The following is a 49858-nucleotide window of genomic DNA, read 5'->3' as shown; positions in this document are numbered from 1 at the left end:
GGGCCTGGAGTTCCGGTGCGTGATCATTGCAGGACTATCTGATGGAGTCTTCCCGACGAAATATCGAGGCCGTGCAGACGATAAGCGAGCCCAACAACAGCATATCGCTGCGGAACAAAATCTGCTGTATGTCGCAGGGTCGCGCGCCAGAGACCAACTGTATGTGAGCACTATTGGCGGTTTCGCAGAGTCTGAATATCTGACCACCTCAACGGATTGATTGTCGTGCCGTCAATGAGGCAGCGATCAATGGCTTAAAGTCCACCGAAGCCTGCCGACCGAACTTGCTTTGGAGATGCTCAGCCACCACCTTCAAGACTTTCCTGCAACAACGCACGTACTTCGGGAGTCCATTAGTTATCTCGTTCAAACCTGAATATCACGAGAATCAATCAAGATCATGAAAGCCGACGCTCAACCGCTCAGCGACATTTTGTCGAACAATATTCAGTACCTTATCCCGTTTTTCCAGCGATCGTATTCCTGGGAACGGGACAATTGGGATCGTCTGGGCGATGACATTCAGTCGCTGCTTGTAGAGGATTTGTCGAAGAAGCACTTTCTTGGACCGCTGGTTTGTTCGCTTCAGTCAGCATTGCCCGGAAAGGTCTCTCAATATCAGTTGATTGATGGCCAGCAGCGACTCACGACCTTGTCTGTCCTACTCGTCGCGCTTCGTGACGAGGCGAAGAGAGTTGGAGATGCGAAACTAGCGGCTCAGATCGAGCGCCACTATTTGATCAACGAGTTCGAGGAGAAATTAGATCGCTACAAATTGCTGCCGCGGACCGGTGATCGCGAACTGTTCTCGGCGTTGGTGGATCGCAAAAGGGCAGATGACCCGAACTCACGGCTTACCGCCGCACATGACTTCTTCATGAAGTTTATTCGGACTCACGCCCACAACGACGACCAATATCTTCGAAAGCTTTTTGACACGATTGTTGGCCGTCTTTTTCTCGTTGCGATCACGCTGGAAAAGGAGGATCCCTACGAAATCTTTGAAAGCCTGAACTCAACCGGGCTGCCACTCTTGGAATCGGATCTTATCCGGAACTTCCTCTTCATGCAGATTCCGCTGGAGGAGCAAGGAGATTTTCAGAACGAACACTGGGCCCCGTTCGAGGCAGAGTTCGAACCGGCCGCTGGTGAATCAACGATTGCCCCGACGGCGTTCTACCGCGACTTCCTGATGCGCGGTGGCGAATACTCTAAAGCCAAAGAAACCTTCAGCGATTTCAAAAAATATTTCGAGGAACAGGATAGCTCGCCAACCGAGATGGTCGGGGAATTACGACGATTTGCTGGGCACGCCAAGTCGATCGTAAATTATGAGAAGGTGACGTCACCCAAAGTTGCCAAGGTGCTTCGACATTTTGTGTGGATGGAGGCGTCGACCGCGTATCCGGTCGTTTTGAATTTGCTGGAGCAGCGCCACCAAAAACAGCTTTCTGATGACGATTTTGTGAGCTGTATGTCTGACCTGAACAGCTTCATACTCAGGCGTTCAATCTGCGGAGAAAGTACGCGTGCCTACGGCCGATGGTTCTGTGAGTTAGCAGGGCAACTCACCGGCGCCGTTAATCAGAACATTCGTGCTTATCTGCTGCATCGCGGATGGCCGGATGATGAAACGTTCCAACGAAGTCTTGTTGACTTTCCCATCTACCGACGCGAGTTCAAAAAATGTCGGATCGTCCTTGAAATGCTCGAACGTGCTGACGGCCATAAAGAGGTGGTCGACCTAGAAAAAATTCAGATAGAGCATATAATGCCGCAGAAGTTACCGTCTGGGCCGGCCGGTAAGGAGTGGAGACAGATGCTCGGAGAGCGACCGAAGCGGACTCACGAGCGTTGGGTTCACACACTCGGAAATCTGACGTTGACCGGCTACAACCAAACACTAAGTAATCGAGCGTTCAGCGAGAAACGCAATGAATTGGTTGAAAGCAAACTATCGCTGAACAAGATCTTCGAAACGGCTGAAATGTGGGGCGAAGATCAGATCCGCGGGCGAGGACAGAGCTTGGCAGCGGAAGCTTGTGTGCTCTGGCCTCGACCGGAAAGCGATGTGAAGTACGTGCCTCCAGTTAAGTCGGGTGGGACGGAGAACAAAGGTAAACAACGTCGCACAGAATACTGGCGGCGTTTCGGCGAGGTTCTCGAAACCAGCGGAGTCAGCCTGCGTCCGGTGCGCAAGATTGAAGGCCGGATTTGTGATTTTTTCTTGCCAATGGCCGATGTCAATCTGGCGGCTAAATTGGTGACGAACAAAAAGCAGTTGACGATCGAGTTTCGTTTTGCACGACCGCGTGGAAAAAAGATTTTTGAAGGTTTGTTGGCTCACCGTGAAACAATCGACGCCGGGTTTGAGTTTCCGCCAGCATGGGACAATTGCAAGAAGCCGACAATCACGTTCACGAGGCCCGACGTTTCAATTCGCGACCAGTATGACTGGCTCGATCAACACAATTGGATGGTCCGAATCCTTGGTGATATCGAATCCGACTTGCTCGGTAGAATCCGTTCGCTACATGAAGCCGTTCAAGAGAAGTCTGAATCAAAACAAGCATTCATCGATTTCTGGATTGGATTTCATAAACTTTTGTTCGAAGAGAAAAGTCAGCTTCTTGCAACAACGCCTCTGCCGCAGCACTGGAACAATTTGGCGATTGGACGCTCGGGCGTATGGATCGAGACTTCGATCAGTCCGAGCAAGTCGTGCATGACTGTAATGCTGATCATGGGAACGAAGAAGTCCCCCATCTTCTTCCCACAACTCGCGGCCGATAAAGAGTCCATTGAGCAGGCTGTTGGCCAATCGCTGCACTGGAACAACTCACCAGATTTAAAGCAGTGGCGAATAGAGTTGACACAAACGGATGTTGATTTCTCTAATCGAGATAATTGGCCAGCTTACCAACGCTGGATGTTCGACAACCTGAACCTCTTCGATGTAGCGTTCCGCGAACGCATTCAAAATCTGAAAGTTGATGATGAATCGGATGAAGAGGAAGTTTGATTCGACTGTGTACAACGCTCAATTGTTCAGCTAATTGCAATCTTTGCTGGAGGTGTGTGACAAAGTCACGGAATTCTGGCTGGATTGTGTGACATAGCCGCTTGAGGCCTGTTGGGGGCTTCTCGTAACTGTCGTGTTCTTTTGAAACGTCGCCCGCCGCGGGCGGCGTCGAACATGACTTTGACGAGGGAGTCTCTCGCATGCAGAACTGGTGGGAAATTGCACCCGCCGATCCAAACGCTCCGCCGCTTGTTCGGGCGGTTGCGTACTATCGGCATTAAGCTCAGGGCATTTGCAGTACTGGTAACTCTATTCATTCAATCTGCATTAAGTCTCAACCGAACGAGCAAGTCGTTCAATTCCTGCCGGGCGGATGGAGCTTCGGGGAGGTTGGACTTCTCGTGTGCCGATTCCAATTCGGCGGTCAGTCGTTGGCACTCCCGCTCGTAGAACGCGAGATCCGTCGCATCGAGCGTCCCCTTCTCCGGACCATTTGACTCGCGGTCAACCAGTTCCTCAATGTAGCTCAGTCCTGCGGTCTCATTGAGCCGCAGGATGTTCGCTTCGACTTCGCCGGTTTGCATTAGATGGATGCCGGTCAGCAGCACACGGAAGACGTACAGCAACGGCTTGACTCGCGGCGGAGACTCCTTGCCGAACAGTTTCCACTGTGTCGCTGCGAAACCGAGGTAATGATGTGCGTGATGCTTGGTGATGCAACCTGCGGCGATGGACTTCAGTTCGTCGTGCTCGGGAGTGCTGTGCACAATCAGAGGCGAGAAGATTTGTTCGAGCACGTATCCGTTCCGCTTCAGCATCAACGTGAAGAATTTTGATGCGTCGTGCGTGACCAGGTCTATCTCCAGACCGTCGTAGATACCCTCTTTTTCGACCGTTTGGTCGCCCTCGTCGAGTCCGACAACGGTCTCCAGTGGCAGCAGATGGACGCCTCGCAAACCGAAATCCGAATCGGCTGACCGAAAACCGTAGAGGAGAGCACCGCTAATCGTTGCAAAAAGCAACGGATAGGGATGCGATTGAACGTGCTGGAGCAGTTTTTCGTTTGGCAGATTCATGGTAGTGGACGACGCGAGGAGTCCGGGATGTTGTTGTTTGTTGTGGGATGGGACGCGTCGCCTCGTCCACTACGGAAGTTGGTTTTGCATCGCTTGGCGTCGTGCGTCAATCAGGAACGCGTTGGCTCGGTCGTAGTCGGGTCGGTCGGGGAGTGCGGTTTGTTTGAAGGCGCATTCGAATTCGACTTGCAGTGCTTTCCGCCAGCGGTCGGCTTCGTCAAACGGCATCTCGCCCCGTTTGATCGTCAGTAGCCGATCGCGATGGTCGCCGACATCGACGGAAACGCAACCGTGCTGCAACACATGGGTTCCCGAAAGAAGCAACCGAATCAAGTGCATGACGTGCTTCCACTTCACGCGGCCTTGATTGCGGATGTCGGTTTGCATCTTCTTGAACTGCGATGCGACGTAGCCTGAGTAGGTTTGAAAGACCAGTTTGGACAAGAAAGCTTCGCGCATCGCGAGCAATTCGTCACCCAGCGGCGTGGTCCTTTCGACAATTGGCGAATAGAGACATTCGAGAACGTTCGGGTTCGCTTTCAGTGCGAGCACGATGAACTTCTGCAATTCCCAGTACACCTCCTGCGTTTTATCGTTCTCCAGTTGCTCGGGGACTCCATAGAGCGACCAATGCAGGTCGGCCGGTGGCAGGTAGATCCCGCGGCGGTCGGTGTCGGAAGCTTCATCTTCGAGTCCGTAGGCCCGTGAACCGATGACGCAACGAAAGATCACCCGTTCGTACAAACCGGAGCTGGCCAGCGACGCATCGGCGTCGCGGATGGTTTGACTTTTGAAATCCGCTAGCCGAACGAGTTGGTCATGATGGATCGGAGCTTCAAAGCCATCGCTGAATTTGACTCGATACGCGTGAGTCCGATCGACGGGCGCACGAACGATGACGCCAACCGCTCCGGCCGGGTGGGCGATCCGATCGTTCGCCGCCATGACGTCCTTCTGAGCGACCACTTGTGTGCCGGGGGAATAGATCAGCATGGGTTTCTTCTCGTAGTGGACGAGGCAACGAGTCCATGACTTGAGGGACTCGTCGCCTCGTCCACTACAAAAAGACTCTAGTCGAATAGGAGTTTTATCATTTGCCGCAGGTTCGCAGATGTCGCCCGTGGCCCGGGGCTGCGGTTAATTGAATGAAATCAGCAGCGTTTCCGCCTTTGGAGTGAATTCGTGACCAGTGACTTGAAGAACAAACGGATCGTCATCGCCGGCGGTAGCGGATTTCTTGGGCTTTCGATGGCGGAAGCGTTTTTGGCGGCTGGGGCTGAGGTCACGATTATTTCACGCTCGGTTCCGAAAGCGAAGGGAGATTGGAAGCACGTCGTCTGGGACGGGCGGTCGGTGCCGGTAGTGGACGACGCGATTAGTCCTGAGAGTACGGGGAATGGTGAGGGACTCGTCGCCTCGTCCACTACGTCTGGGACGGATTGGTTAGCCGCCATCGACGGTTGTGACGCGGTCGTTAACCTCGCCGGCCGAACGGTGAACTGCATCAAGACACCCGATCACTGCGATGAGATCTTGCGATCGCGGATTGAGTCGACTCAGGTGCTTGGGGCGGCGATGCGGAAGGTCGCGAGTCCACCGCCGGTTTGGGTGCAGATGAGCACGGCTCACATCTACGGTGATCCGCCGTCGGCCGTTTGCACCGAAGACTCGGCTTATGGGTTCGGACTGGCCCCGACGGTTGCCCGAGCGTGGGAGGCTGCGTTTGCTGAAAGCAAAATGCCGGATCAACGCGGAGTGGTGATGCGGACCAGTTTCGTCGTTGGACGCGATCGTGGAGCGGGCGGCGGAGCACTCGGGACGCTTGGCTTGATCGCTAAGCTAGGACTGGGCGGCAAGGTCGCCAGCGGTACGCAGGGCATGTCGTGGATTCATGAAGACGACATCAACGCAATCTTCGCCCGCGCGATCACCGACGAGACGATGTCGGGCGCCTACATTGTTTCGTCACCCAACCCGAAGTCGCAGGCTGATTTCATGCGGACGCTTCGCGAGGTGATTGGGATGCCGATCGGACTGCCTGCGTTCGAATGGATGGTCCGCATTGGGGCTCCGTTGTTCATGCGAACCGATCCGGAATTGGTGCTCTACGGTCGCTACGTGATTCCGCAGCGTTTGATGAAAGAAGGTTTTGAGTTTCAATTTGCCGATCTCGAACCTGCACTGAGGGACCTTTATGGAAAGTAGAACGGCAGGACCGATATCTGACAGAACGTGGCCGCTGCCAAGACAACCCTGGGTCATGCGAATGACGTGGTCGGAATTGCTGTTTGCTCACTGGGCTGTGGATCCCCAAGTGGTTGCGGCCCGATTGCCGGCGGGCGTCACGCTTGACACCCGAGATGGCAAAGCCTGGGTCGGGGTGGTTCCCTTCTTGATGTCGAACATCGCTCCGCGCTTCTGCCCGCCGATACCGGGCTTGAGTCGGTTCCTGGAATTGAACGTGCGAACTTATGTCACCGTCGACGGCAAACCGGGTGTTTGGTTTTTCTCACTGGATGCCGAAAGCCGAGTGGCGGTTCGTGTGGCTCGCGCGACGTTCAACCTGCCGTACATGGACGCGACCATGTCGATCGAACGAAACGATGATTCTGCCATCGACTATCGCAGTCGCCGGACTCATCGCGGGGAGCCGCCGGCAGAGTACGAGGCAAGCTACTGGGCCGCCGGCGAATTCAACAGAGCCGAGCCGGGATCGCTGGAACATTGGCTGACGGCGAGGTACTGCCTCTACAGTGCCAATCGTCGTGGTCGCATCTATCGCGGCGAAATTGATCATCCGCCCTGGTCGCTGGCACCGGCCACCTGCGACGAGAGGATCAACACGATGGGCGACGGGTTTGGTTTCAAGTTCGAAGGCGAGCCGCATCTGCTGCTCGCAAAGCCCATCGACGTGCGGGCCTGGGTCGTGCAAAAATGTGGGGATGGACGAACTGCTTAAAGACCGCCTCAGCCGCGATGGCTATTGTCTATTGCCGGGCGCGGTCGATCTGGAGACGACAGAACGGCTGCGATCCATCTGTGACCAGACCTTTACCGAAGACACCGAATCGGTTCGTGCTCGAGACCTTTCGAAGAGGGCGAGTCGCGGGCATGTTTATGCCGCTCGAAATTTGATCGAGACGATGCCCGAGGTTTCGACGGTGTGGCGGAACAAGCCGATATTGTCGTTCCTTCACGCGGAACTTGGGTCGGAGTTCGGGCTGGTTCGCGCGTTGTTCTTCGACAAACCACCTGAGCGAACTTGGAATCTGCCGTGGCACAAGGACACGTCGATTGCGGTTCGCGATAACCAGATCGTGTCGACGCACTTTTCACGACCGACAGTCAAAGCAGGCGTTCCGCACTTGATTGCTGCGGATGACGTCTTGCGGCAAATGCTGACGCTGCGAATCCATCTTGATGAAGTCACCGACGAGAACGCGCCTCTGCGGGTGATCCCTGGCTCGCATGTGTCCAGCGAATCCGAGGGCGTGGGCATTGAAGAAGCCGTGACGATCTATGCCAAACCCGGCGACGTGCTGGCCATGCGTCCGCTGATCAGCCACGCCAGCGGCTCGTCAGTCGAAGGAACGAAGCGTCACCGACGTATTCTGCATCTCGAGTTTGCAGCCTCAGAATCGTTGCCCGACGGAGTTCGTTGGCATGACTATGTCGCTGTCTCGTAGTGGACGACGCGAGGAGTCCTCGGAATGCCAATGCGCGGAGGGGACTCGTCGCCTCGTCCACTACGGGTTTAGTTGCTGCATTCCTCTTTGTCGTAGTCTGGACACGATCCGGTCAAACTGATTCCAGTAGTCGCTATCGAACGGTTTGAGTTCGGGATAACCCGGAACGAGACAACCGGAGTACGAATACGTCGCGTAGCCATCGGGTTCGACAATGGCCGCCCGCTCTGGATTGCGAGCGATGTAATTGCAAAGCTCTCGGAAGGCTTCTTCCCGTCGCTCTTCTTCCTTCAGCACATGGTCGTAGGCTTGGTCCTGCAGTCCGTAACCGATCAGTTCGAGCGATTCATGACAACGCAACCGAAAGTGCTTCATTGCGTTGAGCTGGTCGCAGCCGCTGAACAGTCCCATCCAAACCATGTGCATGTGGTCTGGCATGAGACAAAAGATGGGGGACGCTAAGCCGTACCGGAACATGGTGTGGGTGAGCAGTTCGCGAAAACGGTAGTAAAACACCGGTCGGAGCCAGCCTTGAAGCCGATCTCTCACCGTGACGGTCCAGTGAACGATGGCATCGCCTTGGTAGTTTTCTCGAGGCAGTCGTTTCAGGTGATCGCGTTTCATAAAGGTAGTGGATGACGCGAGGAATCCATTCGGGTTTGAGAATGTGGATGTGGAAGGACTCGTCGCCTCGTCCACTACGGTTTGACGCTGTCGATTTTATCCTGCATCGTTTGATCACGGTCGGTCCGCGTCCCTGCCTTAATTGTCGTCGTGATTCGCGGAGCTCCCATTTCGTGAACTCGCTCGTGGCATCGTTTGATCGCCGCGAACACATCGTCCCATTCGCCTTCGATGTTCGTTCCGTAGGCGTGCATTTGATGATTCAGCCCAGCGTCGTCGAGGACTTTCTGACATTCGGCCACTTACTGGCTGACGGAGACGCCGACACCGAGCGGGACGACGCAGAGATCAACGATGACTTTCACGATTGCTAGTCGATTTGGTGGCTATCGCGGTCTGAAACACTTGCTTCATTTGAGAAACAAGGGTGTCGATCAGTCGGGTGAGATTGCCCAGATGGTGTACCAGTATTTCGCATGGAAACGTTATTGCGAACCCAGTTGGTCGAGGATCTCAGCGGCGAGACCGGACAACGCTAGTCGAAGCTCCGCGATCTCAGACATCGCTGTTGATGTAGGCCCGAGCTACGAACGCGTCATACCGCTCGCCAACAATGGCTTCGCCAAAGTAAAGCACCCTTACTCAAAGCCTTCGGTGTCGTAGCGGATCGGGCAAGACTTTTGCAGAACGATCAGATTGCCGATCGGCGAATACCTGTGCAACTTATTTGCGGACGATTCCTTGGGTAGAATGCATCCATGAGCAACAACAGCCCCAAATCTGAATCGAAATCGACGCCGGAGGCGTGCCCGACGACCGATCCCGCGTGTCCCGTTTGTGGCGGCCGGCTGGTCGACATTCGTGGCAAGCTGCAATGCACGCGGTGTCATCGGATCTGCGAGACGTGCTGCGAAGGCAACCGAAGTTAGAAGAGTGAAGGGTGAAGAGTGAAGAAATCTTGGAATTCGAGGCGACAGGTAGGGCTTAGCCGTTAAAGACCTATCGCTGATCCGGACCGACGTGTGTCTTGAAGCGTGAGTAACACGGTTTGTTTGTAGTGGACGAGGCGACGAGTCCCGGTAGAAAGGGATTCGTCGCCTCATCCACTACCGTGGGCGGACGAAGTTACTTGTTCGCTCGGAAGCTGGTGGCGAAAGGGATTGATGCGGTCAACTATCACGCCAGCATTTTGGGCTGGTGCCATGCCGGCTTGCCACTTGAAACGCCCGATGGAGAGTCGACCAACGCCGTGCATCCCTACTGGCGGATCTTTCGTGTTCCGGATCAGTACGACGTGAAATTAATGGCGATGAACAAACAGGAAAATAGACCGCATGGATGAACCGATTTACTTGAATCACGCTGGGACGAGCTGGCCAACGCCAGCTCCCGTGACTGATGCAGTGACGGATGCGATGCGGTCTCATCCGTGTGAATGGCCGGAGCGATTTGAGAGAGCTCATGCGGCGGTGTGTCGGTTCTTTGGTGTGGCCGATCCGGAGCAATTGCTGCTGACGCCGGGCTGCACGTCATCCCTTGCGACGGCGATCGTGAACATAGACTTGCTACCAGGAAAGCGAGTTCTGACCAGCCATTGGGAGCACCATGCGGTCGATGGACCGTTGCAAAAGCTGAGCGAGAAGGGGATCGAGGTCGAGCGGATTGCAGCCGGCCACGATCGGCCGGTGGACTTGGGTGCGTTTGAGAAAAACCTTGCAAGACGCGACGTCGGGCTGGTTGCGGTGACGGCCGCCTGCAACGTGACAGGAGACTTGTTGCCTATCGAGCGGATGACTGAACTGTCACATCAGTACGATGCGATGGTGTTGATTGATGCCGCTCAGATTGTTGGATGGGTGGATCTGGCTTTGGATCAGTTGGGCGCTGACTTGGTGGCCTTCGGTGGGCACAAAGGTTTGCAAGCTCCATGGGGCATTGGCGGTTTGTACGTCGCAGCAAGCGCAATCATGAAATGCCCGACCGCTCAGTGTGCGATTCCGGACCGCAATGCCGATGATTCAGGCCGACCGATGGGAAACCGACTGGTGGGAAATCGGCCGGGGTATTGCGACGTGGGATCGGTCGACCAATTTTCGCTCGCCGGATTGGAAGCGTCCATTAATCGACTTGGTGAGACGACTCGAACGCATGACTTGGAAATCGCCCGCGGGCAGGCGAGTCGTTTGCGAGAAACGTTGTCTCGCAGCTCGCGAGTGACTTTGTTTGGATCAGCTGATCCGGATAGCCGTCTTCCGACGATCGCGTTTTCGGTCGAGGGAGAAACGAGTGGCGAGTCAGCCAATCGGCTTCGGCGGCACGGATTAATCGTCGGCAGTGGGTTGCAGTGTTCGCCGGTGTCCCACGAAGCGTTGGGCACGGCCGAGACCGGCTTGGTGAGAATTTCCGTCGGCGTTCGGCAACCTGAACACGAGATCAAAATCGCCACCGAGCGACTGGCTCGGTTTGCCGAGTGATCGGCCCAGCCCAGATCGGTCTCGCGTTGTCGCCCCCGAGCCCAGCGGCACCAAAATCGGGTTATGAAGTCGGTGTGGCCCAAATCTCTCATCACCCAGAGACGATTTCACACCGAAGATTGCGGGTTATTCGCGGCAACAAGTGTTTTCTCATAACCCACCGCCAGAGACTCGCCCGCCGGTTTGAAAAGCGTCCGTCTCTCTCACAAAATTTATCGGGACATATGGAATCGGAATTGATGGCGTCCCAAAGAAATTGCAATTTGGTGATCGACCGCGTGGCAAAGCACGCTTTTTACCGAGCCGATTAGCACTTAGAAAAGTGGGAAAAACATGTGCAACGGAATCTCTACTTATCCGACGTTTACACCGCAGAGACAAGTGTTTTTGAAGACGCGAATTACCTTGTCTCTTTTGGTACACCCCGTGCCACAATCCGAACGGCCTGTTGACCACTCAACTTCTCTGCGAATCAAATCGGTTCGCAGACCCAGATGTGAACGAAAGGTCGGCGTGTGCTCCACGCCGACCTTTCTTCGTTTTCCCCCAGTATTTTGCGGGGTGAACGAGATTGCGATCGCCTTTTGCCTTTCTTCGATTCTCCGGCCGAGAAGATAACCCGGCGACATCCGGGTTATGGGATTGAGGCGTTTTGGGCCGTTTTCTTGACTTCTTCGTTTCTTGCGCGTTCTGGGTTAACGAACGTCGGGACCTCTGGGGTCGGTCCGGATTCGAAACGCGTTTGACCCCGCAAAACGCTGTGTTTTCGACGAGTTCGCAAATGAGGGGGTGGCAGTCCGCCCAGTTCCCGAAATTTTCTCGGCAGAGAATCAGAGAAAAGCTGGGTAATGTGACATGACCTCCATTCCGCCCTACACGTCCGCCGAAGTCGAAGCGATTCAGCTGGAGCTGTTTCGGCGAATGACGCCGGCCGAGCGACTCGCGAAGATGTGCAGTCTCACCGCAATCATTCGCAGAATGGCGTTTGATGCCATCCGGCGAACGCATCCAGATCTCGACGAAGCCGGAGTCCGGCTGAAGTTCATCGAGACGACGTACGGAAAAGAACTCGCGGATGCGGTTCGCGATCAACCGCGGTAGCGCGAATCGACGTAAGTCACTCGCACAACCGCTCCACCTCGGGCTACATCAGGTAACGCAGCGTGTCGTACGCTGCCTTTTCTTTGTCTGGATAGTCCACCGGCTCGGCTAGTTCGTGAAAGCCGAACATCGTTTTGACGCGATGCGTCAACAGTGCTCGATCGTAGGGAACATCACCCGAGGTCCAGTAGGCCGGGTTGTTCGGGGTGAAGTTCGACACCTGTAGTGGGCCTTTCTCGTCGGCCACGTTGGGTAGGCTTCTCCACAGACGCAGGTGTTGGCGATGAGAGCGTACCGCACGCGATGCTAGCTCGTCGTAGCCACAGTCATCGAGATCGGCGATCGCAGCGGCATGGTTAATGATATGGACCAAGCCGCCATAGCCGACGCGATGGACGGATGGATCTTGGCCGATGGCTTCATCGAGCACCGCACTGGCCATCGCGGGGATGTCGTCGTACATCGGAGCGTTGTCGTTCTCTGCAAGCTGGATTTTGTGTCCATGGATACGACCTTTCTGCTTACCGTAGTAGCCACTTCCAGGTGTCTGGCCTTCAAAAAGCGTCATCAGCTTTCGGATCCCGTCGATGATCGCCGGGGTCGCGTACTCAGGATGTTCCTTCAACGCTCGGATCGCGAAGGAAGCAAAGATGACGTTGTGACCCGATTGACGAGGCTGGTCGATGCTCTTCTCGAGTGCCTCAGCGATGCCGTCGATCAGCGTTTCATCGGCCGATTGTTTTGGGAGCGGCTCGAAAAGTTCCGCATCCGTGAGCTTTGCTTTTCGAGACATTCGTTTGCCAAACACGGACTCGCCTCGCATCACGCGCCGCAGATCATCTCGAATGCCCTCCTCGACTTGCGGTCCCAAATTCGGATGCTGCCCCATGACGTAGTAACCCGCGATGAGCGATGCCCCCAGATGACCCGCCATCGAACTCAGGTGATGGGCACGTGCGAGAGCGTTAAGCCCCCACTCGAGATACCTTCGGCCGTCCGTGTCCGCTTCTTCGTCGGCTAAGTCGTCTGCAAATGTCGTCGGAAGCAAGGTGCCTACGATCGCACCGCCGGCTGAAACGCTCGCAGTCAGCGATAAAAATCTTCGACGTCTCATTCACAATTCCAAACAGGGTGATCGGTTCGTCCGGTTCATCTCAGAGCGAAACCATGCTCAATCATAGTGCCAACGCGGTTTGCAGATAACATCAAGGACACAACGAGACCAGGAATCTCGCCGTTCGTATGCCATGGAGTTGGAGCAGATCTGTTTGGTCTGGGGGCCAATTCTGCGACCCGTATCAGGCATGGTGCCAATGCGGACGAACGACGGATGGTCGGATGGTTGCTTTGATCATTCAATCGCGACTTGCCAACTCAAAGTTCTCGCTTTCCAGATCGGCGATGTAGCGTTCCATCATCGCGATTTCTTTCTTCTGCGTTTCGATGATCTCGTCGGCCAGCTCTCGGACTCGGGGATCACTGATTTCCGCTCGTTCGCTCGTGAGGATTGCGATGGAATGATGCGGGATCATGGCTTTCATCCACGAGACGTCTTGAACCGTTTGTTGGCTGCGGACCAGGTACAACGATCCAAGAAAGACGACGACGCTGGTCGCGAAGATGCCGATGTTTGCTTTCTTGTTGTCGTACATCTTCAGCATGAACGCCAGCATGATCATTGCCATCGTCGCACCCATCAAGAACGCCATGTAGAACCGCGTTTCGCTCCACCAGACATGGTCCCACGCGTAGGTGTTCATGTACATCAACCCGTACATAACCGTGGTCGACGTGGCGATCATGCCGGCAAAGAGCTTGTAGGACATGGGGGTCTCCTGAGTTGAAACGTGTTGCGTTGCAACCAGCACCTCGGTGCGAATACCGCGCCATTCGCCAGCTTCGTTCCGCGAAGGAGTTGGGGAGATAAGGAGTAAAACGGCACCCTGACTCCCCCTCTCCTTGTCTCAAAACGGACAGCCCACCGTGCGGTCGATTTGAGCAATGGTGCCGGCGAGGGTGGCTTTGAAGCGGGCGAGTTGGGTCTCGAACATTAGGAGCTCGCGGTAGGTTTCGATCAGCGTGAAAAAGTCCGTGCGTTCGCCTCGGTAGTCGGCGATGGCCAGTTTTAGGGTGTCTTCGGTGCGGGGGATGATGCGGTCTTCGTAGATATTTGTCTGCTCGACCAGCGAATCGGCTTGCACCAACAGACGTCGCAAACGTCCGTAGATCTCATCACGTTCGGCTTCGAGACGCTTCATCGAATTGCTGCGGCGGTGGGCGGCTTCGCGAACACCGGCTGCGATTTTGTCACGCCAGATCGGAAGCGTGGTGCCGAACGTGATGCTGAGATTGTCGTTGCCGTTGGCCACGGGGCTAATCACATCGTGGTTGTCGCTAACGATGCCCCAGTTCAATCCGACCATGAAGTCCGGGTACTGTTGCAAGCAAGCCAATCGTTCCTTTTGCCGGTCGCGAGCGATTTCGGCGGCTAGACCTCGCAGCGACGGATTGCACTGTTCGGCCTGGGCGATCAACGCGTCAAGTTGCATCGGAGCGTCGTCGACGTTCAGTTCGTCGGTGGCTTGTGGGATCAGGCCGACGGGTTGTTGCAACAAGGCGGCAAGATCGGCTTGTGCCATGCCCTGCATCTTTTGAAGCTGGATCAATTGGTCGGCCAAGCGATCCGCTTCCAACTGAGCTCGAAGCACATCCTGTTGGCTACCGCCGGCTTTGTAGCGTGCTTCGGCGACGGCGATCAGGTCGTTGATCAACTCTTCGGTTTCTTCGATGATTCGGATGGCTCGATTCGTGTACCAGACCTCGTAGTAGGCTAGCCGAACCGATTCAGTGATCTGGCGTTCGATGCGTTCGACTTCAGCCTGAGCCACTTGGGCCTCGCGGCTGACAATCGCACCTTGAGTTTCCAGTTTGTCCGGGAACGGGATGCCCTGCTGCAATGACATCTGGTTCGCGATGCGTCCACCAGCAGTCTGCAGTGCGTTGTCGTGCAGCGGCCAGAAAGTGTTGTTGAACGTCGGATCGGGCAGCGCCGTAACCTGCGGAATGCGATTCAGTTCCGCCGCGACGCGTTGCCGGGCAGCTTGCACGCTTGGATGCGCGGCTAGCGCTTGCTGAACGAAGTACTCGACGGGCTTTGTAGTGAGGAGTGATGAGTTAAGGGTGAAGAGTGAGGTTTCTGGGGCGATATTTTGCAGGCCATTAGTTTCGTCGTTGAGCAAGTCCCCCAACTCTTCATCATTATCTGAAGCCTTTTCGTCCTCGTCACTCTCCACTCCTGACTCCTCACTCCTTACTCCTGACTCCTCGCTCTCCACTCCCAACTCCAACTGCTGGGCAAAAGTCAGCATCGACGCGTCTTCTTCGCCGTAGCCGACGGTCCGTACGGTTGTGGGTGAAGTCACTTGGTCGGCTACCGGCGGTGGTGCCACTTCAGCGGCCATGACAGGAGCCGATTTCCCCGGGGCAGTTTGGGTAAAGCTAGCGTTTTCACGTGTCAAACGGCGATCCGTCGCACATCCGGTGATCGTCAAACCACACGCGATGGCAGCCAATAACGCCCGGCGAGAACGCTCTCGAGAGTTCAGCGAAGGATTGCGTTGCATGACAAACCGGCTCCATCCAGCTAGAATCGAAGTGTGTTGAGGACTGGCTCAAAGCGAATTCGTTGCGGCTGGCCCGGACCGCAATCAGTAAAAACGAACCAATTCGTCTTGAACCTTTTGTCGGTTTCTCCGATAAAGTTCATATACCACCACAGGGTATCCATTCGGGATATTTGCGTGTATCGCTCGCGTCTAATTCGTACCGTCGTCAATCTTTCGCTGATCGTCGCGTTGATGATCCAGCCGGGATCGGCGTACGTGATGGCGAAATCGTGCGATTCGCAAGTGACAACGGCTCACAAGTGCGAACGTTGCGGATGCTGCGAAGTCGAATCGCCGACGCAGCGTTGTGGTTGTTGCATTGGGCCGGCGAAGACGCCCAAGACGGCGACGCAACCGACAAGTTGCTGTTCGCACGGCGGCGACGGATCGGATGCCGAACCACCGGCGAGCGAACAGTCAGCCGAATCGGATCGACCGGTACAAGCGGCAAGGCTTGCCAAGTTGCGCAAGCGCGAAACGTTGGCTTCGCAAGTCACATCGTCTTGCCGATGCGGTATCGAGTCACAACCACTCGGCGAATCATCGCCGCCTCGTCCTACGGTGCCGCCATGCGAAAGCCACGCGGTGCGGTTGCCGGACATCCTTTGGCCGGCCGTCGCCGAAAACCAACGGCGTCTTGACCGCTTTGCGTCCAGCGATGCGCTCGTCGCTGCGCACTTCTCTCAGATCGACCTTTGTATCTGGCGTCTGTGATTCCGCGCCCGGAATCCGTCTTTAGCCAACGTTAGCAGCGGAGTTTTTATTCGCTGAGGTCTGCGCACGTCGCTGCGCCGGTCATCTGTCCTTCTTGCCGGAGTGAACGGAATGAGTCCGTTCAGAACCCTGCTATGCCTGCATCAAAAACATCGCGTTACGCCGCGCTAAAGCAAAAGCTCGGTGGTTTCGCTTACCTATTGAACCTTGCCATCAACGCAGCCGTCGTGGTGACCGTTGCGGCGATCATTCTGTTCATGATCGGCTACGCACAGCGAAGCGAGTGGATCACGGCGGACGGTTTCGGCGGTGGTGAAGCAACGACCGTGGATGCCGCTGGCGGCGAAGACGTTCGCTACATCTGCCCCATGATGTGTACGCCACCATCAACCCAGCCCGGACGTTGCCCGGTGTGTGCGATGGAGTTGGTTCCGGCCACCGGCGGCGGTGATGGCGACGGGATTTCGGTCACGATCGAGTCGGCTGCTCGGCGGCTGATCGGGATCCAAACGGCAACCAGCAAGCTGGGGCAGGTCGATCGAACGATTCGCACGATCGGTTCGATTGATTACGACGAGAGCCGGCTGTCGACCATCAGTGCTTACATCGACGGTCGAATCGAAGAACTCTTTGCGGACTACGTCGGAGTGAAGGTCAGTGAAGGCGACGATCTTGCGTTGATTTACAGTCCGACCCTCTATTCAGCTCAAACGGAGTTCGTCGCGACGCTGGAAAGTAAATCGGTCGGACGATTTAGCATCAACAACTCGGACATGCGAGCGATGGCCCGCGAAAAACTGAGCGAGTTGGGCATGACGGACCAGCAGATCGACCAGCTTGCTCGTGACCGAAAGCCGCGTTCACGAATTCGCATCAAGTCGCCACAGACTGGAACCGTGTTGGAGAAGGCGGCCGTCGAAGGTGACTACGTGAAGACCGGTCAGAAGATTTACCGCATCGCTGACCTGACCAGCGTGTGGTTGATGTTGGACTTGTTTCCTGACGACGCGGCCTTGGTGCGGTTCGGACAGCAAGTCGAAGCCGAAGTGTCGTCGATGCCGGGTGAGGTGTTTACCGGCCGAGTGGCGTTCATTGATCCGACAGTCAACCCAACGACGAGGACGGTTCGAGTTCGCGTCGAGGTGATGAACTTTGACGGCAAACTGCGGCCGGGCGACTACGCGACGGCGCGGATCGCGGTTCCTGCGGTACCCACAGAAACAGTCTACGATCCGGCATTGGCGAACAAGTACATCAGTCCGATGCACCCGCAGGTCATTCGCGACCAGCCGGGCGAGTGTCCGCTGTGCGGCATGGATTTGGTGCCGACGTCGGACCTCGGTTACGCGAGCCAGCCGGTACCGTCGCAGCGTGTCGTGACAGTTTCGCGTGATGCGGTGCTGCTGACCGGTGATCGAGCGGTGTTGTACGTCGAGACTGAACCGGGCCGATTCGAGATTCGCCGCGTGACGGTCAGCACGCTGACGGACGAGGAAGCTGTGATTGCCGAGGGACTCGCCGCTGGCGAAACCGTCGCGACACAAGGCAACTTCTTGATCGACTCGCAGATGCAATTGGCGGGCAACCCTTCGTTGATGGATCCCAGCAAGGCACCAAGCTATTCGCCGGGGCCGCTTGAATTACCGCCATCGAATCCCGTGATGTTGGCTGGCGATGCCGCGACGCAGTTTGACCGAGCTTATGGAGCCTACTTTGAAATTCAGTCAGCGATGGCAAACGACTCCGCCCCATCGGCGATCGCGGTCAACACGTTTGTCGACGCGACTCGTCGATTGGAGACGGACGCGAGTGTTCCGGACTTCGCCCAACTGAATTTCGCATCGGCCCGGCGTGCCGCGGTTCGGATGAGCCAATCGTTGGAAGTGGCGAGACATTCATTTCGTAGCGTCAGCCATGCGCTGTTGAAAGCCGCGACGTCGGCTCGCGGACCCGAAACGGCCGAGTCGTTGGTTCACATGTATTGCCCGATGGTTCCCGGTGGCGGCGGCGATTGGATGCAACCCGGCGGTGAATTGCAAAACCCGTACTGGGGCAGCGAAATGCTGACCTGCGGGGAAGTCGTCCGCGACATGGCGGTCGAGACCAATACACCTTCCATCGCAAGAGCGGAACAGTAAGGAGACGAACCCATGTTGAATTTACTCATCCGCTTTTGCGTCAAAGAACCGTGGCTCGTCGCGTTGCTGGCGGTCGGAGTCAGTGTCGGAGGTTGGTTCGCGTATCGAGCGGTGCCGATTGATGCGATTCCCAACGTCGGTGAAAACCAAGTCATCGTGTTGACACCGTGGCCCGGTCGATCGCCCAAGGACATCGAAGATCAAGTCACCTACCCACTCAGCGTTTCGCTGCTGGCCGTCCCCGGTGCCGAATCGGTTCGTGGCAAAAGCATGTTCGGATACAGCTTTGTCCAAGTCACCTTTAAAGACTCGATCGACTTTTATTGGGCACGCAGCCGCGTGAGCGAACAATTGGGAACCGCCGCGTCTCAGTTGCCCGAAGGCGTCGTTCCGCAACTCGGTCCCGACGCCACCGGGCTTGGTCAGATTTACTACTACACCCTGACGCCGCCCAAAGATGGCATGTCGTTGGCTGATCTTCGCAGCCTGCAAGATTTCGTCATTAAGTACGAATTGCAAGCCGTCGAAGGCGTCAGCGAAGTCGCTTCGATTGGCGGTTACGTTCGTCAGTATCAGATCGAAGTCGATCCCGACAAACTTCGCTATCACAACGTGTCACTGGACAAGTTGGCGATGGCGATCCGTGGTTCCAACCTCGACGTGGGAGCGAAAACGGTCGAAACGACCGGCATGGAATTCATCGTCCGCGGTAAAGGGTTTCTCGGCACCGACGGCGATCAGACCAAAGCCATCCGGGACATCGAAGAAACGGTCATCCTGCAACGCGATGGCGTACCCGTTCGAGTTAGCGACGTCGCCAGCGTGCAGCTCGGTCCGGACTTCCGCCGCGGTGCTCTGGACTACAACGGCACCGAAGCCGTCGGCGGCGTGGTGGTAATGCGGTACGGCGAGAACCCTCGCACGGTGATCGACCGGGTGAAAGCAAAAATTGCGGCAATCGAACCGGCTCTCGACGGCGTGACGATCAACGGTGTGTATGACCGCACCGGATTGATCGAAGAAACAATGGCGACACTGACGCACGCGTTGCGGGACGAAATCATCATCACCGCGTGCATCATCCTGCTATTCCTGTTGCACATCCGCAGCAGCTTCGTCGTCGCGATCTGCTTGCCCGCGGCGGTGTTGATGTCGTTCATCGCGATGCACTTCGTCGGCGTTGAGTCCAACATCATGTCACTGGCCGGCATCGCAATCGCGATCGGGACGATGGTCGATATGGCAATCATCGTCAGCGAGAATATTTATCAGCATCTGGCGGAATGGGAGCGGGAGAGTGAGGGGTTGGAAGTACGGAGTGGGGAGTCGGTTGCTTCTCACTCCTCACTCGCCGCTCCTCACTTGTCACTTAAAAAGCGGAGCGACGTCGTCTATGAAGCGACGATCGAAGTCGCTCCCGCGGTCGTCACCGCCGTGCTGACCACCATCGTCAGCTTCCTGCCCGTGTTTTTCCTGACCGGACGCGACTATCGACTGTTCTCGCCACTTGCCTACACCAAGACGTTCGCGATCGCCGCCGCCATGATTGCAGCGGTGACAATCGTGCCGGCGCTTAGTCGACTTCTGCTGCGAAGTGCCGGCTATCGCAAACGCAGCGCGGCGGTTGCTGGGATCACGCTGGGAGCAATTCTCGCCGCCACGTCGCATCTCCTTTGGGGCGATGACCTTGCCGGCTACTTTCACGTTTCGCACTGGATCGTTACGGTCGCGGCCGGCTTGGTCGGGTTGATCGCCGGTTGGCAGGTGTTGCGTGAACGGATTCGGCCGATCGAAGAAATCCCGTCCAGTCGTTTTGTTCGCTGGATCTACGCCGCTCGACTTCGTCACGCCCTTAAGCACAAAGCGTTTGCACTGTCGTTCCCAGCCATGCTGTTGGTGCTTGGGCTGGGAGCCTACTTCGGACTGCCCACCATCCTGCAGCCCGTCGAAAAAGTCGCCCGCGTATTCGGCGCGGAACTGAATGACTTTCCCGGCTACGTCGATGCCAAGCACGTCTTCACCGGTTTGCAGAGCGACGACTGGATCGCGTTGGACGAAGGAAGTTGGTTCTACATGCCGACGCTGTATCCGGCAGCCAGCTTTTCGCAGGCCATGCAGGTGCTGCAGACGCAGGACGTTCTGATCGGCGAGATCCCCGAAGTCAAAGACGTGCTGGGAAAAATCGGTCGTGTTGAATCGGCGCTTGATCCGGCACCGGCCGCCATGGTCGAAACCTACATCATGTTGAAGCCGCAGAGCGAGTGGCGTGAAGGCGTCACTGCCCGTGATGTTTGGGACGAGATCAACGCCGTGGCGACGTTGCCCGGCGTCACCCCTGCGTCGGCTTTGCAACCGATCGAAGGTCGAGTTGTGATGTTGCAATCGGGCATCAAAGCACCGATGGCGATCCGGGTTTACGGCGACAACTTGGACGAGCTTTCCGAAGCCGCGATGGACGTCGCCGCGACGCTGAAAGAGTCACCGTTCATCAATGCCGGCACGGTCAACCCGGACATCGTGCTGGGCAAGCCATACATCGAGTTCACGGTCGATCGTGAAGCGGCATCGCGATACGGCATGAGCGCCGCGATGGTCAATCAAGTGATCGAAACCGCTTTGGGCGGGATGAATTTGATTAAGACCGTCGAAGGCCGCGAGCGTTATCCGGTGCGACTGCGATACAACCGCGACCTTCGCGAACGCATCGACCAACTCAATCGCTTGCCCGTGGTCACTCATTCCGGCGCGGTCGTTCCATTGGAAGAACTCGCGACTTTGGAAACCACGTGGGGACCTGGAGCGATCAACAGCGAAAACGGACGTTTGGTGGCTCATGTGTCGTTTATGACCAACGGTACCGCTGGCGATTTGGAATCGGTCACGGCGATCGAGCAAAAGTTGATGGAAGCTCAAGCGTTGCCGGCTACGCATCCAAATCACCTTGGTCTGCCCGCCGGTTACTCGCTCGAATCGGTCGGCAGCTTTCGTAATCAGATCGAAGCCAACCGTCGTTTGATGTGGATCATCCCCATCGTGATCCTGATCAACCTGTTGTTGATCTATTTCGAGTTTCGCAACCTGCCGATCTCGATGGCGGTCTTTACCGGCATCCCGGTCGCGTTTGCCGGCGGAATGGTGTTGGTCGCGTGGATGGAAGTTGAACTGAACACTGCCGTATGGGTCGGCTTCATCGCCCTGTTCGGTCTAGCGGTCGATGACGGCGTGGTGATGGCGACGTACATCCATCAGCGATTGCAAAAACGCAAGATCCGCAGTGTCCAAGATATCCGCGACACCGTTTACGAAGCCGGTCTGAAACGAATCCGACCGTGCATGATGACCACCGTGACAACATTGGCTGCGTTGGTGCCGGTGTTGATGGCAACTGGCCGCGGAGCCGACGTGGCGCGGGCGATGGCGATTCCCGTGTTCGGTGGCATGCTCGCCGAGCCGTTCACGTCCTTCATTGTCCCAACCCTCTATTCGGCCTACCTCGAAATGAAAATGCGGTTCGGGCTTGACGACGACTTGTGGGACGGAACCGAAGCGATGCCAGAGGAGGAAACGATGAAAGCAGCTTGATCGAGATCGAAAGATCAAAAGTTTTTCTGGCTGGCGTGAAGAAAGCGTCCGCCACCATCATCAAACCAATTGTGAATCGGATGTCGGTCCGACTCATTGAACGCGATTCAACGGATTGAAGTCCGTTCCAAACCCAAAGGAAATTCCATGAAATTCAAACTAGCTCTCGCCACCGCATTGCTGTCCGCCACGGCTTCCACCGCGAACGCACAGAATCAAACACAGCACAATCATTCGCATCACAACCATGCCGGACATAGTCATACGATGCCCGGCCAAACGGTTACCACGGAACGATCAACCACAGGTCCTCACGGCGGGTCGATTAAACAGGCCGGTAATCTGCAACTGGAGACCGTGGTCGCCCAAAGTGGCATCCAAATGTTCGTCTACGATTCCAAAGGCAAACCATTGTCAGTCGGTCAAGGTCGCGGAGCCGCGTCGTTGCGAGTCGAAGGCAATGCGAAACGTTACCGCTATGACTTGCTTCCCGACGGCAAAGGCGGACTGACCGCACCGGTCAACCTTTCGTCGATCGCCGGCCGACAAGTCGAAGTAGCGATTCAATTGGTCGGACTGCCCGGCGTCAGCAACGGCATCAAGATGACCGAGGTCGCCACCGTGCCGGTCAGTGAAGCTCAACTAGCCGCTGCCGCGATCGCCCGACAAAAGATTTGTCCGGTCAGCGGCAAGCAGCTCGGCAGCATGGGCGATCCGGTTGCCGTTAACGTCAGCGGCAAACGCATCTTCGTTTGCTGTGCCGGATGCGTCGACGCGGTCAAATCGAACCCAGCCAAGTACGCTGCCGGACGCCCAGAGATCGCCGTGGCCACCGCAACGGCCGCGGACGCTGACGCGATCGCTCGCCAGAAGGTTTGCCCGGTCATGGACGAACCGCTGGGCGGCATGGGAACGCCGATCAAGGTGATCGTCGGTGACAAGCCGATCTATCTGTGTTGCAAGGGATGCATCAAAAAGATCAAAGCCGAACCGGCCAAGTATCTGGCGATGGTCTATGGAGATGGGGTATCTGGGAGTCCGGGAGAGAAGCAAAACGCCGTTCCTGCGGGAACCGATGCGGTTCGCGAAGGCGTCTTCAATGTGACCGCGGCGGACAAACCTTTCATCGCCGCTCAAAAGAAATGCCCTGTGATGGACGAACCGCTCGATGCGATGGGCGGACCCTACAAAGTCCACGCGGCCGGCAAAGCCATCTACATCTGCTGTCCCGGTTGCGCCAAAAAGATCGCCGCCGAACCGCAAAGGTATTTAAGTGTTTTGAAATCGCAGGGTGTCGAAGCCCCCACACTTGTTTCGACTTCGTCGTCCTCGACGGTGCCAGCCGGAACTGAAGCCGTTCGCGAAGGCGTCTTCAAGGTGACCGCGGCGGACAAACCTTTCATCGCCGCTCAAAAGAAATGCCCCGTGATGGACGAACCGCTCGACGCGATGGGCGGACCCTACAAAGTCCACGCGGCCGGTAAAGCCATCTACATCTGCTGTCCCGGTTGCGCCAAAAAGATCGCCGCCGAGCCACTGAAGTATTTGGCCGTGCTTCAGTCGCAGGGAATTAATGCACCGAAAGTGAGGAGAAATTAGTGAGGAGTAGTGAGTGAGGAGTGGTGAGTGGCAAGTAGTGAGTTGCACATGCTCCTTACTTCTCACTCCTTACTCCTCATTCTTCACTCCCAACTCCTAACTCCCCGAACCGCGGGGGCAGTGTCCTCGACCGTTGCGACCCGTTCGCGACCAAGAGCCACGCTGCCCCCGCCTTTTTTCTTTACAGACAAAGACACGGAAGAAAAGCGACGCTTGCACAATCGACAAAACCGTTATGGCTCGATCCGAAGCCTCTTCTTTCCGTGGTCGATGCGTTCGCCGATTGATACCCCCTGCGGGTACCGACGATAGGGATAGCAAGGGAACATCTATCACCGCTGCAGGGGGTCGCTAACGTATGGTTCGTCAACTTCAAACAAACCCGATGCCAAAATGGGGTCGCTTTGCTCGCGGTGTCGCGTGTGCGGCGCCGATGTTGATGGCTTTCGTTCTCGCCAATGCCGCGTCGGCGCAAACGCCGGATTCGACGGGGCATCCTTCGCCGGTTGTGATCGACGTTCCCATGACCATCGACGCGCCGGTGGTCGAATCGGCCGACGCCATGTCAATTGGCGAGATGATGCGCAACGAGCAGATCGTCAACGATGCGATCCCGCCGACGAAATACGAATCGACGGAACTGCCAGCCAGTATCACCAAGCCGAACGGTGTCTTAACGCTGGCAACCGACGGGCCAGCCGCCCTGCCCGCGTTGCCAATGCGATCCCACGGATGCAACCCGCGTCCGTTTGTCGATTGCACCGGGCCGGATTACTGCGGGTGTCACCCGCGCACCTTTTACGGAACCAACCCCTGCGACGACGATCCGATCCTGACCATGTCGCCGACCGTCAATGACTCGTGGACCAGTCATTGGTACCGCAAAGCACTCGACATGGTGCGTCGTAAAACTCACATCGCCGAAGCGATCAATCGCTAGGTTCCGCCCACCCAACCATTGAAGCCAAGGACGGCATCTCATGAATCGAAGACGCACTCGCCTCGCCGCGTTGTTCGCATCGGCGGCGGTCACCTTCACGGTCGGCTATCTGACTACCGGTCCGGTAAACGCCCAAGACCCGATCACCAATTCGCAAATGATCGAAGCGGACGGGATTGATGTGGTCAATCCAGTCCCGCCCACCTCGCCCGACGATTTGCGACCGCGAGTCGGCGAAAAGTTCACCGAACCGCCGCCGGTCCCGCCGACGCCACAATCATTGATGGACCCGGTCTATGACAACGCATCGAGTGTGCTCTCTCTCGAGACGATCGAGTCGATGGCGTGCAGTCGGAACCCGACCTTAACGCAGGCCCAAGCTCAAATTCAAAGCCAGCTGGGTAAGGCGATCCAAGCCGGTTTGGTTCCCAACCCCAATTTGATCTACGTCGGCGAACAAGTCGGCATCAACGGAACCGCCGGCGAATGGCAAGGGGCAATCTTCCAACAGCGAATCGTCACCGCTCGCAAGCTGCAACTTAGCCGTGCGAAATTCCTGCAATTGACGCGAGCCGCCGAATGGCGTGCCCTCGAACAACAGTACCAAGTTCTGAACGACTTGCGGATTCAGTTCTGGATGACTCTCGGGCATCAGCAACTGGTCGAGTTACACAACGAGATATTGAAAAACGCCGAAGACGCCGTCGTGACCGCGCGCGAACTTTACAATCTGGGGCAGGCGACCCGTGCCGACATGCACGCGGCGAACATTGTGTTGCAACGTGCCCGGTTGGACTTATTAATGATCCGCAACCAGCTCAAATCAAACTGGTACGAACTGGCCGCGATCGCCGGCACGCGACAGAGTCTGACGCCGTTGTCCGGGTCGCTCGAAGGTCCAGTGACGCTGATTGATTTCGATGTCGCTTTGGATCGACTCGTTTCCGAGAGCCCTCAGATTCTGGCAGCGCGAGCAAAATTGCAGGCCGACGAGATAAAGGTCAAACGCGAAACGGTCGAGCCGATTCCAGACCTCGTCGTCAACTACGGCTACGGCCGCAACTTCGAAGCTCGCGATAACAGTCACGCTCTGGGATTGCAGGTCGAGGTGCCGCTGTACGATTGGAATCAAGGCACGATTCGCCAAGCGGAATCGGACGTGGTTCGCCAGCGGGGCGAGATTGAGCGAATCGAGTTCTCGCTACAGCGTCAACTGGCGAAGGTCTATCAAAACTATTTGACGTCGCTGCAGAACGTTCGCAGCTACAAAGAGGTGATGGTGCCGGAGTCCCGTCGGGCGTATGAGGTTCTACTGGACGCCTACGAAGAGGACCGCGTCGAATGGCCCCGCGTCCTCGCTGCACAAGTGGAGTATTACCGCTTGCGGACGCAGTACGTGCAGCATCTGGTGTCATGGCGAAGCAACGAAACGCTCATCGCCGGCTACCTGCTCAACGGTGGACTGATGCCACCGACCGGACCGCAACCGCCCGGCCACATTTCGGCCGTGCCGAAGCCGAGGTGAGTCTGGGAGTCTGGGAGTCTGGGAGGTTGGGAGGTTGGGATTTACGAGACGCTCCCCATCTCCCCTTACTTCGCCGACGCGTATTTCTCGAACAGCGTGATCAACTCTTTCATGATAGCTTCACGTTCTTCGTCGCTGTTCGATTCTGCGGCGTCGGCGAGGCTGCCTTCAAGGTGCTCGCGCAAGAGGAGCTGCGCGACCTTGGACAACGCGCCGGTCGCGGCGCTGATTTGCATGATGATCTCAACGCACTCCGAATCGTTCTCGATCATTCGCGAGACCGCATCGACTTGACCGCGAATTCGGTTCAGCCGATTCAGCAACTTCTTGCGTTGTTCATCGTTTTCGTGCATCAAATTTCAAACCCCACGGGCGCTCTGCACCTCGCAGAGTGGGCAAAGGGCAAAAAAACAGACGAACCTTTCCATCGTCCCTCGCCCAAGTTTACCCGATTGCTCTGCGGGGACCATTGGGCTACATCCCCATCGAGCCATCCATGCCCATCATCTTCGGTGCTGGCTCGTATCGCTCCGGGTCGCCGAATCGACGAACGATTTCTGCGAACACCGCGCCCTTGTCGACTGGCTCGTCCGATTCCATCACCAACCGATACAAGTCGTCCGGCAAGACTCGTAGCACCGTCATCAATCCCTTGACCGCCATCGGATAGTTCGCCCGCATGCCCTTCACTTCGCGGCGGTTCCACAGCATCTCCATCTGTGCCATAGTTCTTTCCATGCCCTGCATCTTTTGTGGATAGCCCGGCGTGTCCCACCCACGTCCCGACTGCGTGAAGTCCACGGCGGGTCGCGTGGAAGTGTCGTCCAAATAGCGATCGACGTTGGACTGCTTGCGAATTCGCGGCCCGACTTGACGCACCATGTGATTCATCATGTGGTGGACCATGTGGCAATGGAAGATCCAGTCACCCGGGTTGTTCGCGATGAACTCAAAGTTCGTCGCCTGAGCGACACCGACCAGAGAGACGTTTCGCGGAACCCATGCACTGCTGGGGGTTCTTGCACCTTCGTGTCCCGTTTCCCAATAGGTGTGGCCATGTAAGTGAATGGGGTGATGCTGCATCGGAGCAAAATTCAGCAGCCGGACCCGTACCCGTTCGCCGTGCTTGCAAACCAGCGGAGTCGTCAGCGGTCCGCTGCGGCCGTTGATCGTGTGCCAGTTCCAATCCATTGCCCATGAATCAGAAACCGTCTGCGTCGGGTCGACGTGAAAGTTTTGGAAGATCAATCCGAAGTCGCGATCGACCGGCGGATCGAACACCTTCTTCGGATGCACGATGAACCAGCCGACTTGTCCGAACGCTTCCTGCATCGCGACGTGAGAGTGATAGAAGAACGTGCCTTCTTCGTGCACATCGAACTCGTACACCATCGTGCCGCCCGGCTTGATCGGGTTCTGCGTCAGCGTTGCGGCTCCGTCGTACTGGACCGGCAGTTCAAAACCGTGCCAGTGCAAAAAGGTGTCTTCCGGCAGTTCGTTGGTCACCACGATGCGAACGCGGTCGCCTTGGTTCACCTCGATCGTCGGCCCCGGCATGCTGCCGTTGTAACCATAGACGTCGATAAAATAACCGGGCAAAAATTCACGCGGGACCGCTTGCGGAACCAGATGAAATTCTTTCGCGCCATTAACCATTTTCCATGGCAACTTGTCCAAGTCCGGTGCTTCGAACGGAGCCGGACCGGCCGAAGCGGGGCGGAAGCCCGGCATCTTTTTGCCAAGGTAATAATCCGATTCTGGATCGTTCCCACGCGAGGGTTTGAAGCGACTGAAACCGTCGATCACCGCCTCGGCATTGGAACCGGCGGGAATGTCCGGTTGGGCCGACGGCTTTCCGACGGGCGGCGGAGCATCGGGATCATTGGGCAAGTCGAGATCCGCGTCGCCCTCGTGCGCCACAGCCTTTCCAGCCAGTCCTGCAGCCGCCGCGATGGTTCCGGCCTTCAAGAATTTGCGTCGGTCTTCAGTGCTCATGGCAGGGAGTGGGGAGTGAAGAGTGGTGAGTAAGGGGTTTGGAGCGGCAAAGAGCCGATACCCTCATGGGGTAATCAGGCAAGTGTAGTTCGTGGCACTTTATCGATCAAACAAAACCCAGCAGACTCCTCACTCCTAACTCCTTACTCCCCGCTCCCGGCTCCCGGCTCCTCATTCAACCAACTTCGCTGACCTCAACCGCAACGCATTGCCGTCCCCAACAACCGCTGCGCGCGAATTTCGCTCTCACAACCCAACGGTCTGCAAAGCACCGAAAAGCCCAAAGGCCCCCCCCTCGCCTCAGCCACGCTGCGCACAAAACCGTTCAGAAAAGCAACCATTTCCACAGGTCATGCCAGAAAACGCCATGAATCCAGGCCGCCATACGTCTCCACTTGAACACCACTGCCTCCCCACAACTTTACCAACCTCAGTCAAACTCCAGTGACTGTGGGGTAAACGAATTGGCCGGCGATGGTGCGTTGCACCGTCGCCGGCCTTTTTTCGTGTTTTACCGCCTCTTTTGATGGGTCAAACCAGATTGGCCGGCGTTGATCAGTTTGATCGACGCCGCCCATTTTTCGTTTTAGACGGCGTTTTTTTGCCTTCTCAAACGAATTCGGCGGACAGATTCAAGTCTCTGTCACTCTCGAGTTGGAGAGTCTTCGTTTTCGATTGACGGCCTTGGCGGACGACACCGCGACCGAAACTTTCGGCACTCTCTTGTCTCTGTGACCTCCGGCTTATTTGAATTTCTCGGTTTTAAAGACTCTCTAAATTCGCCCGCTCAGCGGCGTCGCTGACGTTGATTCGAAGCGCTTCAAGCCGGTCGTCGTCCAGCTCAATGGTGACTTCACAAGATTGCTGGTCGTATACGACGCGATCAACGATCGTTGGCAAGTCATGCTGAAGTTGGCGATCATCGACGTGCGCCCAATGCTCGCGAAGTTCCCGCGCAATTGGGGAGTCGGCATCTTCTAAATCCGTCAGTACACCGCAAACGAACCGTTCCAACTCGTGGACGCCAATATTGACGCCCGCGCAGGGTGGTCGGCCGCCGGCAGTGGATCGACATCGGTAGTACGGATAGCGAATCGAACCGCGGTGAGAAGTGCTCGTGCTCATCGGACGCTGGCAGTAACCGCAAATCAACACTCCCAACAGATTCGCCAGTCCGCTGCTGCCTCGCTCTTTTCGTTCACCACGTTGGGACTGCCGAGTCCGTCGGCTAATCAACTGACTCTGCACCGATTCGAAAACGACCGCAGTCACAATAGCCTTATGGGCGCCCGGCAGCGTGAACTCGCCATCTGGAATCTCGCCGACATCGATGCGATTCTTCAGCAACTTCAAAATCCGTCGAGCGGTTCATTTGCCGACATCGCCATTTTGGTCTTTCCAGCCGCTGAGGTTTGTGAAACTTGCAAGGTCACTCGGACGGCTGCCTCGGGAGGCAAGCTCGAAGAAATCACGAACCACAGTTGATTGAGCGGGATCCACCACCAGTTGTTTCATCGCTGGTTCGGTGCGATAGCCAAACGGAACCCGCCCGGCGACAAGTTTGCCGCGACGTCTATACGCCGCCCGCATGTCAGCCATTCGCTCCCGAGTCAGATCCTGCTGAAACTCGCTGGCGGCAGCGACGATATTGGTCATCAATCGACCGCTCGCCGTATCGCTGTAGTGCGGGTCGTTCACCACAACCAATTCAACAGCGTGCCGTTCAAACAGTGCGAGTATCTTCGCAAAGTCAGCAAGCCGCCGTGACAACCGATCCATGCTGTAAATGATCAAGCGACGAATTTGGCCTGCCGTCACCGCGGAAATCAATCGCGATAGTTGGGGGCGATCGAGCGTTTCACTGGATTGCCCTTCATCCGAGAAGACGTCGCTAACGATCCAGTCTCTTTTCGACGGAAGATTCCGGCACAAATCGATCTGGGTATCGCAAGAACTGTATTCCAGCCCATGTGTCCGTGACTGACGGGTGTAAACAGCCGTCGCCTTGTGAGGCGCCGCCCCAGAATCAGACCCCGGAATACCGCTATTTTTCAAAGAATCCGGATCAGTCACAAAAACATTGCCATGTATAGCGTTATGCAGTACAATGGAGTGGCTGGGGCCCCGCCGCTAACGCAAGAGTTTGACACGTCATGCAAAAAAATAGTTCATTGATGGTCCGGCTCGATGAAGAGTCCAAGGCGTTGTTGAGTGCCGCCGCGGAGATGCGGCGGGTAAGCGTGAGTGACTACGTCCGCAGCGTGGTTGTTGGACAAGCCGAACGCGAAGTCGCGGCTGCTAAGTCTCAAACGATCGCGATGACGGCGGACGAACAATTGCAGTTTTGGACTGCGCTCGCCAAACCACCCAAGCTGACCAAGTCGCAAAAAGCGTTGGGAGCGATGATGCGAGGCAAAGCGTGAGCGGTGTCCGCTATCCCGACGGATGGCGAATCGAGCTGTTGACCAAATCGCACAACCGAAGGGCGTTTCAATCCGGCCACGAACAAGTCGATGGCTGGCTCAAGCGATCCGCGTTGCAAAGCCAAAAGAAGCACCTCAGTTCGACGAAAGTATTGCTCGACGAGGATGGCCGAATCATCGGCTACTACACATTGGCGTCGTCGCAGGTTGATTTTTCTGACTTACCAGCTCAAGTAGCCAAGTCACTCCCACAACGACAATTGCCCGTCGCCGTGCTGGCGTGGCTCGGCGTCGACAGCAGTGTTCAAGGAAGAGGCATTGGCTCACGTTTGCTTGCAACGGCGCTGCGAGATTGTCACGAAGCTTCCCAAGCGTTCGCGTTCATTGCCGTCCTCCTCAGCTGCGTCGACGAATCGTCCAAAGCGTTTTACAGACGTTTCGATTTCGCCGAGCTCCCCGGCTACCCAATGCGGCTCTACCTGCCGTTCAAGCTTCTGGAGAAGCTAGCCGGGAATTGATCGTTTCGGAAAATTTTCGATTCCGTTACCTACTTTCCGCCATTTCGCTCGCGCGGTTTGCATAAGTATCCCTGAGGGACGCGGCGTTAATTGGGGTTCGAATGGCGTTGGCATTTCGGGGCACTCCGTTGCAGTGGGTTGTGATGAATGAATTTGGTTTGGTGGTGCGGAAAGAGACCGCATTGAGAGATCGTTTTGGATTGTAGAACCTTGCGAACTTCGTCGTCGTTCGCTAACGAGCAGTGCGAACCATCGTGGTATAAAGCGATGCGACCCCTTGGGATCGTCGGCTTCAGCGTCTTCGATCGTGGGCAGTTTGCCAGCGATGATACAGTTCCAGCAGTGAATCACCGGGGCGGGTGACCATGATCCCTCGGCGGCCTACGGTCGACGAACGCTTTGGATGAATTCTCGCGGGCGGTGACGCAATGAAGCTCCTTGAACGATTGCGGTTTCGATCAAGATGGCACGGCTTGGCGGTCGTTGTGCTGGGGGCGTTCTTCGTCGCTGCCGGCGTGAACCATTTTGTTAATCCGGACTTCTACCGGCCGATGATGCCGACGTATCTGCCGGCTCCCATGATGCTGATTTACGTCTCGGGTTTTTTCGAAGTGCTCGGTGGCGCTGGCGTGTTGGTGCCGAGGTTGCGACGTATCGCCGGATGGGGGCTGGTCGCGCTGTTGATCGCTGTCTTTCCAGCACACGTGCACATGGTGCAGAACCCAGAGTCGTTCGAAGAAATCCCGTACTGGGGGTTGGTCGTGCGGATGCCGCTGCAGCTGCTTCTGATCGGGTGGGTTTGGTTCGCGACTTTGGTGCCTAGGCGACAAAAAGACGGCGAGCGGAAGTCTGCATGTGTTTGACGTATTGTCTCGTCGACCACTTCGCTGTCACTGTCAGTTGCTCGTAGTTGGCGACCGACAACAAAGCCCATAAGACATCAGTGGCTTGCTTGATGGTCCACGGATCAGCCAAGTGTCCGGTGTGTGATAGGGACTCGATCGTCTTTCGGCAACTGTTTCGAACGTCCGTCATTCGGTTGTCCCAAGCCGCGGCGGCGGCTTCGTCTGTTTCTTTGGCGATCATCAATGCTTTCGCGACGCCGAAGATCTGCGGCAGGTAGTTGCCCCAGAATTTGATCCAAGCGTCCAACTTGGCAGTTCCCTCGGCGTCTCGCCACGGCTGGACCTGAGACGCGGCGTTGTTGATCCGATCACCGTACTGGACGGTCGCGATCATCAGGTCGCTGCGAGACTCGAAATTCAAGTAAATCGCCTGCCGCGACACGCCGGCAGCCCCCGCAATGTCACTCATGCGGACGTCTTTGCCGGCGTTGCGAACGAGTAGGTCCAGAGCGGCAGAAAGAATTTTCGTTTGTGTTTCGCTGGGTTCGGTTGACATGGCGTCAAGTTATGCCTAGGTTTACATCGCGTCAAGTTTACAGCGTGTAAACCTGTTTCTGGAAATGACCCTGTCCGGAGAAGAGCATGAGAATCGCCATCGTTGGTGCCACGGGAAGTGTCGGAGCCCATCTCGTCAATCAATCACTGCACGTGGGGCACGACGTGGTCGCCGTCGTTCGCGACCCGGCCAAAATAGACCAACAGCATGACCACTTGCACGTGGTGGTCGCCGACGTGACCGATGATGACGATCGTCTGCGAACCGCGGTCGCCGACTGCGATGCGGTCGTGGTGGCGCTGGGGGACGGAATGCGAGGCCGTGTTCGTGCGGTTGGGACGCGGAACGTCGTTTCGGCGATGAAGGACACCGGCGTCAGCCGATTGATTTGCCAGTCCACGCTGGGGGCGGGCGACAGTTTTGGCAACCTGAACTGGCTGTGGAAATTCATCTTTCGCGTGCCGCTTCGCAAAGCGATGGCGGATCACGTTGAACAGGAAGAGCTTGTTCGAGCCAGCGGGTTAGACTGGACGATCGTGCGACCGGCCGCTTTCACTGATGGCGATCACACCGGACGATACAGGCACGGATTTGATTCGCTGGCCAAAAACTTAACGCTTAAAATCTCGCGAGCCGACGTGGCCGATTTTATTGTCCGGCAGATCTCGGGCCATGACTACCTGCATCAGGCTGCGGCTCTTTCCTACTGATTGCGAGAGCAAGCGATGAAAGCGGTTCACTCCAACCAGTATGGTTCGCCCGAACAACTGCGGGTGGTTGATCTTGCGCGGCCGATCGCCGGTGCCAAGGAAGTGCTCGTTCGCGTTCACGCCGCTGCGCTTCACGTGGGCGATTGTTTCACCGTTCGCGGAAAGCCATTCGTCGTTCGGGTCGATACCGGTTGGCGTCGTCCGAAATCGGGGATCGTCGGATACGATTTCTCCGGTGTCGTCGAATCGGTTGGTGATGGAGGCGACGGTTTCGAAGTCGGCGACGAAGTCTTTGGTTACCGTTCGGGTACTTGTGCCGAATACGTTGCGGCCCCAGTGAGCCAGACGGCAAAGAAACCTTCCAAGCTTTCGCATTTCGAAGCCGCCGCGTTGCCCACATCGGGACTCGCGGCACTTCATGCACTGCGGGATGTTGCCAAGACGCGTCGCGGTGACGCCGTACTGATCAACGGCGCGTCCGGCGGCATCGGAACGTTTGCGGTGCAGATTGCCAAGATCATGAAAGCCAAGGTGACCGGCGTTTGCAGCGCCAAGAACAAGTCCCTTGTTCATTCGCTCGGAGCCGATCGAGTGATCGATTACGCCTCCGAAGACTTCACGACCGGCGAAGAGAAGTACGACTGCATTTTGGACAATGTGGAGAATCGCCCACTGACGGACGTTCGCCGAGTCCTAAAGCCCGACGGGACGTTGATTTGTAACAGCGGAACGGGAGCGACGGGGTTGGCGTTTTGGATCCGTTTATTGAAACCGTTACTGCTGTCGCCGCTGACCAGCCAAAAACTCCGGCGGTATGTATCGACACCCAGCGCCGCCGATCTCGAAGAGCTTTGTCGATACGTTGAAGATGGCCAATTGTCTCCGGTCATTGCCGAGGTCCATACGCCGGATCAGGTGGCCGACGCTTTGCTCAAACTGGAAGCGGGCCACACGGTCGGCAAACGCGTGGTTCGGATGACAGATTTTGCAAATGAATGACCAAACGACGGCGGGTAACGAAAGCACACCAGCCCGCGTATGGCCGGTCATTGTTTTGACGATCGTCGCGTTCATCGCAGTCATCCTCGCTCAGATCGTGGCTTCTCTCGCTGTCCTGTTTGCGACAAAGGGTTCGAACGAGACATTTGCGGAGGCCGCCGGCGGGCTGCAGCAAAAGATGTTCGAAGCCCCCAACTTTGTCTTCAGCCTCGCCGTCTCGGGCATTCCGCTGATTGTGGTCGGACTGACCGGCGGTTGGTTCAGTGCAATGCGTCAGGGTGCACGACTGAAGACGCGGCTCGGGCTCTCGGTGCCGAACATCAGTGCGACCACATGGTTGGCTTTTGTGCTCGGGTCGGTCCCCGTGTTTCTGGTTGCTTTGCTGCCCGCCGCTGCCATTTCGCAATGGATTCCCGGAAACGAAGGCATCTTGGATCTGTACCGCAATGCAGATCTCCTTTGGGCGATCGTTATGGTTGCTGTCGTCGGGGTTGTTCCCGGTGTGAGTGAAGAATTGTTTTTTCGAGGCTTTGTTCAACGTCGACTGCTCAAACGGTATTCGCCTGCGGTGGCCATCGGCATGACATCGGTCTTGTTCGGTTTGATCCATGTTGCTCCGCAAAGCATCGCGTTGGCGATCGTCATGGGCGTCTGGCTTGGCGTCATCGCGTGGCGAACAGATTCGATTTGGCCGTCCGCGTTGTGTCACACGTTCGTCAACAGCGGCTGGAATGCCTACCAGTTCGGACGATTGCGATTGGGTTGGCCTGACATCCCGTCGATCTGGGTCGGAATCGTTGCGGGCACACTTCTGGTCATCGCCTTCGTGTGGTCGTGCCGCTGGCTGAGCCGTCGAAGCGACTGGAACGATGCTCCCACCTGACATCAAGATCCGCAAAACGAATGGTCGGCAAAGATCGCCGGGTGCGACACGCTTCTTTGGCTACAGAACGCGGTTTGCAACCCAACGTGAGCGCCAGTTTCGACTCAAGAATTGCTTGCCGCGGGATACCACGACCACCCCGACGGTCGCTATTCGAGTTGCAGGTCACTTCTTGGCAATCGCGGCCAAACGCGTCACAGGCTGGCAGCCGGGGCTGCGGCGTAGTACGCGGCTACCGCTCGCCGCGATTCATCATCAAGTTTGTCGGCGATCTTGTGCATGATCTTCGCATTCATACCGCCACGATCTCGTTTGCCGAACAGTTCCAATTGCCGCTCGATGTACCAAGCGGGCTGTCCGGCCAGACGCGGATAGGTTTTGCTTCGCAACCGCTCCCCCGGCCCGTGGCAGTCGACACACGACGGTATCTTCTTCTTGACATCGCCATCGGTCGCTAGTCGTCGGCCCGTTTCGACCAACTCGGACTTCGGGACCGGCTCTTTAGGCGGTAGTCGCGACTGGCTGGAGAAATGCTTCGCTAGAGCGTCGATTCGATCGTCGGTCAATCGGTAGGCGACTGGCATCATCACGCCACTGTGACGTCGCATCGCACGATAAGAGCGCAGCGACATCGCAAGGTATGCTTCGTTCTGCCCGGCAAGTTTGGGAACACGGCGATTGATGTTGTTGCTTCCGTCACGGCCGTGGCACGAGGCGCAGTGTTCGTCGATGAAGGCATTATCGCCGATCGGCTCCGCACGATTGAAGCTTCCCTCAGGCGGATCCGACGGGCGACGCCGGGTACGCTGGCGATACTCTTCGTTCGTCATCGACGGCATGGCATTCAAGAATGCCACCACCGGCCAGATTTCGTCATCGCGCCGCTGTGTCGGCCACGCAGGCATTCCGGCGAATTTGATGCCGTGTTTGACAATGTAGAACGTTTCTTGATTGCTCATCTCCGGCAACGAATCTTGCAACTGCGGAGGCGTCGGAGTCATGCCTTGGGCGACTGGTGGTTGTTGGCGTCCGGGCTGACCATGACAGAATTGGCAGTTCGTTTGGTAAGTGCCAGCGCCCAGCGTGATCATCCCCGGAATGTCAAGGTTCGGCACCTCGATCCCGTTGCTGTGAAAGTCAACGGATCGATCGCTGGCATAGTCCAGAAACCAAGCCGTGACCGGCCAGTGACCGCTACTGGCTTTGATCGGCACGATGCCGCTGACCAAAACGGCCACGCCGATGATGCCAAGTGTCACGGTGGCGATGAGAAATCGTTTGAATGTGATCTTCATGGTCTCATTCCTAGAGTTGGCGTGTGGACGGGGCGACGATTCCGATGCCTGAATCGCCCAGCACGGGCTCGTCACCATGTCCATTACCAATCAAGTCCCGCGTCAACCACAAACCGCCCGCCAAGAACGCCGCTCCACCGACGATCAACATCACCGCACCACCCAGATGCTGGTCGGTGATCGGCGACAAACCACCGCCCCCGTGTTGATGCGAATAGAGCAGTCGTGGTGACATCACCAACAACGCGCCCAGCAGCGTCATGTGCATCGAAGTCAACAGCAATCCGATCACTCCCGCTCCGCTTCGAGCCCGCGATCGCGGCGACTTGCCACCGAACGCGGAAAGCCAAACCCATATTCCAGCGGCAAGAAACATTGATTGCTCGATGACAAATCCAAGCGAAGAATGCCGAGCGAAATGGTGTAGTCCCGGCGCGTGCCAAGCCCACACGATCACCAATTCGCCGACCGACGCGGGCACCGGTGAAAACATCGCTGGCACTCGGCGCACCGGGTCGTATCGCAGCCCTGCTGCGGCGAGCGACAGCAGAGGAGCCGCCACGGCAACGACCGCCATGTGCAGCGTCATGTGCGCGGCGAACGAGGTTTGCGCCATCTCGGGCAGCGGTCCTAGCCAGGCCGCTGCCAGCACCAACCAACCAGCATTCCAGGCGAGAAGCTTCATCAATCGCAACTCCTGACCATCACAAACACGAGCGCCGTGAACAGCGTCGCGACCAGGCTGAGTAGCGACAATAGAAACGCGGTAAAGCTCAAAAAATCCGTACGTTCATTCGGGTCGTCGAAGTCAAACGGCACCGGCGGATCGCTACGTCGAAAATTCTTGAAGCTCAACCAAGTCACGCCGGCAATGACAGCCAAAGCCACGAGCGTGTAGGCGGTAACGCCGAAATCTAGATTCCGTTTGTTTCCGCTATCGGAAAACTTTTCACACCAGATAGCCGCGGTGATGTAACACGCCAAGAAATGCACCGCCCACGCCGAGGGCGAGATCACAATCCACCACATCCGAGCGCGCATCGGTTTAGGTTGATCCTTGTCGTGCTTGGGTTTCCTAAATTTGGCCATCACGCCACCTCCGGAAACAATGCGATAACCGTCCCGGTGATGACGACTGTTAAGACAAGGAAGTGCCAATACAGCGTCACGTTGACCATATCTGCGTCATGATCCGCATCCATCTTTCTGAACAACCGGCGGGCTGCCGCATAGATCAGCATCAGGACGCCGACGCCGGTGTGCAGCATCGTCCACAGCACCAACACCGAAACGCTGGCTGAATACGCATGATGCGTCGGGTCCATTTCGTTTTTAAGTGGACCGTAAAACAGCGATGCCACACTTGCGATTCCAAGACCACAGGCGATCGCAATAGCGACGTAGAACGGCCATGTAGTGGATGAGGCGATGATTCCTTCCGCTGGGAATTTGTCGCCTGGTTCCTTAGGACCTTGCCCAATTCGATTCCATCTTCGTGCGAGCAAAACCGCCACCCACGCCGCGCCCGCCAATCCCGCTGCGACCAACGGCCAGACCATTCCCGGACCCGCCACCGCACGACCGTCGAATTCAGCGGGTGGAAATTCGTCGTGGACCGTCCAAAAGAAAAAATAGCCGAAGACCAACGACACAAACGCCGTCATGTCGCCCAGCATCGTGATGAACATCGCCCACCAACCGACCGCCGCAGGACCGGAAACGTAGGTCGGCAACGTCAGATCCAGACCGACAGCCTTGGTGTCTTTCTCCGGGATCTTTGCCGTTCCCGTCCATAACCAAGTCACAATTGTGATGAACGAAAACAGTCCACAGATACCCGCCGCCCAGTACCAGTGATACGTTCCAAAGATAAACACGCCACCGGTGAACAGCGCCGCGACCATCGGCAAAAATGACGGTCCCGGTACCCGCAAACACTGCATCGGCTCGGCATCGACGGTGCTGGTCACCATGGTTTCCCGCAAACCCTCCTCCGCGTCAGGTAGATAGAAGTTTCCTTCATCCACATCACGCAAAAAGTTGTCCTGTTCCCACAGCGGATAACGTGTCGTCACGATCGGAATGCTACGAATTCCCCAGGGCTTGTCGGGCACCTCGCCGCTCCATTCCAGTGTCCCGGCGTTCCAAACATTGCGTTTGACAAGCGGTTGTTTGCCTTTGGGACGAAACACGTCGTAGAGCAGCATCAGAAATCCGATCCCCAGCGTGAATGCCCCGATCGTTGAGATCATGTTCGGCAGGTCGAACCCCATACCGCCGGGATAGGTGTAAACGCGGCGTGGCATTCCGATCATGCCGCTGATGTGCATCGGGAAGAAGGCCACGTTGAAACCGATCAACATCACCCAAAATGTGATCGTCCCCAGTCGTTCGCTAAGTTGTTTGCCCGTCACCAATGGGTAGTAGTAGTAAAAGCCGGCGACGATCGGAAAGATCGTGCCGCCGACCAAAACGTAATGCAGGTGGCCGACGATGAAATAAGTGTCGTGCGCTTGGTAGTCGAACGGAGCGATGGCGATCATCACGCCGGTCAGCCCCCCGATGATGAAAGTTGCCAGTCCCGCAAGTACAAACAACAACGCGGCGTTCTTCGTTACCCGTCCGATCAACAGGGTCGCGATGAAGCAAAAAATCTGTACACCCGTTGGGATTGCCACCGCTTCGGATGCGGCCGAGAAAATGCCGATCGAGATTCCAGGTAAGCCTGTCGTGAACATGTGGTGAACCCACAATCCAAAACTCAGGAAACCGGTTCCGACGGCGGCCAGCACGATCCAACCGTAGCCGGCCATCGGCGTTCGCGCGAACGTCGGGACGATCATTGCCACCAGTGCAATGGAGGGAAGGAACACGATATAGACTTCCGGATGCCCGAAAATCCAAAATAGGTGCTGCCACAACATCGGATCGCCGCCACGCTCGGCATCAAAGAACGGCCAATCCATCGCCCGCTCGAGTTCCATCAGCAGATCACCGGCGATCAGCGGCGGAAACGCGAACAGGATCATCACCGCGACGACCAGGATGTACCACGCATAAAGCGGGATCAGATTCAGTCGCATTCCTGGGGGACGACATTTAAGCGTTCCGACAATCAACTCCACGGCCGCGGCGATCGATGCGATTTCAATGAATGACAAACCCAATAGCCAAATGTCTGGCCCGACATCGGTTTGATATTCCGTTGTCATCGGCGGGTACATGAACCAACCACCGCGAGGTCCGACGCCGAAGAACAGCGAACCACAAACGAAGATGCCGCCAATCAGGAAGCACCAGAACCCGTAGGCCGAAAGTCTTGGAAACGGCAAATCACGAGCGCCCATCATCTCGGGCAGAAGCATGATCGAGATCGCTTCCAGAATTGGCACCGCGAACAGGAACATCATCACGCTGCCGTGCATCGTGAAGACTTGGTTGTACTGCTCCGGCGTCAACCAATCGTTGTCGGGCACGGCAAGCTGAATTCGCATGATGAGCGCCAGCACACCACCGAACAGAAAAAATGCGAACGCCGCGAGCGTGTACCACAAACCGACTTCGGAGTTATTTACCGCCGACCAGTACCGCCAACCCTTCGGCGTTTGCCATGCTTTGAGAAGGCGAATAGCACGTTCATCCATCGGTGGCTCCACTACCGCTGTCAATGCCGCTCATCGAAGCTCCCCCAGATACTCGACCAACGCATCGAGTTCGTCGTCGTCGATCGAATCAAACGTCGGCATCTCAACGCCGGGTTTGACCGCGTGCGTCGCGGTGATCCAACGGCCCAGGTTCTCCGCCGTATTCTTCATCACCCCAGCACCGATCGTTCGTCGCGATCCAAAATGGGTCAAATCCGGCCCGACCATTCCGTCATCATCAGTTCCGCGGATCGTGTGACATGCAGAACATCCACGGCGACGAAAGACGACCTTGCCGGGATGATCTTGATCGGTGCCTGGCAAGCGAAATTCTGCCAGCCAACTGTCGAATTCCTCCCTCGACTGCACCACGACGTCGAACGACATCTGTGCGTGAGCCGCACCGCAAAATTCCGCGCACACGCCGCGGTAAACACCTTGCTTCGTCGGGTATAGCTTCAAACGGTTTTCACGCCCCGGAATCATGTCAGTCTTCCCGCCAAGTGCCGGAATCCAAAATGAATGGATCACGTCTTCGCTGGTCAATTTGAATTCGACTTCTTCATCGACAGGCAGGTGAATTTCGTTCGCCGTCTCGATCGTTGAACCATCTTCGAGCCGATAACGCACTCGCCACCACCATCTGACGCCAACCACTTCGACGACTTGGCTGCCCTCGGGAGCGGGTCGCTGCAACTCCGGCAAGATTGAAAGTCCGTACGTTAGCAACCCTGTTAGCACGATCGTCGGAAACACAGCACCGCCGCCGATCACCATCAATCGAGTCATTCTGGCGTTGTGCTCGCCAGGGCGGATGATCGAGTACACCGCCAAGCCGATGACCAGTAACCAGATACCGACTCCGCCGGCGACCATGACCCAAAAAAGCTCAGCGATCGACTCGGCACCGCTACCAGCCGGGTCAAGCGCGGATTGAGAGGGGCGATCGTTCATGATGCTTCCCTTCTCGCGGCGTTCTGCTTTGCCAACCGAAGCAACCACCAAGCGATCAAGACGACCATCACCAGCGTACTGATCCATCCCAAAGGTCCCGCCAGATCAGCATAGTTTTCTCCCAGGTACCAGCCGACGCCCGCCAGCAATGCGGTCCAGGCGGTCACGCCGATGGCGGTGTAAAGTGAAAACTTTCCGGGCGGCATGTCCGAGAAACCGGCCGGCACGCTGATCAGAGTCCGCAAGCCAGGCACCATACGACATCCGAAGACCGCCCACGCTCCCCAGCGATCGAACCACGCATCAACTCGGTCCAGATCCTCCGGCGTGATCGTCAACCAGGCACCATGACCGGCAACCCAATTCGCAAGTCGCTGTCTGCCGATCCAGCGTGCAAGGTAGTACCAAAACATTGCACCGGCGAAGGAGCCCAGACTACCAGCCACCAGCACGCCCCAAAAAGGATTGTCGCCTTGGCTGACAGAGTAACCCGCCCAAGGCATGACGATCTCCGATGGAATCGGCGGAAGGATGTTTTCCACCAACATCAGCACGCCGACACCGATCGCTCCGAACTGTTCCAGGAAGTCTTGTATCCACCGGTCCATCGGGTCAACTCCGCGACGCCGTCTCGACGAACGCGGCACTGTCGTAATAGGTGCGAAAGTCACGCACCGTCTGGCCTTCGATCTTCAGCAGACTGACGCCTCGATAACCGATCGAAGTGCCGTCAGTTAGCTCGCCCGAAGAAGTCCATTCCAATACGGCATTGTCATCGTAGGCATTCCGATGACTGAAATCCGAACGCACGGAACGGAATTGATTCAAGTAACTTGTCCAGAACTGCCTCGCCGCTTTTTTGCCTTTGACGGGTTGCTGCAAGCCAAGATTGATGAGCGTTGAATCATCGTCGAAGTATGGCATCAACGGCTCGGGCGATCGTTCCTTCTCAGCAGCCTGAACTGCGGCGGCGAATTGATTGGCGATTTCTTGAGTTGACATATCCGTTCGGAGTTGTTGGGCGTGTGGGAAGCATTGATCCGTCAGCCAAAGGCCCACAACAGAAGAATCCAGGTGTGGCTTTGGCTGACCAAAACGCGATCGATCTTCGATCACGCGTCTTTCTGGTAATCCGGGTCGGTCCAACACTTCGGCAGAAGCTCATCTGAGGGGAAAACCAGATCCGATTTGCCGAATCGTTGTTCCTCTTGCTCCTCCTCTCCCGCTTGCCTTCGTCCGACGACCTCCGACATCAAGGGACTAAAGAGTTGTTCAACGCTTTGGATTTGGATCAGATCGCCGGACTTCTTTTCTTTTAAAAACATGGCTGCTCTCCTTCAAACGGCCAACGGCTGGCCAGCATCCTTCCAAGCCGCCGCACCGCCTTCGTAGTCGGCTACGTCGAAGCCGGCCTCATCGAGCAACTTCGCTGCCTTCGTCGAAGAATCGCAATCGTGACTGGCGCAGTAGACGACGACCAGCTTTTGTTTGGTCCCCGTCGCTTCCAGCACTCTGTCGGCGAAGTTGCCTTGAGCGATAGGGATATTGATCGAATCGGGGATCTTCGCTTTCTCAAAATGTTCGGCGTCAAGCGTGTTGATCAGTTCGAAGTTTTCGTTCTTGGACTTCAAGGTTTGCAGACGTTCAGTGGTTATGGTCTTCATCAGTCAGTCCTTTCGTGAGTGAAATGCGTTCACTTCTTCTCACGAAACTTCAGTGCAATCGTCATTCCATCGCACGGGCATCTGTACCTTTGGCTCCATACTTCAAGGCGCGGTGTTTGCACCAAAGATCAAACACTTGTCGTGTGAAGATCAGAACAAACGAACCGAGCAATGGAGGTGATGTCGATGAACGCCGACACCCAAGTCACAACTGAGCGAAGTCAAGAAATCTGCGACCAAATTCGCAGGTGGATTCTCCGCTGCACGACCGAAGCAGGTTCGGGCCACCCGACGTCGTCCTTGTCGGCAGTGGAATTGATGGTTGCGCTAATGTTCGACGGCACATTCCGTTTCAATTTCGAACAACCAGAGGATCCGGCCAATGATCGCCTGATCTTTTCCAAAGGCCACGCATCACCCTTGTTCTACTCGTTGTGGGCTGCCGCGGGGAAAATTGATCCGAACGAACTGATGAGCTATCGCGAGTTCGGCAGCAGGTTGGAAGGCCACCCGACTGAACGATTTCCGTTCACCGAAGCCGCGACGGGATCGCTGGGCCAAGGGCTGTCGATCGGTCTCGGGATGGCCTTGGCTGCTCGCTACCTCGACCGTTCACCGAGTCGTACGTTCGTGTTGCTTGGCGATAGTGAAATCGCCGAAGGATCACAGTGGGAAGCGATACAACTGGCCGCGCACTACAAGTTGGACAACCTGATCGGGATATTGGATGTCAATCGTTTGGGGCAGCGTGGTGAGACGATGTATGGACACGACCTGGAAGCTTATCGCGATCGGATCGAACCGTTCGGCTGGCGGTGCATTCTGGTCGATGACGGTCATGATCTTGAACAACTCGCGCAGGGCTATGCTGACGTTAACGCGGCTTCCGACCAACTCGGGCGCCCGGTCATGATGATTGCTCGTACCGTGAAGGGCAAAGGAGTCCGTTCGCTTGAAGACCAAGGCGGGCATCACGGCAAGCCAGTCGGAAAGGATGCGGTGGCAGACACGCTGGAAAGACTAGGTTCGTCCAACGACAGTATTCGCGGCGAGATCAACCGACCAGGTGCTTATCAGTGCAATCCACCGGCAATCCGTGCGTCCAAAACGATCCAGTATTCGATCGGCGACGAAGTGGCGACCCGAGACGCTTATGGAAACGCATTAAACAGGCTTGCCGCAAAGTACCCGCAGATGGTTTCGCTCGACGGCGAGGTCTGCAATTCGACCCGATCCAAGCGGTTCCGAGACGAATATCCAGATCGCTTCTTTGAGATGTTCATCGCTGAACAAAACATGGTCGGCGTCGCGACGGGCATGGCACTTTGCGGTAAAACGCCTTTCGTGTCCACCTTCGCGGCATTTCTTACGCGAGCGTTTGACCAGATTCGCATGACTCCGTACTCGGGTGCGGCTGTCAGATTCGTCGGCTCCCATTGCGGCGTCTCGATCGGACAAGACGGACCATCGCAGATGGGCCTGGAAGACATCGCCATGTTCCGTACGCTGCAGGACGCTGTTGTGCTCTATCCGTCCGACGCCGTTTCGACGGAAGCTTTGGTTGATCGCATGGCCGAGAACGATGGCATCGCTTACCTGCGAACCACGCGAGGCAAGACACCGGTCATCTACAACAATGATGAACCGTTCCAGATCGGCGGATGCAAGGTACTGAAAGAAACCGAAAACGACCAAGTGACGCTGATCGCCGCCGGCATAACTTTGCATGAATGTCTACGTGCCCATGACGCCTTGTCGAAATGCGACATATCCGCTCGCGTGATCGATCTATACAGCATCAAGCCGCTAGATCACGCGACTGTTCGCAGAGCCGCGGATGAGACGCAAGTCGTGTTCACGGTGGAAGACCATTTCCCCGAGGGCGGGCTTGGTGAAGCAATCCTGACCAGCTTGTCCGATCATTCCACGCCGGTTCACTGTCTCGCCGTCCGCAACCGACCGGTCAGCGGATCTCCGGAGCAGTTGCTCAGCGATCAAGGACTCTCCGCTGCGAAGATTGTCGAGTCCGTCGAGCGATGGCGAAACGTCTCATCAAAGAGATCGAAGCGCGACTTGGCATCTCCTGAGCGAAACGCTCTGAACTGAATTGGCATCACTCGATCCAGTGTTTCCGGTCATTCAATGCGTTGCAGCACTTGACGGTTCCTCCACAAGAATCGATGACACCGGTCTCTAGCTCGTGAACCATCCACGCACCAGCATGCTGATCAGGGATCGGGTGCGGGGCTTGAAAGCCGCGAACGCCCGCCGGCTTGAACCCAAAACGCGAATAGTAATCCGGATCGCCAAGAACGAAGACAAGATCCACCCCGTCGTCGGCGAGTCGCCGAAAACCGTCGCGAACCAGACGACCACCGATGCCCCGGCCCTGTTGTTCGTTGACAACGGCCAAGGGGGCGAGAATCTGGTGTTTCAATGGCGTTGCGGCAGGCTCCATCGTGACGGCCGTGAATAACACATGGCCGATGATTCGTTCGTCCGCTTCGGCGACCAGCGAATAGATCGGCTTTCCGGTCGCGTCATCGAACATTTGATCGACGAGCGTCGCGATCACCGGACCCTCGTCGTTGCCGAAAGCGTCAAGGTGCACCGCGAGAATTTCGTCACGATCGTGTTCGTCAGATTGTCGGATCGTGATCTGGTTTGCATTCATGACTGTCGGGCGAGCAGGACCAGGATACAGCTGCCGTCATCGATCACGTTGATACCGACTTCGCGAGCCGATTCGCTGGCCTGCTCGTGCTCCGCACCGGGTTGCATCCAAATGTGTTGCACTCCGGCCTCAATCGCGTCGGCGATGACCCGTTGAGTCACCTCAGGCGGCGTGATGATCGACAACGCCTGCGGCACAACCGGCAGGTCAGCGATCCTCGGATACACCTTGTGCCCCTCAATCTGTTCGGTCACCGGGTTCAGCGGGTACGTCCTGCGCCCTGAAGCGACGAGGGTCTTGAACACTTTGTACCCGTACTTGTGCGTCCGCGCTGATGCACCGGCGACCGCAAAGCTTTCGGCGGCAAGGAATTGTTGAATTGAATCCATCTTCATGAGTGCCTTGGGGGTTACCCGGTGTTCGGATGGTCGTGGGGTGGCGAAGAGGTATTTTGAACTCTTTTACTTCGCTGGCGAAGCCGTTCGGATCCGAAGTGTCGACTGCCTTCAGAGCCGCCCAGAATAGGCCACAAAGCTCAATCATTAAACAGAGTGATGAAGGCAGATGGCCGGGCAACCGGCTCATGAACGTCACCGGAGGGCTCTTGCTGACAAGAGTGCCAGGCAACGTCAAACCATGGTGGACGTGGCGACGAGTCTAAATCTGGAGAATCGTCACCTTGTCCACTGCAAGCCGAAATCATTCAGCTTCCTGCGTGCACTCCACGGCTATGCAGATCTGATTCCATGTCCCGGCCCGCTGACTTGAACTAAGTAAGGCCGAAGGTCGTCTAAATTTTCATCAAGTAGAATTGAGCCTTCTTGAAATGGTGGTGTGGCATGGGGAATCAGTGGGGAAAGCAGATGAGCGTCGCCAACAAGCTCGTGTTGATTACGGTAGTGCTATCTTGCTCGGTTGCGTCGGCGGACCTGTACACCGGACACGTTGCGTCCTTGGAATGGAAAACCCACTCCGCTGATTCTGTACTGCTTGTCACCGTTGAATCGACCTCGCCGGATGAAACCACGACGAAGCTGGTCGATGTCTTCACAAGGGATGGCAGTGAAGTTTCCGACGCCGATTCCATCGCCAAGTCCTGGAAACGCCCAATCCGTTACGTCTACCAGCATGATTGGAAGCCTGATGGGGAGTGGCTGTTGTTCGTGCGTCGCTGGAACACAGGCGAACCAACGATTGACCATACCGTGTTTCTGCATGCTCCCCGTCTAGGTTCTTCTTTCTGTGCGGTCACGGCGAAGGGCGAGATTCTCGAGGACAGGAAACGCATCTTGAACGTGGTGAAAAACCGCTTGGCCAACGGCAGACGAATGACTGCGGCGCAACGAAGTGCACGACGAATGGTGGACAAAGGCAGGCTTCCCGTGGGACATCCGAGCCCCAGCAGCGGAATGCCAGAGGACATCGCGCCGTGGCTTGGCGGTTTTCAAATCCCGGCTGATATTTGGATTTGGGACGATCTGAATGACGAACGCTCATTCAACGAAAGCTTGTGGGTCGACGGAATCACGGTTCCCGCCGACAAAACGTACCGCAAAGCACTGTTCGATTACTGGATCAACTTCATCGGCGAGCCGGACGAGGAGAAACGGAGGGTGACCCCCGGCTACCCGCTTCTGGCACTGATCAACTATCCCGGCGAGCCAACGGAACGGCTTCTGGAACGCATCCAGACGGTTCATCATTTGGAATTTGATGTCCGATCTGCTCTGCAGTATTTACGATTCTATGAACCGGAGGTCGACCCACAGGACCGACGCTTGATGGGCAGCTGGGTACTGAATTCGGCCCGCCAACAAGTCCAGTACGACCTGTTGGACCATCACGAGTTGATTGTTCACCGCCGTCCCGTGCCCTTCCCCAATCCCAGTAAGCACGAACGCGAATGGATTGCCAAGGGGCGTTGGAATCTTCATCACGGCAGACTGCGTTTTTTGGGGACGAGTCTCCGTGTTGGATCTAGCGGTCGCTTCCGCAAGCAAAGTTCCCCGGGACTGTTGTATTACCATCCACGGATCAAGCATCTATCGAAAGACACGATCACCTTCGACGATGGCGTCAAGCTGAAACGTGTCGATGAGCCGATTGAAATTTCGAAGGACCAGATGTCCGAGAGGTAGGTGCGACCGAACGGAGATCGCCTTGCATCTACTCCTGACCAATCAACTTGTCACGGACGCCGACCAGGCTCGATCTGAGCGACCCGATCACACTTCGCTTCTCCCACCACATGGCGACGTAACAAACGGCCATCGCAAGAACAAAGGATAAACCAATTGCGATTGCGTTTTTGCCGGTCAAGTCATCGAAACGAAACTCGGTCCTTGCGAGATTGAGCACCATGATGATCGCCAGTGGGCCACCGAACCAATAGGGAAAACGCTGGAACCGAATTCGCTTGTAATCGATCTGGAAAATCGCCTTATTCAAATCACCCAAAATGCTTTCCGGAAACGCAGATTCTTGCTTCTGGCGTTTCCTGCGAACACGAACGAGTCCGACGGAAGCAATGATCGCGACGACCGGCATTGCCACCACGGTAAAGATGTCCAATCCATCCAAATGGTTTGATGTCACCATTCGTTTGATCGATGACATGATCGCGACAAACAGCAGAACACCGATGTGAACAAAGTCGAAAACGTCCGTCATGGTCTGGACCGATTCCGTCTGCCCCTTGATCGAAGCGTTCACCGCGTCGGCATCGAGGACGTACATCGGCTTGTCGTCTTGTGAGTCCCACACCACTTTTAGATCGTCCAAGTTCATCTTTGGCTCTCGCGTTGAAGGGCTTCGGAAAGCTTTTGTTTGATACGGTTCAGCTTCACACCGACATGGGTGGATGTGATGCCAAGCGTGCCTGCGATTTCCTGATACGGGCGATCATCCAGCCACATGAGTGCGATGGATCGATCAATTTCATCGAGCTTATTGATCTGGTCATAGATCCATTCCAACCTGGTATCGCTTGGTTGGTCGTCAAGCTGAATCAGGTGCTTGGCAACTGCTGGATCGTTCGTATTGAATCGCTGTTTCGCGTCGCGTTTTGACCACGCGATCGCGGAGTACAGCCCGACTCGGTAGAGCCAGGTCGAAACCGCGGACTGTCCTTTGAAACCAGGGACCGATCTCCAGACCTGAACCAACAATTCCTGCATGAGGTCTTCTTGATCATGGCGATCGCGGGAATACGAACGCACGATCTTGAATAACAAACCGCGATGCTGTCGGACCCAGTCGTCGAAGATCTCGGTTTGTTCCTGGATATTCATGCAAACTTGCTGGTCAATGGGCCGGGCGATTTCAGTAGATAGTGCGTGCTTCGACCTCGTTCCTTACAGAAAGTCCGCGATTTTCTTCAAAAGCCATCCTCACGCTTACTTTGCGGATGGCGTTGATGATTCCATCAGCGGTTCAGCCGCATGTCCGCTGAAGCTGTTCTCGGTTGCTAAGCCGTGCAGGCGTTCGATAGCGGAAAGTTCCGGCACGTCAGAAATTTGACTTTCACGTGATAGAAAGCCGAGGCCGCCGGCGGGGCTGTGTTGGGCAACGTGAGGAGTTCCAGGGGGCGGAAAAATGGGCTGCTGGGACTCGTTGCCTTGTCAACGATGTCTTTGGTCTCTGCCCAGGTTGTCGGGCGTTGTGCGTGCTGAAGGGCTACATCAGATAACGCAACTTGTCGTGGGCAACGGTCTCCTTTTCCGGAAAGTCGACTGGTTCGACGAGTTCGTGAAAACCAAACATTGTCTTGACACGATGTGTAAGCAACGCTCGGTCGTAGGGGATTTCGCCGGACGTCCAATAGGCCGCGTTGTACGGAGTGAACCTTGACACCGCTAAGGGGCCTTTTTCGTCGGCCACGTTGGGAAGGCTTCTCCAAAGACGCAAGTGTTGTCGATGGGAGCGAATCGCACGCGAAGCCAAGTCGCCGTAGCCGCAGTCATTCAGATCGCTGATTGCGGCGGCATGGTTGATGATGTGAACCAATCCGCCAAAGCCGACGCGATGGACCGTCGGGTCTTGGTGAATGACTTCGTCAAGCACCGCATCCACCATCCCCGGGATGTCGTCAAAAACGGGCGTTCCATCGTTGTCAGGCAACTTGATTTTGTGTCCGTAGATTCGCCCTTTCTGTTTTCCGTAGTAGCCGTTGCCCGGCGTCTGTCCTTCGAACAACGCCATCAATTTGCAGATTCCGTCGACGATCGACGGAGTGGCATATTCCGGATGATCTTTGAGGGCTCGGATTGCGAAGGAACCAAAAATGACGTTGTGCCCGGATTGACGCGGTTGGTCGATGCTCTTGGCTAGTGCCTCGGCGATGCCATCGATCAGCGTCTCGTCGGCTGCCTGTTTCGGAAAAGGCATAAACAACTCGGCATCCGTCAGCCTTGCATTCCGTGACATCCTTTTTCCGAAGACTGATCCACCGTCATGAACCCGCTGCAAATCATCATGGATCCCGTCGTAAACCTGTGGGGCCAGATTGGGGCGTTGCCGGCGGATGTAGTACCCCGCAATCATCGACGCCCCC

47 protein-coding genes and 1 pseudogene (1 of these 48 running past the window's edge) are annotated in these 49858 nt (G+C 56.4%); 22 read left to right on the top strand and 26 right to left on the bottom strand.

Going from position 1 to position 49858, the window contains the following annotated elements; translation table 11 throughout:
• Together HFP54_RS24245 and HFP54_RS24240 are read left to right on the top strand one after the other, a co-directional pair.
• The coding region (locus HFP54_RS24245; RefSeq protein WP_206036379.1) for a 3'-5' exonuclease at window positions 1-220 on the top strand (220 nt) is incomplete at its 5' end.
• 180 nt (window positions 221-400) lie between these two features.
• Window positions 401-3022, top strand: coding sequence for a DUF4268 domain-containing protein (locus tag HFP54_RS24240; RefSeq protein ID WP_168567137.1), 2622 nt, complete (start codon window positions 401-403; stop codon window positions 3020-3022).
• 317 nt (window positions 3023-3339) lie between these two features.
• Here HFP54_RS24240 and HFP54_RS24235 read toward each other — a convergent pair whose 3' ends face one another.
• Entirely contained in the window at window positions 3340-4098 is a 759-nt protein-coding gene (locus HFP54_RS24235; RefSeq protein WP_168567136.1) for a nucleotidyltransferase domain-containing protein, read from the bottom strand.
• A gap of 69 nt (window positions 4099-4167) precedes the next feature.
• Entirely contained in the window at window positions 4168-5091 is a 924-nt protein-coding gene (locus tag HFP54_RS24230) for a nucleotidyltransferase domain-containing protein (RefSeq protein WP_168567135.1), read from the bottom strand.
• A 189-nt stretch (window positions 5092-5280) separates the two neighbouring features.
• Between HFP54_RS24230 and HFP54_RS24225 the strand changes: the two genes are divergently transcribed.
• The 3 genes from HFP54_RS24225 to HFP54_RS24215 are packed head-to-tail and all read left to right on the top strand — an operon-like array spanning window position 5281 to window position 7784.
• Entirely contained in the window at window positions 5281-6303 is a 1023-nt protein-coding gene (locus tag HFP54_RS24225; protein WP_315853974.1) for an epimerase, read from the top strand.
• A gap of 55 nt (window positions 6304-6358) precedes the next feature.
• Window positions 6359-7057: a YqjF family protein gene (locus HFP54_RS24220; protein ID WP_235952316.1), complete on the top strand. Its 699-nt coding sequence runs from the start codon at window positions 6359-6361 to the stop codon at window positions 7055-7057.
• Entirely contained in the window at window positions 7041-7784 is a 744-nt protein-coding gene (locus tag HFP54_RS24215) for a phytanoyl-CoA dioxygenase family protein (RefSeq protein ID WP_235952315.1), read from the top strand. The genes HFP54_RS24220 and HFP54_RS24215 overlap by 17 nt, the downstream gene beginning before the upstream one ends.
• 60 nt (window positions 7785-7844) lie before the next feature.
• On the opposite strand, the gene HFP54_RS24210 is transcribed toward HFP54_RS24215, so the two are convergent.
• Entirely contained in the window at window positions 7845-8222 is a 378-nt protein-coding gene (locus tag HFP54_RS24210) for a hypothetical protein (RefSeq protein WP_235952312.1), read from the bottom strand.
• Window positions 8223-8482: 260 nt separating this feature from the next.
• Window positions 8483-8773: pseudogene (locus HFP54_RS26485) on the bottom strand (MTH1187 family thiamine-binding protein).
• A gap of 692 nt (window positions 8774-9465) precedes the next feature.
• Between HFP54_RS26485 and HFP54_RS24195 the strand changes: the two are divergent.
• The 3 genes from HFP54_RS24195 (at window position 9466) to HFP54_RS24185 (ending at window position 11983) form a co-directional block, all read left to right on the top strand.
• Window positions 9466-9750 carry a rhodanese-like domain-containing protein gene (locus HFP54_RS24195; protein WP_168567132.1) on the top strand — a complete coding sequence of 95 codons (285 nt, stop codon included), beginning with the start codon at window positions 9466-9468 and terminating at the stop codon, window positions 9748-9750.
• A 49-nt stretch (window positions 9751-9799) separates the two neighbouring features.
• Window positions 9800-10882: an aminotransferase class V-fold PLP-dependent enzyme gene (locus HFP54_RS24190; protein WP_315853973.1), complete on the top strand. Its 1083-nt coding sequence runs from the start codon at window positions 9800-9802 to the stop codon at window positions 10880-10882.
• Between the two features lie 855 nt (window positions 10883-11737).
• Window positions 11738-11983, top strand: coding sequence for a hypothetical protein (locus HFP54_RS24185; protein ID WP_168567130.1), 246 nt, complete (start codon window positions 11738-11740; stop codon window positions 11981-11983).
• A gap of 43 nt (window positions 11984-12026) precedes the next feature.
• On the opposite strand, the gene HFP54_RS24180 is transcribed toward HFP54_RS24185, so the two are convergent.
• The 3 genes from HFP54_RS24180 to HFP54_RS24170 all read right to left on the bottom strand — a co-directional run bounded on the left by HFP54_RS24180 (window position 12027) and on the right by HFP54_RS24170 (window position 15606).
• Complete coding sequence (locus HFP54_RS24180; RefSeq protein WP_206036378.1) at window positions 12027-13097, bottom strand: hypothetical protein; 1071 nt, start codon at window positions 13095-13097, stop codon at window positions 12027-12029.
• Between the two features lie 241 nt (window positions 13098-13338).
• On the bottom strand, window positions 13339-13809 hold the full coding sequence (locus HFP54_RS24175; protein ID WP_168567129.1) for a DUF305 domain-containing protein: 471 nt from the start codon (window positions 13807-13809) through the stop codon (window positions 13339-13341).
• A gap of 138 nt (window positions 13810-13947) precedes the next feature.
• Window positions 13948-15606: a TolC family protein gene (locus HFP54_RS24170; protein WP_168567128.1), complete on the bottom strand. Its 1659-nt coding sequence runs from the start codon at window positions 15604-15606 to the stop codon at window positions 13948-13950.
• Window positions 15607-15923: 317 nt separating this feature from the next.
• Here HFP54_RS24170 and HFP54_RS24165 point away from each other — a divergent pair, with 317 nt between their 5' ends.
• From HFP54_RS24165 to HFP54_RS24140, 6 genes are all read left to right on the top strand, one after another.
• Entirely contained in the window at window positions 15924-16289 is a 366-nt protein-coding gene (locus HFP54_RS24165; RefSeq protein ID WP_168567127.1) for a hypothetical protein, read from the top strand.
• A gap of 207 nt (window positions 16290-16496) precedes the next feature.
• Complete coding sequence (locus HFP54_RS24160; RefSeq protein WP_168567126.1) at window positions 16497-18500, top strand: heavy metal-binding domain-containing protein; 2004 nt, start codon at window positions 16497-16499, stop codon at window positions 18498-18500.
• A 12-nt stretch (window positions 18501-18512) separates the two neighbouring features.
• Window positions 18513-22082: an efflux RND transporter permease subunit gene (locus HFP54_RS24155; protein ID WP_168567125.1), complete on the top strand. Its 3570-nt coding sequence runs from the start codon at window positions 18513-18515 to the stop codon at window positions 22080-22082.
• Window positions 22083-22229: 147 nt separating this feature from the next.
• The gene (locus HFP54_RS25875; protein ID WP_235952310.1) at window positions 22230-23681 is read left to right on the top strand and encodes a hypothetical protein; all 1452 of its coding nucleotides are present in this window, start codon (window positions 22230-22232) and stop codon (window positions 23679-23681) included.
• A gap of 439 nt (window positions 23682-24120) precedes the next feature.
• Window positions 24121-24621, top strand: a complete 501-nt coding sequence (locus HFP54_RS24145; protein ID WP_235952309.1) for a hypothetical protein — start codon at window positions 24121-24123, stop codon at window positions 24619-24621.
• A gap of 40 nt (window positions 24622-24661) precedes the next feature.
• Window positions 24662-26146 carry a TolC family protein gene (locus HFP54_RS24140; protein ID WP_168567123.1) on the top strand — a complete coding sequence of 495 codons (1485 nt, stop codon included), beginning with the start codon at window positions 24662-24664 and terminating at the stop codon, window positions 26144-26146.
• Between the two features lie 65 nt (window positions 26147-26211).
• Here HFP54_RS24140 and HFP54_RS24135 read toward each other — a convergent pair whose 3' ends face one another.
• From HFP54_RS24135 to HFP54_RS24120, 4 genes are all read right to left on the bottom strand, one after another.
• Window positions 26212-26499: a metal-sensitive transcriptional regulator gene (locus HFP54_RS24135; protein ID WP_168567122.1), complete on the bottom strand. Its 288-nt coding sequence runs from the start codon at window positions 26497-26499 to the stop codon at window positions 26212-26214.
• A gap of 121 nt (window positions 26500-26620) precedes the next feature.
• Window positions 26621-28141, bottom strand: coding sequence for a copper oxidase (locus tag HFP54_RS24130; RefSeq protein WP_168567121.1), 1521 nt, complete (start codon window positions 28139-28141; stop codon window positions 26621-26623).
• A gap of 762 nt (window positions 28142-28903) precedes the next feature.
• Window positions 28904-29488, bottom strand: coding sequence for a recombinase zinc ribbon domain-containing protein (locus HFP54_RS24125; RefSeq protein WP_168567120.1), 585 nt, complete (start codon window positions 29486-29488; stop codon window positions 28904-28906).
• Between the two features lie 21 nt (window positions 29489-29509).
• Window positions 29510-30214, bottom strand: a complete 705-nt coding sequence (locus tag HFP54_RS24120; protein ID WP_168567119.1) for a recombinase family protein — start codon at window positions 30212-30214, stop codon at window positions 29510-29512.
• An 80-nt stretch (window positions 30215-30294) separates the two neighbouring features.
• Between HFP54_RS24120 and HFP54_RS24115 the strand changes: the two genes are divergently transcribed.
• From HFP54_RS24115 to HFP54_RS24105, 3 genes are all read left to right on the top strand, one after another.
• A complete protein-coding gene (locus HFP54_RS24115) occupies window positions 30295-30564 on the top strand; it encodes a type II toxin -antitoxin system TacA 1-like antitoxin (RefSeq protein ID WP_146414909.1) in 270 nt (89 codons plus the stop codon).
• Window positions 30561-31082 carry a GNAT family N-acetyltransferase gene (locus tag HFP54_RS24110; protein ID WP_168567118.1) on the top strand — a complete coding sequence of 174 codons (522 nt, stop codon included), beginning with the start codon at window positions 30561-30563 and terminating at the stop codon, window positions 31080-31082. The genes HFP54_RS24115 and HFP54_RS24110 overlap by 4 nt, the downstream gene beginning before the upstream one ends.
• 473 nt (window positions 31083-31555) lie before the next feature.
• A complete protein-coding gene (locus HFP54_RS24105) occupies window positions 31556-31945 on the top strand; it encodes a DoxX family protein (RefSeq protein WP_235952307.1) in 390 nt (129 codons plus the stop codon).
• On the opposite strand, the gene HFP54_RS24100 is transcribed toward HFP54_RS24105, so the two are convergent.
• The gene (locus tag HFP54_RS24100; protein WP_146414906.1) at window positions 31902-32483 is read right to left on the bottom strand and encodes a TetR/AcrR family transcriptional regulator; all 582 of its coding nucleotides are present in this window, start codon (window positions 32481-32483) and stop codon (window positions 31902-31904) included. The two genes, HFP54_RS24105 and HFP54_RS24100, sit on opposite strands and share 44 nt — an antisense overlap.
• Window positions 32484-32569: 86 nt before the next feature.
• Here HFP54_RS24100 and HFP54_RS24095 point away from each other — a divergent pair, with 86 nt between their 5' ends.
• Genes HFP54_RS24095 through HFP54_RS24085 form a run of 3 tightly spaced genes read left to right on the top strand, consistent with a single transcriptional unit; the run spans window position 32570 to window position 35075 of the window.
• The gene (locus HFP54_RS24095; RefSeq protein WP_146414905.1) at window positions 32570-33193 is read left to right on the top strand and encodes an NAD(P)-dependent oxidoreductase; all 624 of its coding nucleotides are present in this window, start codon (window positions 32570-32572) and stop codon (window positions 33191-33193) included.
• Window positions 33194-33208: 15 nt separating this feature from the next.
• Window positions 33209-34192: an NAD(P)-dependent alcohol dehydrogenase gene (locus HFP54_RS24090; RefSeq protein WP_168567116.1), complete on the top strand. Its 984-nt coding sequence runs from the start codon at window positions 33209-33211 to the stop codon at window positions 34190-34192.
• Window positions 34185-35075: a CPBP family intramembrane glutamic endopeptidase gene (locus tag HFP54_RS24085; protein ID WP_168567115.1), complete on the top strand. Its 891-nt coding sequence runs from the start codon at window positions 34185-34187 to the stop codon at window positions 35073-35075. The genes HFP54_RS24090 and HFP54_RS24085 overlap by 8 nt, the downstream gene beginning before the upstream one ends.
• Before the next feature lie 194 nt (window positions 35076-35269).
• Here HFP54_RS24085 and HFP54_RS24080 read toward each other — a convergent pair whose 3' ends face one another.
• From HFP54_RS24080 to HFP54_RS24040, 9 genes are all read right to left on the bottom strand, one after another.
• On the bottom strand, window positions 35270-36370 hold the full coding sequence (locus HFP54_RS24080) for a c-type cytochrome (RefSeq protein WP_168567114.1): 1101 nt from the start codon (window positions 36368-36370) through the stop codon (window positions 35270-35272).
• A gap of 10 nt (window positions 36371-36380) precedes the next feature.
• Window positions 36381-37055 carry a cytochrome c oxidase assembly protein gene (locus HFP54_RS24075; protein ID WP_168567113.1) on the bottom strand — a complete coding sequence of 225 codons (675 nt, stop codon included), beginning with the start codon at window positions 37053-37055 and terminating at the stop codon, window positions 36381-36383.
• Window positions 37055-37459, bottom strand: a complete 405-nt coding sequence (locus HFP54_RS24070; RefSeq protein ID WP_235952305.1) for a hypothetical protein — start codon at window positions 37457-37459, stop codon at window positions 37055-37057. The genes HFP54_RS24075 and HFP54_RS24070 overlap by 1 nt, the downstream gene beginning before the upstream one ends.
• Window positions 37459-40014: a cytochrome c oxidase subunit I gene (gene ctaD, locus HFP54_RS24065; RefSeq protein WP_168567112.1), complete on the bottom strand. Its 2556-nt coding sequence runs from the start codon at window positions 40012-40014 to the stop codon at window positions 37459-37461. Before ctaD ends, HFP54_RS24070 begins: the two co-directional genes overlap by 1 nt.
• Window positions 40015-40044: 30 nt before the next feature.
• A complete protein-coding gene (gene coxB / locus HFP54_RS24060) occupies window positions 40045-40968 on the bottom strand; it encodes a cytochrome c oxidase subunit II (RefSeq protein ID WP_168567111.1) in 924 nt (307 codons plus the stop codon).
• The gene (locus HFP54_RS24055) at window positions 40965-41576 is read right to left on the bottom strand and encodes a DedA family protein (RefSeq protein ID WP_168567110.1); all 612 of its coding nucleotides are present in this window, start codon (window positions 41574-41576) and stop codon (window positions 40965-40967) included. The genes coxB and HFP54_RS24055 overlap by 4 nt, the downstream gene beginning before the upstream one ends.
• Before the next feature lie 4 nt (window positions 41577-41580).
• Window positions 41581-41970 (bottom strand): nuclear transport factor 2 family protein, encoded by a 390-nt coding sequence (locus HFP54_RS24050; protein ID WP_168567109.1) that lies wholly within the window; start codon window positions 41968-41970, stop codon window positions 41581-41583.
• A gap of 110 nt (window positions 41971-42080) precedes the next feature.
• A complete protein-coding gene (locus HFP54_RS24045; protein WP_146414896.1) occupies window positions 42081-42293 on the bottom strand; it encodes an acetyltransferase in 213 nt (70 codons plus the stop codon).
• A 12-nt stretch (window positions 42294-42305) separates the two neighbouring features.
• Entirely contained in the window at window positions 42306-42632 is a 327-nt protein-coding gene (locus HFP54_RS24040) for a rhodanese-like domain-containing protein (RefSeq protein WP_168567108.1), read from the bottom strand.
• A gap of 186 nt (window positions 42633-42818) precedes the next feature.
• Here HFP54_RS24040 and HFP54_RS24035 point away from each other — a divergent pair, with 186 nt between their 5' ends.
• The gene (locus HFP54_RS24035; protein WP_168567107.1) at window positions 42819-44738 is read left to right on the top strand and encodes a transketolase; all 1920 of its coding nucleotides are present in this window, start codon (window positions 42819-42821) and stop codon (window positions 44736-44738) included.
• A 7-nt stretch (window positions 44739-44745) separates the two neighbouring features.
• Here the strand turns inward: HFP54_RS24035 and HFP54_RS24030 are convergent, their stop codons facing one another.
• Together HFP54_RS24030 and HFP54_RS24025 are read right to left on the bottom strand one after the other, a co-directional pair.
• A complete protein-coding gene (locus HFP54_RS24030) occupies window positions 44746-45306 on the bottom strand; it encodes a GNAT family N-acetyltransferase (RefSeq protein WP_168567106.1) in 561 nt (186 codons plus the stop codon).
• Window positions 45303-45695 carry a CoA-binding protein gene (locus HFP54_RS24025; protein ID WP_168567155.1) on the bottom strand — a complete coding sequence of 131 codons (393 nt, stop codon included), beginning with the start codon at window positions 45693-45695 and terminating at the stop codon, window positions 45303-45305. The genes HFP54_RS24030 and HFP54_RS24025 overlap by 4 nt, the downstream gene beginning before the upstream one ends.
• Window positions 45696-46127: 432 nt before the next feature.
• Between HFP54_RS24025 and HFP54_RS24020 the strand changes: the two genes are divergently transcribed.
• Window positions 46128-47444, top strand: coding sequence for a hypothetical protein (locus tag HFP54_RS24020; RefSeq protein WP_168567105.1), 1317 nt, complete (start codon window positions 46128-46130; stop codon window positions 47442-47444).
• A 28-nt stretch (window positions 47445-47472) separates the two neighbouring features.
• Here the strand turns inward: HFP54_RS24020 and HFP54_RS24015 are convergent, their stop codons facing one another.
• From HFP54_RS24015 to HFP54_RS24005, 3 genes are all read right to left on the bottom strand, one after another.
• Complete coding sequence (locus tag HFP54_RS24015) at window positions 47473-48093, bottom strand: hypothetical protein (protein WP_168567104.1); 621 nt, start codon at window positions 48091-48093, stop codon at window positions 47473-47475.
• Window positions 48090-48596 carry an RNA polymerase sigma factor gene (locus HFP54_RS24010; protein ID WP_146414890.1) on the bottom strand — a complete coding sequence of 169 codons (507 nt, stop codon included), beginning with the start codon at window positions 48594-48596 and terminating at the stop codon, window positions 48090-48092. Before HFP54_RS24010 ends, HFP54_RS24015 begins: the two co-directional genes overlap by 4 nt.
• Window positions 48597-48981: 385 nt before the next feature.
• Window positions 48982-49858, bottom strand: partial view of a hypothetical protein gene (locus HFP54_RS24005; protein ID WP_206036376.1) — the 3' portion only. It continues 218 nt past the right edge of the window; only the last 877 of its 1095 coding nucleotides appear in the window; the start codon falls outside the window, past its right edge; the stop codon is at window positions 48982-48984.

The organism is Crateriforma spongiae (assembly GCF_012290005.1).
In the GTDB taxonomy this organism is placed as follows: domain Bacteria; phylum Planctomycetota; class Planctomycetia; order Pirellulales; family Pirellulaceae; genus Crateriforma; species Crateriforma spongiae.
Note: the sequence above shows the minus strand (reverse complement) of the source record. Positions and strands in the feature narration are given on the sequence as shown.

What these genes read in the sequence shown, in the direction of transcription:
- HFP54_RS24170 (WP_168567128.1), bottom strand. Translation starts at nt 15,606, where the DNA reads ATGCAACGCAATCCTTCGCTGAACTCTCGAGAGCGTTCTCGCCGGGCG.
- HFP54_RS24215 (WP_235952315.1), top strand. Translation starts at nt 7,041, where the DNA reads ATGGACGAACTGCTTAAAGACCGCCTCAGCCGCGATGGCTATTGTCTA.
- HFP54_RS24030 (WP_168567106.1), bottom strand. Translation starts at nt 45,306, where the DNA reads ATGAATGCAAACCAGATCACGATCCGACAATCTGACGAACACGATCGT.
- HFP54_RS24100 (WP_146414906.1), bottom strand. Translation starts at nt 32,483, where the DNA reads ATGTCAACCGAACCCAGCGAAACACAAACGAAAATTCTTTCTGCCGCT.
- HFP54_RS25875 (WP_235952310.1), top strand. Translation starts at nt 22,230, where the DNA reads ATGAAATTCAAACTAGCTCTCGCCACCGCATTGCTGTCCGCCACGGCT.
- HFP54_RS24210 (WP_235952312.1), bottom strand. Translation starts at nt 8,222, where the DNA reads ATGCCAGACCACATGCACATGGTTTGGATGGGACTGTTCAGCGGCTGC.
- HFP54_RS24025 (WP_168567155.1), bottom strand. Translation starts at nt 45,695, where the DNA reads ATGGATTCAATTCAACAATTCCTTGCCGCCGAAAGCTTTGCGGTCGCC.
- HFP54_RS24160 (WP_168567126.1), top strand. Translation starts at nt 16,497, where the DNA reads ATGCCTGCATCAAAAACATCGCGTTACGCCGCGCTAAAGCAAAAGCTC.
- HFP54_RS24040 (WP_168567108.1), bottom strand. Translation starts at nt 42,632, where the DNA reads ATGAAGACCATAACCACTGAACGTCTGCAAACCTTGAAGTCCAAGAAC.
- HFP54_RS24230 (WP_168567135.1), bottom strand. Translation starts at nt 5,091, where the DNA reads ATGCTGATCTATTCCCCCGGCACACAAGTGGTCGCTCAGAAGGACGTC.
- HFP54_RS24085 (WP_168567115.1), top strand. Translation starts at nt 34,185, where the DNA reads ATGAATGACCAAACGACGGCGGGTAACGAAAGCACACCAGCCCGCGTA.
- HFP54_RS24235 (WP_168567136.1), bottom strand. Translation starts at nt 4,098, where the DNA reads ATGAATCTGCCAAACGAAAAACTGCTCCAGCACGTTCAATCGCATCCC.
- HFP54_RS24080 (WP_168567114.1), bottom strand. Translation starts at nt 36,370, where the DNA reads ATGAAGATCACATTCAAACGATTTCTCATCGCCACCGTGACACTTGGC.
- HFP54_RS24055 (WP_168567110.1), bottom strand. Translation starts at nt 41,576, where the DNA reads ATGGACCGGTGGATACAAGACTTCCTGGAACAGTTCGGAGCGATCGGT.
- HFP54_RS24090 (WP_168567116.1), top strand. Translation starts at nt 33,209, where the DNA reads ATGAAAGCGGTTCACTCCAACCAGTATGGTTCGCCCGAACAACTGCGG.
- HFP54_RS24130 (WP_168567121.1), bottom strand. Translation starts at nt 28,141, where the DNA reads ATGAGCACTGAAGACCGACGCAAATTCTTGAAGGCCGGAACCATCGCG.
- HFP54_RS24165 (WP_168567127.1), top strand. Translation starts at nt 15,924, where the DNA reads ATGCTGCGAAGTCGAATCGCCGACGCAGCGTTGTGGTTGTTGCATTGG.
- ctaD (WP_168567112.1), bottom strand. Translation starts at nt 40,014, where the DNA reads ATGGATGAACGTGCTATTCGCCTTCTCAAAGCATGGCAAACGCCGAAG.
- HFP54_RS24220 (WP_235952316.1), top strand. Translation starts at nt 6,359, where the DNA reads ATGCGAATGACGTGGTCGGAATTGCTGTTTGCTCACTGGGCTGTGGAT.
- HFP54_RS24135 (WP_168567122.1), bottom strand. Translation starts at nt 26,499, where the DNA reads ATGCACGAAAACGATGAACAACGCAAGAAGTTGCTGAATCGGCTGAAC.
- HFP54_RS24175 (WP_168567129.1), bottom strand. Translation starts at nt 13,809, where the DNA reads ATGTCCTACAAGCTCTTTGCCGGCATGATCGCCACGTCGACCACGGTT.
- HFP54_RS24145 (WP_235952309.1), top strand. Translation starts at nt 24,121, where the DNA reads ATGGCTTTCGTTCTCGCCAATGCCGCGTCGGCGCAAACGCCGGATTCG.
- HFP54_RS24240 (WP_168567137.1), top strand. Translation starts at nt 401, where the DNA reads ATGAAAGCCGACGCTCAACCGCTCAGCGACATTTTGTCGAACAATATT.
- HFP54_RS24070 (WP_235952305.1), bottom strand. Translation starts at nt 37,459, where the DNA reads ATGGCCAAATTTAGGAAACCCAAGCACGACAAGGATCAACCTAAACCG.
- HFP54_RS24095 (WP_146414905.1), top strand. Translation starts at nt 32,570, where the DNA reads ATGAGAATCGCCATCGTTGGTGCCACGGGAAGTGTCGGAGCCCATCTC.
- HFP54_RS24045 (WP_146414896.1), bottom strand. Translation starts at nt 42,293, where the DNA reads ATGTTTTTAAAAGAAAAGAAGTCCGGCGATCTGATCCAAATCCAAAGC.
- HFP54_RS24015 (WP_168567104.1), bottom strand. Translation starts at nt 48,093, where the DNA reads ATGAACTTGGACGATCTAAAAGTGGTGTGGGACTCACAAGACGACAAG.
- coxB (WP_168567111.1), bottom strand. Translation starts at nt 40,968, where the DNA reads ATGAACGATCGCCCCTCTCAATCCGCGCTTGACCCGGCTGGTAGCGGT.
- HFP54_RS24140 (WP_168567123.1), top strand. Translation starts at nt 24,662, where the DNA reads ATGAATCGAAGACGCACTCGCCTCGCCGCGTTGTTCGCATCGGCGGCG.
- HFP54_RS24075 (WP_168567113.1), bottom strand. Translation starts at nt 37,055, where the DNA reads ATGAAGCTTCTCGCCTGGAATGCTGGTTGGTTGGTGCTGGCAGCGGCC.
- HFP54_RS24155 (WP_168567125.1), top strand. Translation starts at nt 18,513, where the DNA reads ATGTTGAATTTACTCATCCGCTTTTGCGTCAAAGAACCGTGGCTCGTC.
- HFP54_RS24180 (WP_206036378.1), bottom strand. Translation starts at nt 13,097, where the DNA reads ATGAGACGTCGAAGATTTTTATCGCTGACTGCGAGCGTTTCAGCCGGC.
- HFP54_RS24050 (WP_168567109.1), bottom strand. Translation starts at nt 41,970, where the DNA reads ATGTCAACTCAAGAAATCGCCAATCAATTCGCCGCCGCAGTTCAGGCT.
- HFP54_RS24115 (WP_146414909.1), top strand. Translation starts at nt 30,295, where the DNA reads ATGCAAAAAAATAGTTCATTGATGGTCCGGCTCGATGAAGAGTCCAAG.
- HFP54_RS24185 (WP_168567130.1), top strand. Translation starts at nt 11,738, where the DNA reads ATGACCTCCATTCCGCCCTACACGTCCGCCGAAGTCGAAGCGATTCAG.
- HFP54_RS24010 (WP_146414890.1), bottom strand. Translation starts at nt 48,596, where the DNA reads ATGAATATCCAGGAACAAACCGAGATCTTCGACGACTGGGTCCGACAG.
- HFP54_RS24035 (WP_168567107.1), top strand. Translation starts at nt 42,819, where the DNA reads ATGAACGCCGACACCCAAGTCACAACTGAGCGAAGTCAAGAAATCTGC.